Annotated in this window: 50 protein-coding genes and 1 pseudogene (1 of these 51 running past the window's edge); 14 read left to right on the top strand and 37 right to left on the bottom strand. The window is 38.1% G+C overall.

Annotated elements, in window-relative coordinates:
- The 14 genes from I6F42_RS15380 to I6F42_RS15315 form a co-directional block, all read right to left on the bottom strand.
- On the bottom strand, window positions 1-40 hold the 5' portion of the coding sequence (locus I6F42_RS15380) for an alpha/beta fold hydrolase (RefSeq protein ID WP_010552800.1). It extends 785 nt beyond the left edge of the window; the window shows 40 of its 825 coding nt (coding positions 1-40); it begins with the start codon at window positions 38-40; the stop codon falls past the left edge of the window.
- A gap of 446 nt (window positions 41-486) precedes the next feature.
- Window positions 487-912 carry a response regulator gene (locus I6F42_RS15375; RefSeq protein WP_010552799.1) on the bottom strand — a complete coding sequence of 142 codons (426 nt, stop codon included), beginning with the start codon at window positions 910-912 and terminating at the stop codon, window positions 487-489.
- A 37-nt stretch (window positions 913-949) separates the two neighbouring features.
- Window positions 950-3,829 (bottom strand): hybrid sensor histidine kinase/response regulator, encoded by a 2,880-nt coding sequence (locus I6F42_RS15370; RefSeq protein WP_197152708.1) that lies wholly within the window; start codon window positions 3,827-3,829, stop codon window positions 950-952.
- On the bottom strand, window positions 3,826-4,992 hold the full coding sequence (locus I6F42_RS15365) for a hypothetical protein (protein WP_165726040.1): 1,167 nt from the start codon (window positions 4,990-4,992) through the stop codon (window positions 3,826-3,828). The genes I6F42_RS15370 and I6F42_RS15365 overlap by 4 nt, the downstream gene beginning before the upstream one ends.
- 9 nt (window positions 4,993-5,001) lie before the next feature.
- Window positions 5,002-5,817, bottom strand: coding sequence for a type II secretion system F family protein (locus I6F42_RS15360; protein WP_197152707.1), 816 nt, complete (start codon window positions 5,815-5,817; stop codon window positions 5,002-5,004).
- Entirely contained in the window at window positions 5,814-6,689 is an 876-nt protein-coding gene (locus tag I6F42_RS15355; protein WP_121955001.1) for a type II secretion system F family protein, read from the bottom strand. Before I6F42_RS15355 ends, I6F42_RS15360 begins: the two co-directional genes overlap by 4 nt.
- Complete coding sequence (locus I6F42_RS15350; RefSeq protein WP_010552794.1) at window positions 6,682-7,980, bottom strand: CpaF family protein; 1,299 nt, start codon at window positions 7,978-7,980, stop codon at window positions 6,682-6,684. Before I6F42_RS15350 ends, I6F42_RS15355 begins: the two co-directional genes overlap by 8 nt.
- A gap of 6 nt (window positions 7,981-7,986) precedes the next feature.
- Window positions 7,987-8,754: a hypothetical protein gene (locus I6F42_RS15345; protein WP_007586678.1), complete on the bottom strand. Its 768-nt coding sequence runs from the start codon at window positions 8,752-8,754 to the stop codon at window positions 7,987-7,989.
- A gap of 97 nt (window positions 8,755-8,851) precedes the next feature.
- On the bottom strand, window positions 8,852-9,241 hold the full coding sequence (locus tag I6F42_RS15340; protein WP_010552792.1) for a hypothetical protein: 390 nt from the start codon (window positions 9,239-9,241) through the stop codon (window positions 8,852-8,854).
- Between the two features lie 376 nt (window positions 9,242-9,617).
- Window positions 9,618-10,295 carry a lipopolysaccharide assembly protein LapB gene (locus I6F42_RS15335; protein WP_165726045.1) on the bottom strand — a complete coding sequence of 226 codons (678 nt, stop codon included), beginning with the start codon at window positions 10,293-10,295 and terminating at the stop codon, window positions 9,618-9,620.
- Window positions 10,292-12,211 (bottom strand): pilus assembly protein N-terminal domain-containing protein, encoded by a 1,920-nt coding sequence (locus I6F42_RS15330; protein WP_024609061.1) that lies wholly within the window; start codon window positions 12,209-12,211, stop codon window positions 10,292-10,294. Before I6F42_RS15330 ends, I6F42_RS15335 begins: the two co-directional genes overlap by 4 nt.
- A 213-nt stretch (window positions 12,212-12,424) precedes the next feature.
- Window positions 12,425-12,997, bottom strand: a complete 573-nt coding sequence (locus tag I6F42_RS15325; RefSeq protein WP_007586685.1) for a tRNA-(ms[2]io[6]A)-hydroxylase — start codon at window positions 12,995-12,997, stop codon at window positions 12,425-12,427.
- A gap of 47 nt (window positions 12,998-13,044) precedes the next feature.
- Window positions 13,045-13,677, bottom strand: a complete 633-nt coding sequence (locus I6F42_RS15320; protein ID WP_101216675.1) for a sulfotransferase — start codon at window positions 13,675-13,677, stop codon at window positions 13,045-13,047.
- Between the two features lie 14 nt (window positions 13,678-13,691).
- A complete protein-coding gene (locus tag I6F42_RS15315) occupies window positions 13,692-14,063 on the bottom strand; it encodes an MAPEG family protein (protein WP_007586689.1) in 372 nt (123 codons plus the stop codon).
- A gap of 153 nt (window positions 14,064-14,216) precedes the next feature.
- Here I6F42_RS15315 and I6F42_RS15310 point away from each other — a divergent pair, with 153 nt between their 5' ends.
- Window positions 14,217-15,563 (top strand): DUF2254 domain-containing protein, encoded by a 1,347-nt coding sequence (locus I6F42_RS15310; RefSeq protein ID WP_165728638.1) that lies wholly within the window; start codon window positions 14,217-14,219, stop codon window positions 15,561-15,563.
- A gap of 180 nt (window positions 15,564-15,743) precedes the next feature.
- On the opposite strand, the gene I6F42_RS15305 is transcribed toward I6F42_RS15310, so the two are convergent.
- The 3 genes from I6F42_RS15305 to ggt all read right to left on the bottom strand — a co-directional run bounded on the left by I6F42_RS15305 (window position 15,744) and on the right by ggt (window position 20,238).
- Entirely contained in the window at window positions 15,744-16,469 is a 726-nt protein-coding gene (locus tag I6F42_RS15305) for an SIMPL domain-containing protein (RefSeq protein ID WP_007586691.1), read from the bottom strand.
- Between the two features lie 153 nt (window positions 16,470-16,622).
- Window positions 16,623-18,317 carry an NAD-dependent malic enzyme gene (locus tag I6F42_RS15300; RefSeq protein ID WP_197103534.1) on the bottom strand — a complete coding sequence of 565 codons (1,695 nt, stop codon included), beginning with the start codon at window positions 18,315-18,317 and terminating at the stop codon, window positions 16,623-16,625.
- A gap of 142 nt (window positions 18,318-18,459) precedes the next feature.
- Window positions 18,460-20,238, bottom strand: coding sequence for a gamma-glutamyltransferase (gene ggt, locus I6F42_RS15295; RefSeq protein WP_197152706.1), 1,779 nt, complete (start codon window positions 20,236-20,238; stop codon window positions 18,460-18,462).
- 97 nt (window positions 20,239-20,335) lie between these two features.
- Between ggt and rrtA the strand changes: the two genes are divergently transcribed.
- Window positions 20,336-20,932, top strand: a complete 597-nt coding sequence (gene rrtA, locus I6F42_RS15290; protein WP_197152705.1) for a rhombosortase — start codon at window positions 20,336-20,338, stop codon at window positions 20,930-20,932.
- A gap of 89 nt (window positions 20,933-21,021) precedes the next feature.
- Here the strand turns inward: rrtA and I6F42_RS15285 are convergent, their stop codons facing one another.
- The 5 genes from I6F42_RS15285 to I6F42_RS15265 all read right to left on the bottom strand — a co-directional run bounded on the left by I6F42_RS15285 (window position 21,022) and on the right by I6F42_RS15265 (window position 28,342).
- Window positions 21,022-23,526, bottom strand: a complete 2,505-nt coding sequence (locus I6F42_RS15285) for a prolyl oligopeptidase family serine peptidase (protein WP_197152704.1) — start codon at window positions 23,524-23,526, stop codon at window positions 21,022-21,024.
- A gap of 132 nt (window positions 23,527-23,658) precedes the next feature.
- Window positions 23,659-24,834, bottom strand: coding sequence for an endonuclease/exonuclease/phosphatase family protein (locus tag I6F42_RS15280; RefSeq protein WP_197152703.1), 1,176 nt, complete (start codon window positions 24,832-24,834; stop codon window positions 23,659-23,661).
- Between the two features lie 123 nt (window positions 24,835-24,957).
- The gene (locus I6F42_RS15275) at window positions 24,958-26,106 is read right to left on the bottom strand and encodes a 5-(carboxyamino)imidazole ribonucleotide synthase (RefSeq protein ID WP_197152701.1); all 1,149 of its coding nucleotides are present in this window, start codon (window positions 26,104-26,106) and stop codon (window positions 24,958-24,960) included.
- Window positions 26,107-26,108: 2 nt separating this feature from the next.
- Window positions 26,109-26,591 (bottom strand): 5-(carboxyamino)imidazole ribonucleotide mutase, encoded by a 483-nt coding sequence (purE, locus tag I6F42_RS15270; protein WP_002962540.1) that lies wholly within the window; start codon window positions 26,589-26,591, stop codon window positions 26,109-26,111.
- A gap of 161 nt (window positions 26,592-26,752) precedes the next feature.
- The gene (locus tag I6F42_RS15265; protein WP_076916407.1) at window positions 26,753-28,342 is read right to left on the bottom strand and encodes an ABC-F family ATPase; all 1,590 of its coding nucleotides are present in this window, start codon (window positions 28,340-28,342) and stop codon (window positions 26,753-26,755) included.
- 903 nt (window positions 28,343-29,245) lie between these two features.
- Between I6F42_RS15265 and I6F42_RS15260 the strand changes: the two genes are divergently transcribed.
- On the top strand, window positions 29,246-30,454 hold the full coding sequence (locus I6F42_RS15260; RefSeq protein WP_197152699.1) for a porin: 1,209 nt from the start codon (window positions 29,246-29,248) through the stop codon (window positions 30,452-30,454).
- A gap of 90 nt (window positions 30,455-30,544) precedes the next feature.
- On the opposite strand, the gene I6F42_RS15255 is transcribed toward I6F42_RS15260, so the two are convergent.
- Window positions 30,545-31,456, bottom strand: coding sequence for a LysR family transcriptional regulator (locus tag I6F42_RS15255; RefSeq protein WP_197152696.1), 912 nt, complete (start codon window positions 31,454-31,456; stop codon window positions 30,545-30,547).
- 108 nt (window positions 31,457-31,564) lie between these two features.
- Here I6F42_RS15255 and I6F42_RS15250 point away from each other — a divergent pair, with 108 nt between their 5' ends.
- Complete coding sequence (locus tag I6F42_RS15250) at window positions 31,565-32,737, top strand: MFS transporter (protein ID WP_197152694.1); 1,173 nt, start codon at window positions 31,565-31,567, stop codon at window positions 32,735-32,737.
- 24 nt (window positions 32,738-32,761) lie between these two features.
- Complete coding sequence (locus tag I6F42_RS15245) at window positions 32,762-33,901, top strand: MFS transporter (protein WP_197152692.1); 1,140 nt, start codon at window positions 32,762-32,764, stop codon at window positions 33,899-33,901.
- Between the two features lie 519 nt (window positions 33,902-34,420).
- On the opposite strand, the gene I6F42_RS15240 is transcribed toward I6F42_RS15245, so the two are convergent.
- The 3 genes from I6F42_RS15240 to I6F42_RS15230 all read right to left on the bottom strand — a co-directional run bounded on the left by I6F42_RS15240 (window position 34,421) and on the right by I6F42_RS15230 (window position 36,594).
- Window positions 34,421-35,302: an alpha/beta hydrolase gene (locus I6F42_RS15240; protein WP_197152690.1), complete on the bottom strand. Its 882-nt coding sequence runs from the start codon at window positions 35,300-35,302 to the stop codon at window positions 34,421-34,423.
- A 30-nt stretch (window positions 35,303-35,332) separates the two neighbouring features.
- On the bottom strand, window positions 35,333-35,944 hold the full coding sequence (locus I6F42_RS15235) for a MarC family protein (protein WP_010552776.1): 612 nt from the start codon (window positions 35,942-35,944) through the stop codon (window positions 35,333-35,335).
- A gap of 167 nt (window positions 35,945-36,111) precedes the next feature.
- Window positions 36,112-36,594 carry a GNAT family N-acetyltransferase gene (locus tag I6F42_RS15230; RefSeq protein WP_197152688.1) on the bottom strand — a complete coding sequence of 161 codons (483 nt, stop codon included), beginning with the start codon at window positions 36,592-36,594 and terminating at the stop codon, window positions 36,112-36,114.
- Window positions 36,595-36,701: 107 nt separating this feature from the next.
- Between I6F42_RS15230 and I6F42_RS15225 the strand changes: the two genes are divergently transcribed.
- Window positions 36,702-36,902 (top strand): hypothetical protein, encoded by a 201-nt coding sequence (locus tag I6F42_RS15225; RefSeq protein WP_007586727.1) that lies wholly within the window; start codon window positions 36,702-36,704, stop codon window positions 36,900-36,902.
- A 58-nt stretch (window positions 36,903-36,960) separates the two neighbouring features.
- Here I6F42_RS15225 and I6F42_RS15220 read toward each other — a convergent pair whose 3' ends face one another.
- Complete coding sequence (locus tag I6F42_RS15220; RefSeq protein ID WP_024593951.1) at window positions 36,961-37,155, bottom strand: CPXCG motif-containing cysteine-rich protein; 195 nt, start codon at window positions 37,153-37,155, stop codon at window positions 36,961-36,963.
- Window positions 37,156-37,436: 281 nt separating this feature from the next.
- Here I6F42_RS15220 and msrA point away from each other — a divergent pair, with 281 nt between their 5' ends.
- Both msrA and I6F42_RS15210 read left to right on the top strand, forming a co-directional pair.
- A complete protein-coding gene (msrA, locus tag I6F42_RS15215; protein WP_197152687.1) occupies window positions 37,437-38,036 on the top strand; it encodes a peptide-methionine (S)-S-oxide reductase MsrA in 600 nt (199 codons plus the stop codon).
- Window positions 38,037-38,262: 226 nt separating this feature from the next.
- Window positions 38,263-39,177 (top strand): 2OG-Fe(II) oxygenase family protein, encoded by a 915-nt coding sequence (locus I6F42_RS15210; RefSeq protein WP_197152686.1) that lies wholly within the window; start codon window positions 38,263-38,265, stop codon window positions 39,175-39,177.
- A 95-nt stretch (window positions 39,178-39,272) separates the two neighbouring features.
- On the opposite strand, the gene I6F42_RS15205 is transcribed toward I6F42_RS15210, so the two are convergent.
- The 4 genes from I6F42_RS15205 to I6F42_RS15190 are packed head-to-tail and all read right to left on the bottom strand — an operon-like array spanning window position 39,273 to window position 44,943.
- Window positions 39,273-41,384: a TonB-dependent siderophore receptor gene (locus I6F42_RS15205; protein WP_197152685.1), complete on the bottom strand. Its 2,112-nt coding sequence runs from the start codon at window positions 41,382-41,384 to the stop codon at window positions 39,273-39,275.
- A 24-nt stretch (window positions 41,385-41,408) separates the two neighbouring features.
- Window positions 41,409-42,722 (bottom strand): DUF3526 domain-containing protein, encoded by a 1,314-nt coding sequence (locus I6F42_RS15200; RefSeq protein ID WP_197152684.1) that lies wholly within the window; start codon window positions 42,720-42,722, stop codon window positions 41,409-41,411.
- Window positions 42,719-44,167, bottom strand: coding sequence for a DUF3526 domain-containing protein (locus I6F42_RS15195; protein WP_197152683.1), 1,449 nt, complete (start codon window positions 44,165-44,167; stop codon window positions 42,719-42,721). The genes I6F42_RS15200 and I6F42_RS15195 overlap by 4 nt, the downstream gene beginning before the upstream one ends.
- Window positions 44,167-44,943, bottom strand: a complete 777-nt coding sequence (locus tag I6F42_RS15190; RefSeq protein ID WP_197152729.1) for an ABC transporter ATP-binding protein — start codon at window positions 44,941-44,943, stop codon at window positions 44,167-44,169. Before I6F42_RS15190 ends, I6F42_RS15195 begins: the two co-directional genes overlap by 1 nt.
- Window positions 44,944-45,330: 387 nt before the next feature.
- Between I6F42_RS15190 and I6F42_RS15185 the strand changes: the two genes are divergently transcribed.
- Window positions 45,331-46,524, top strand: a complete 1,194-nt coding sequence (locus I6F42_RS15185) for an acetyl-CoA C-acyltransferase family protein (protein ID WP_010552768.1) — start codon at window positions 45,331-45,333, stop codon at window positions 46,522-46,524.
- Window positions 46,525-46,727: 203 nt separating this feature from the next.
- Here the strand turns inward: I6F42_RS15185 and I6F42_RS15180 are convergent, their stop codons facing one another.
- The 3 genes from I6F42_RS15180 to I6F42_RS15170 all read right to left on the bottom strand — a co-directional run bounded on the left by I6F42_RS15180 (window position 46,728) and on the right by I6F42_RS15170 (window position 48,976).
- The gene (locus tag I6F42_RS15180) at window positions 46,728-47,585 is read right to left on the bottom strand and encodes an EamA family transporter (protein ID WP_010552767.1); all 858 of its coding nucleotides are present in this window, start codon (window positions 47,583-47,585) and stop codon (window positions 46,728-46,730) included.
- A gap of 3 nt (window positions 47,586-47,588) precedes the next feature.
- Window positions 47,589-48,083 carry a hypothetical protein gene (locus I6F42_RS15175; RefSeq protein ID WP_010552766.1) on the bottom strand — a complete coding sequence of 165 codons (495 nt, stop codon included), beginning with the start codon at window positions 48,081-48,083 and terminating at the stop codon, window positions 47,589-47,591.
- Between the two features lie 290 nt (window positions 48,084-48,373).
- Window positions 48,374-48,976, bottom strand: coding sequence for a glutathione S-transferase family protein (locus I6F42_RS15170; protein WP_010552765.1), 603 nt, complete (start codon window positions 48,974-48,976; stop codon window positions 48,374-48,376).
- Window positions 48,977-49,126: 150 nt separating this feature from the next.
- Here I6F42_RS15170 and I6F42_RS15165 point away from each other — a divergent pair, with 150 nt between their 5' ends.
- Entirely contained in the window at window positions 49,127-49,672 is a 546-nt protein-coding gene (locus I6F42_RS15165; protein WP_148664652.1) for a TetR/AcrR family transcriptional regulator, read from the top strand.
- 371 nt (window positions 49,673-50,043) lie between these two features.
- On the opposite strand, the gene I6F42_RS15160 is transcribed toward I6F42_RS15165, so the two are convergent.
- Window positions 50,044-51,627: a glycosyl hydrolase family 28-related protein gene (locus I6F42_RS15160; protein ID WP_197152681.1), complete on the bottom strand. Its 1,584-nt coding sequence runs from the start codon at window positions 51,625-51,627 to the stop codon at window positions 50,044-50,046.
- 1,012 nt (window positions 51,628-52,639) lie between these two features.
- Between I6F42_RS15160 and I6F42_RS15155 the strand changes: the two genes are divergently transcribed.
- Together I6F42_RS15155 and I6F42_RS15150 are read left to right on the top strand one after the other, a co-directional pair.
- Entirely contained in the window at window positions 52,640-53,341 is a 702-nt protein-coding gene (locus I6F42_RS15155; protein ID WP_197152679.1) for a metal-dependent hydrolase, read from the top strand.
- A gap of 395 nt (window positions 53,342-53,736) precedes the next feature.
- Window positions 53,737-54,339, top strand: coding sequence for a thiamine biosynthesis protein ThiC (locus tag I6F42_RS15150; RefSeq protein ID WP_197152677.1), 603 nt, complete (start codon window positions 53,737-53,739; stop codon window positions 54,337-54,339).
- A 394-nt stretch (window positions 54,340-54,733) separates the two neighbouring features.
- On the opposite strand, the gene I6F42_RS15145 is transcribed toward I6F42_RS15150, so the two are convergent.
- Window positions 54,734-55,336 (bottom strand): cold shock domain-containing protein, encoded by a 603-nt coding sequence (locus I6F42_RS15145; protein WP_010552760.1) that lies wholly within the window; start codon window positions 55,334-55,336, stop codon window positions 54,734-54,736.
- A gap of 238 nt (window positions 55,337-55,574) precedes the next feature.
- On the opposite strand from I6F42_RS15145, the gene I6F42_RS15140 reads away from it, so the two are divergent.
- Both I6F42_RS15140 and I6F42_RS15135 read left to right on the top strand, forming a co-directional pair.
- Complete coding sequence (locus I6F42_RS15140) at window positions 55,575-56,507, top strand: permease (protein ID WP_238142572.1); 933 nt, start codon at window positions 55,575-55,577, stop codon at window positions 56,505-56,507.
- A 166-nt stretch (window positions 56,508-56,673) separates the two neighbouring features.
- Window positions 56,674-57,069 carry a metalloregulator ArsR/SmtB family transcription factor gene (locus I6F42_RS15135; protein ID WP_197152675.1) on the top strand — a complete coding sequence of 132 codons (396 nt, stop codon included), beginning with the start codon at window positions 56,674-56,676 and terminating at the stop codon, window positions 57,067-57,069.
- A gap of 240 nt (window positions 57,070-57,309) precedes the next feature.
- On the opposite strand, the pseudogene I6F42_RS20235 reads toward I6F42_RS15135, so the two are convergent.
- Window positions 57,310-57,435: pseudogene (locus I6F42_RS20235) on the bottom strand (transposase); the annotation flags it as partial.
- Window positions 57,436-57,671: the final 236 nt, after the last annotated feature.

Raw genomic sequence — 57,671 nt, 5'->3', positions numbered from 1 at the left:
TTTGATGACCTTCTACTGTAACGTACTGTGTCTTGTTCATAATTTTGCCTCTTTAACTTTAAAAATTATAATATTTAGTAAACTATAAAATTAGAATATAGCCTTATAAAGCAAATTCCGTCCCAATATGAGTATTTATTAGTTATTAAAAAATCTTAATGTTTTAAAAGTTAAACCCGTGTGATACGTGGGCTCTAGGCTAAATAAATTTACTGACTTTATAATATGCAGTGTTTAATAATTGTGATTATCAAACCGCTTTAAGAAGTGTGAAATGATGACTCGTATACATGCAACAATTACAAAAGCGTAGTTTGTAATACTTTGAAATAATTATTCTTATTAAAGGATTTTTATAAATTTAAATAAATTAAAGGTTCATATACACAAAAGCACTAATAAACATTAGTGCTTTCAAAAATTATAATTTAACTTTTTAGTAAGCTATAAATAAAAAATAGTTAACTGCCCTACTGTTTCAATTTATCATTCCAAAAAATATCTAATATTTTCTATTAATACACTTTGCTTAACTGGCTTCAATAACAGGCCGTTAAACCCAAGCTTCACATACTTGTTATCACTATTTTCGTTTTCACTAAATGTATGAGCGATAATTTTTGTTGCTGATGCGTCAGCATGCTTTCTTATTTTTAGCATTGCGTCGGTGCCTGTAAATTGCGGCATTACTATATCCATTAAAATAATATCGTAAATATTTTGAGAAACCATAAGTAGCGCCTCTATAGCACTTGATGCGAAATCTATTAAAATATTTTCTTCGTTAAGCATTTTTCTAATTACTATTTCTATTAGCAAGTCATCATCTACTAAAAGCAGTCGTTTAGTTTTATTTATTGGCGTTACTTTAAACTCGATAACTTCAGCCATATTTTCAATAGTGTTTTTCATGTTTTACCTCATTACTGTTCCAGTAATATTCGCTAATTTATAACGATTTATCTTTTAAAATGCGTGTTATTTGATTTATTAATACACCTTGTTTTACTGGTTTTAATAGCATGTCATCAAAGCCCTGGTTAACGTATTTTGAATCTGTATCGGGTGTCGATGTATGCGCAATTATTTTAGTTTTCAAATTGTCACTGTGTTTTTTAATTTTTAACATAGCGTCAGTTCCCGACAATTCTGGCATTACTATGTCCATTAAAATAATGTCGTAACTGTTTTGCGATACCATCAACATCGCTTCTATTGCACTGCGCGCGTAATCTATTTTAATATTCTCATTTTTTAGCATCGCTCTAATTACAATCTCAACAAGAGGATCGTCATCAACCAGTAATAGCGTGTTTTGGTGTTTGTTAGTTACTAAACTAGCTTTTACTAAATCATTATTTGTTAACGAGCTACTTGGTACTTCTTGCTCATTGTCTTTACCTTGTTTGGTTGCTATGTTGACCAACATAGAAAGTGATATCGTTGATTTATTCGCGTTACTACTTACAGTTATCGCTTTACCACCTAACATTTTAAATATTGAAATAAAAAACTTTAACTCTAATGACACGTCTTTATCATCTATAAAGCGCGTTATATCATCACCCGATATACTTTTAAGCTCAGTTATAAAGTTACTACTGTCGATCAAATTACTTAATGAAAAATCGAGGTATAAGTAATTACGTTTACTTTCATTTTTAATCTGAGCGTTAATTGAAAGCGTTGTATTATTTGATGAATCCAAAACCTCAGTCACTAATTGAATAACCAATTGAGAAATTAACTTTTCATCGCTTGCGACCGTTAATTCAGGCGTAATATTATTTTTAAGAGCGATTCTTTTATTTTCAGCCTCTTTAGCTAAAATCGACATGTTATTATTGATCATTTGATTTAGGTTTACGTTTTTGGCCTGAAGCTTTAACTTACCTATTTCCGATTTATTTATATTTACGAGTTGTTGAATTACACTTTCGAGCTGGTCGCATGCATCAGAAATGTTCCCCACATTGTTTTTAAATTCGTTAAAGCTTATTGGATCTTTAGATATTTCAACTAATGACTTTAAAGATGATAAAGGCGTTTTTAACTGACGGCTAAGCCTTGTAACAAATTTTTCTTTTAATTGATTTGTCTGTTTTGATTTTTCGAGAACATCAGCGAGTAAACATTCTTTTTGATGTGCCTCTGTATCATCTCTAAAGTAGCAAACGAAACCATTAAAATCTGTATGTCTTTGTAATACAGTTATCCACTTCCCGTCTGTAAAACCTATATCTATTAATTGGTTACGATCATCATCAAGCTTATGATGTTCATGGTAATGATTTATAATATTATGCTGCTGCGCAATACTTATCAGCTGGCTATACGATAGCTGACTGTTTTGTTTATTCACCTGTGCAAATAAAAGATTAAAAGCATTGTTGGTAATCACAGGAAATTCGTGGCTATTAAAAATAGCAAACCCATGCGGCAATGCATCCAGAGAACTTGAAAAAAGCTCTTCTCTATTGAGTATTAACTGATTTTTTTGTTTTATTTCACTGTGTAAACGCCTTGGCAAACGTAAAAAATAATACACAAACGCGAATACACAAAAAGAGATTAACCCTAATCTAATTAAACTGTATTTAGTTATTTGTGGTCGTACTATTTTATTCATTGGTTGCACATGCAAGCGCCAAGTAGGAGGAAAACGACTGCTTAAAGCGCTAATACTATTTTTAATTATACTCGGGTTTACTTCTCCTTGTTTTCCTAAAGTAAACTGTGGTGTTGCTATAAAAACGTTATAATTTTCAGTGTTTAATTTGCCAATAACGGCTTTTAAAAACTTACTTAAATCAAATGCTGTAAGTGTATAAATAGAGCCTTGTTTTATTTTTATTTCAGAAATTAAGAAGGCCGTATCAGCAACCGTAAATACTTCTACTGCTTGTTTATTCGCTCTTTTATTAAATTTTTCTAACCAGTTTGTAAACCCATACGCGGCTAAATCAAAATTATTTTTTGACCAAAGTGCAAGCTGGTTATACTCAGAATCAAACACAACATACCCTTTGTAAGTTAAATTTTGTGAAACCTGACTCTGCACTAAATTACTAAGCTGCTCTTTTGTATGATTATTTTGGCTTTGTAAAAAGCCTGCAATAACTAAATCTTTTTGAGATATATACAATCCTTGATTATCAAATCGCTCTAATGCATTAAATAACGTTTTACGTAATTGCTGGGTTTGTTGATTGTAATTACTTTGTAGCTCTTTTTTTTCAATAGTATAAAGAAGTAATGCAGTGAATGAGCATAATACTAATGCAATTAAAAATGCGACGGGCGCTAAACTAAATACATGAATATACTTTTCACCATAATTTTTTTTCGCAGGCTTAGTACTTTGATTACTTACTGAATCTGAATTTTTATTTAACTGTGTCTGTAATAATTGAGCAAATGAAATAAACTGATCTTTTTGTGAACCTATTAATGTTTTAGGTGCTAAATCGGCCATCAGCACTACGCCAATTAATTTATTAGTGACACTATAAATTGGATATTGTGCATAAAAACGAATTAATTTGTGCGTGTTGTTTGATACATCATCAAAAAAAGTATCTTCAAATAGATATAGTTTTTCTTGTGTACAGCGTTTTTGATAGCTTAATAACTCATTTTCGACGCTTTCTTTATCGTTGCAGGTTATTAACTGCTTTGAATAAACTTCTCTAAAATCGATAAATTTAACAATTGAAACATCATAAAACTGTTTTAGTAGTGTTAGCGTTTCTTTAATTTCTGTTGATATTTCATCAGTTTGTGTATCTGCTACATTAGCATGTGAGGTAAATATATTTGAGGCGTTCATTGACGTTCTCCTTCCCCTTTTGGGGGAGTATGTATCCACGTTGTACTGTTTTGGCCGCTATGTACTGGCAGTAAAACTTTAAATGGTGGTGTTAAGCTACTAAGTGCAGGTTCGCCTGTGGTGATATTAATTACTTGTTCTGCATTAACTAAATTAAGTGATGTTTTGCAATATGTAATGCCTGGCTCAATCCCTATTAAGCTCAGTGTTTCACTAATAATAAGGTTATTTACTAAATCAATACCGGCGAGGTCAAATGTAGTTTGTAAAATAGTGAAGACGAGTGTCTCTACAATGTTTTCATCTTCTTCTAAGCGTGTCCCTTCTGGGCAGCATATAGTGCCTAGCTCTATATCAACACTTGTTCCAATACCAACTAATGACAGCGCATTAAGGGCTGTATTTAAAAGCGGTTCTACCTGAGGTAAATATAAATCAAGTATGTCACCTTGCGATTCGTACCCCGTTTGGCATGTATCACACGATTGCGATAAACCTTGATCGCTTGTACCTAAAAGTGGATTACCTAAAGCTGTTACCCCAACTAAACAACTGCTGTCGGCCGGCTGCTTATCTATTTCAAAGCTTTCACAAGGTGAGCCTGTTACTACTTTTTGCGATACATAACGAGATAGAATTTGTTCACTATTAGCTGGGCATTGTTGTGGCGTGCTTCTTAATAACTGACCAATAACGGTATTACCTAACTGCCCTATTGCATAATTTGGACCTTGCTGCAGCGCATTTATATAACTTACATTACCGGTATTATTTAACTTGCTAACACCTTGGCTGTCTGTTGCTTCGTCACTTAAGCCCTTTAAACACGGGTTACCTTGGCAATTTGGAGCATCGTAATAAACAGCTTCTCGCGAGGTAAACCTATCGTCTCGTATGCCTATTAATGCCCTGTACGTGTTGTTTGCTCCACGGTCTGTATAAAAAATGAGTGGTGCTTGGTGCTCATCAAAACTTACAGCAATACCGAGTGGTCTATTATTAGCGTCGACTACAGTAATTTGATTATCTACCTTAGTTTGATGGCGCTTAATAAGGGCATCCCTGACTAAAATCACCCCGCCAATTGAGCCAATAATTAAAATAGTTATAATTAATATAAGCTCAATAGTAAGTATGTACCCTTGTTGATAATGCTTTTTCATATCAGGCTCCTATAACACTTCTACAAGCATTTTAAGTACGTTCATTACTTGTAATGCTGCGGGAAAAAACACCAATACCAAAAACATCGGAAAACAAATTAAGATAATGGGAAAGGTTGTGTGCATCGCTTTTTTGTTTACTTTTTTAGCGAGTAAAATGTTCTTTTTTAGAGCTAGGCCTTCAAGTTGAGCCTCTACTGCTTGGATAAGTGGCGTACCAAGTTTTGACCCTATTAACATTAAGTTGGCGAGCTTTTTAATTCCTAATACGCCGGTTCTTTCAAAAAGTGAATTAAATGCAAATTCACGATCTTTACCTGCGCTTAGTTCGAATAAAAATAACTTTAGCTCTTTGTATAATGGGTGTTTTTGACTTAATCCATGATCAACCGCCAGTGCAAATGAGCGCTCTAGTGAAAATCCAGCGCGCATGTAAACCAGTAAAACCCGTAAAAAAAACTCTAAACTATTATTAATAGTGGTTTGACGTTGATTTTTACGTAATAAAAACCAGCATTCGGGTGCAAAAAAACACATAAAACACAGTAATAATTTAATCGATTGGCTCAGCTCATAACCTGTTAGTTCTATAACCGTAAATACACTAAAAGTAGCAGCCACTTTGAAGCAGTACAGGCTTATTAATATTTTATTAATTTGAATTCCTGCTTGTCTTAATTGACGTTTAGAGATGATGATTAGCGGATACCAATTAATGTTTTTAGTATCGGGTTTATCTAATTCAACTTTAAGAGATTGCCTATGAATATGGATAAATGACCCCATACTTACTAAAAGTCCGATAAGTAAAAGTATATCAATCATAATGTTACCCTTAAGCTAAGGCGTAGCCATAAAAAACCAAATAGCTGACAAAGAAGCGCAACCGTTATAAATGCAATCCCATTAGGGTCGTTTAATAATGGTTCAAACCAGGTTGGATCGGTATAGCTGAATAAAGGAATTAGTGCGTAAGGTAAAAAACCACTAAATACAGCAGCGTATTTAGTGCCCGAAAGCTTAGCTTTTAGCTGTTGGCGGTCGAGGGTCCGAAGCGACATCATGTTGCATACGCTTTTTAGCATATCGGTTAAATCACACTGGCTTTGTGTATGTGTAATGATGCTATGAGCAAACAATCTTACGGTTTCGCAGTTGTATCTTTCAATTAAAGGGGCAAACGACGTTTCGGCATCACTACCCATGCTCATGCGTTGTATTAGTAAGGTGCTTTGTTTTTTTATATATGGGTCTGCATGTTCATCAGCAAACTGCATTGATTGCTGTAGCGATAGCCCAGTGCTTAAACACGATTGTACGGTTTCAATAAATTCTAAAAAATGATGCTCAAATTTTGCTAATTTATAATGAGCCAAGTCAATCACAGTTATAAAACAGGTTACAAAAACCACGATTGAAATAATAAACGCGCTGGTTGATGCCTCTGGATAATATAATTTAGCTAAAAACCATGAGCTACTAGAGAGCGAACACGCCATGCTTATAAACCAAGCGTTACTTATGTTTAAGCCTAGCACTCGTAGTGACAAAGTAAGTACGTCTTTTTCTTCTAAAATATCTACTTTTTTAGCGCTCTGGTTGCTTTTATTTTTAGCATACAAAGAAACCAACACACTAGCTGCAAGTACAAAGGTTATAACCGCCGCTATAGCTAATAAATAATCAAGTTTAGTCATTGTTAGCCTCCGGGTTATTGTGCAGTAATGCTTTTAATTCTTGTGCATTTGCGCCTTGGCCTTTCATAAACTCAATAACACTTGAGTTATCTATTAACTCACTTTGTACTGGCTCTGCTTCGTTAATACTATAAAGCGGGCTAAAATGTGCGCCGCCATTAACACGCTTAATTTCACCAATACTTTTTAGAGTTCGGGTGCCATTAGTTGAGCGAGAAACATGCACAATAAGTTGAATACTCGACGCGATTAGCGAACTTGTATGGGTATCGCTCAGTTGTGCATTGTGTAACTGCACTAAGGTAGATAAACGAATAACGGCATCATTTGCGCTGTTAGCATGTATGGTCGTCATCGAACCTTGGTGACCACAGTTCATTGCTTGGAGCATATCGATTACCTCGCCTGAGCGTACCTCTCCAACAATTATTCTATCTGCGCGCATTCTAAGGGCTGCTTTTACTAAATCTCTTAGGCTAACTGCACCTTTACCATCGCTGTTTGTGTCGTGGGCTTCTAATTGCACAACGTGGTTGTGATGCAAATTAAGTTCAGCGCTTTCTTCAATGGTTACAACACGTTCATTTGGATTAATTGAGTTGGCAAGTACGTTCAATAATGACGTTTTACCAGCCCCGGCATTGCCACACACTAAAATATTAACGCCTGTTTTAACTGCACTTTTTAAAAATGATAAGATGTTTTTATCTAAAAAATGGTTATTAACTAAAAAGTCATCGTTTATTTTTTTATGGTTAAACTTACGAATAGACACAATAGCTGCGCTGGTACACGCAGGCGGTACAATAATATGAACACGGCTACCATCTTTTAGTTTGCCATCAACAATTGGCATAAGCGCATTGACTTGTCGGCCACAACCATCAAGTAAGCGATCAACAAATCGGCGTAAATGGCGTTCGTCATCAAACTTACTGGCTGTGCAAAGTAGTTTGCCTTGTTTATCAATCCAAATATCTTGCGTGTCGTTTATTAAAATATCACTTACCTGATCGTCCAGCATAAACTGTGCAATAGGTCCCAGGCCTTGAATTTCATCAAATACAGCCTGAACAACCTGCTCTTGTTGATGTTGGTTAAATGAAGATTGATTAAATTGTGGAATTTCACTGCACAAAGCAGAGATTTTTTCGAGAACATTACTTGATAAAAGCGCGGTTGGCTCTTGTTCGTACTCTTCGATAACGGCATCGTGCAATAGCTTTTTAAGCTCTTCAAAGGTACTTAAACTGGTTTGAACTTCTTCATGTTTGCTTGATAAATTAAACATAAAAACTCACTTAGCTACATATACAGCTTCATTTTTAACGCCTTTAACCACTTCGATTGTGCGACTGGTTTGTAAGCGTGAAAAGTTTTGCAAACGACCCTGTTCAATGTCATAAGCGCTATGCACAATAATTGAAACTTTGTCGGCGTTATCTATACCCGCCAACGAATAAACATCTTTTGGAAGTACCGCAAGGACTAATGAAACACCGCCCGCAGCAGAATTAGACTCTTTAGCTAAATTATCCATTACGCCACTTTTAGCGGCTTGCGATTTAGGACCTTTTGAAACACCAATAAGCTGTACATCACGGGCAACTGTTCTTACTAAGCGATTAGTTTTAGCGACTATGTCGAGTCGGTCACCTTTGTGTATGCGCGAAAGCGGAATATCTAAGGTGTTTAGTTTTAAAGTATATAAAACACGCCCTGCCGGTATGGCTTCTGATAAATTTTGGCTTTTCGCTCTAATAAAATCGGTGTCGAACAAGGGTTGTTCAACCATTTTGTTAGTTGCTAATTTTTGACCAATTAATGCACGTGGGTTTTGAACGCTCAGTGCAATATTTGAATAGTTACTTGGATCTATACTTTTTTGCTCTACATCGTGAACGGTTACTGTTTGACCGGCTGACATATTTTTGTTTACTACCCAGGCTGTTACGCTATTTTCATCGTTTACCTGTCTAATGCCCAAAGCCGAAGCTAACATGCCAGAGGTGATGAGTAATGTGAGAGCCGCAGTGGTTGCGCCTTTGTTACTTTTACTTTTCATAATATTCCTCCAGAGTAACTTTCACTGCCACACTTTTGTGGCAGTGAGCCTTAAGCTTGGTATTCAAACCTGGTTGCCTTATATTGGGTACCTTGCGTTAGTTACCTTGTGAACCGCCTGCTGCTGTACGTGTTGCAGCATCGCCGCTTGGTGTTGCATTAACAAGTGCGGCACTTTCACTAAAGTCTGATGCAACAAAAGTGAATGAACTGCCATCGCCTGCGTACACATCAACTGAATCCACAAACCCAGAGCCAGACACTTCAGCTGTGCCTTCGGCGTTAATCATGCCGTCAAATACATAGCTTTGGTCAAGTGAGCCAATTGCTTCAGCTACATCTTCAAGTTCACTGGTTACCGAGTCACGTAATGTAGATAAACCAATTACAAGTGCTGCTACCATTGAAGTAGAAAGAATGATTAGCTCTGACGTTAGTACAAAACCTTTTTGCTTTTTGCTATTTAAGTTATGTTTAATAGTTTTCATAATCGTAGCCTTTAAATTAGAAGAGCTTATGCTCACTTTACATATTGCGAGGACCATGCCAGCTATAAATAACCATTAAATACAGTTGGTTATGTTTTTAATGGTTATTGTTTATTAGATGTTTTCATTTTTGATTTGCAAAATGCAAATCAATATTAAAAAATAATTTTTAGATACTTAATGCTAGGTTTACGTTATTGAAAGTATTATTAAAACTGATGGATAGTGTAAGGAGTAAATATTAAAAGCAATCTTGTGAGGTTACGTATAAAACGTAGGATGAGCGTAAGCTTTACTCCTATTTTTGATAAATAATAAAGTGGTTTTGGCTCCTAAATAATGCCAAATTTTAGGTATAAAAAAAGGCCCGAAGGCCTTAAGAATAACAATTACCTAAAACGGAGAGTTTACCGCGCCTAGCAAGTGCTTTTTTATGCGTGGGTTCTGCACGTAAAACTTGCTCATAGTAGCCACAGGCCAATAAATTATTGGTATTCGCTTCTTCAATTAACCCTTTATGGTAAAAATAGGCGGTGCTATTTAAACCAAACTTAACCGAAAGCTCTAAGTAGTTTGAAGCTATAACGTAACTGCCCTGAGCATAATGTATAGAGGCCATTTGCAGGTATGGTGAAGCATGTGTACCAAAAACATCGACGCCGTATTGAGCAATACTTTTTGCTTTAGCTAAATTACCTTGCTCTATTGCTAACGTAACCCCTAAAGTAATTGCATTTAATGGTGGATTAGCTTTATTCAGTAATGTGTTTATAACCTGTTGAGATTGATTAGCACGGCCACTTTTATAAAGTACATATGCCGATATCGACAGTATTGCCGTGTTATCGGGGTGTTCAAGCATTAACTGATTCACCTCATGCACTAGGTTTAAACAGTTACTTGCATTTATACCTTCACACTTTAATGGTTGGGCATTTAATTGGTATTTTTTAACGATGTCACCCAGCGCGTTGTAAGGATTTACTGTTGGCTTGTAATCAATATGAGCGCAACCCGATAAAGTAAGCAGTAAAATAATATAAAATATTCTCATAGCCCTTGCTCCTGTATATAGCTAAGTACTTGGGTGTCGATATTTGCCTGTTCCCACGAACGTAAGGTATTAATTGGCTCACGCACCAGGTTTGGAGTAACAACAATAATTAGCTCGCGGTTGTTTTCACTTTTACTGGTTGTTTCGCTTAACTTTCCTAGCATGCTATTGCCGTTGCCATCAGGTACAAAGTCGTGGCTTGCGTTGTTATCGGTGCTAATTAAGCCACCAATAATAAGAGGTTGTCCGTCTTTTAAACGTGTTGATGTTTGCATGCTGCGTGTATTAAATGCACTGCTATTTAAACTGCTGCCTGTACTCTGTGCAATTTCGGCGGTTAACGTGGTATCGGGTAATGAAATTACTGGGTTTAGATCAAGTGTTATTCTATCTTTGTCGTCAACCATGGCGCGTACATTTAATTCAACTCCGAATGATTTAAATTCTGTACCGCTAAACACCGACCCACTACTACCTTGCTGACCGCTTGTAATTCCAGATGGGCTATAACTTGTAGGTACAGGTACTTCACCACCGACTTTAAACACGGCACTTTCACCGGCTAAAACCGTGATTGTAGGGCGAGAAAGCGTTCGAGAAATACCTTCTTGTTCAAGTAATGAAAATAACATATCAATAGCAAACTGTGAGGTAGAAAGCTGTAAGTTATTAGTTAATTGACCGCCAATTAATTGCAGCGCATTTTCTATTGTTGCAGAGCCAGATTCACGATTAGTCATACCGTCACGGCCAAATAAACCCGCTTCTTTTTCATATCCATTAGAGAGCACGCTAATATCTGGGCGCCATTGCTTTAACCTACGTTGATTTACTTCGTATAGCTGCACCGATACACGCACTTGCGGTAAATCTTCAACTTCAATACTTGATAAAACTTTACCGCCAGCCACTGACAGCAACGTTGCTCTTGCAATATTAGAACTCACATTGCTTAAATTTAATCCTGAGGTAGCATCATTTATTAAACCGCCTGACTCGTTGGCAAGTACTTCAATACCTGAGCTTTTATCCTGCGTTGCGCCGCCCATTAAATTATTAGGATCAAGAGGAGAACCCTGAGTTTGTAATGCTTGCTCTGGTTCGAATAACTTATTAATTGTATTTAATAAGCGCACTAGCTCTATCTGATTTTTTACAGAGCCGGAAAGTAAAAACACATCGTTGTCGTCATTTGATAACTCATCAACCGAGATGCGCTTAATGGTCACTTTATCTGCGCCCATTGATTTAATCACCTCGCTAATACGCTCTTCTTTTGGCTTGGGTGCTTGAGTTACTTTTATTAAATTAATAATAGCGACTTTACTCGAGTTTTGAGAGCTGCCGCCGTTTGCGTTACCCAAGCCTTGCAAGCGTTGAGCAAGTGAATTAAACATACCTTGGTTAGGATTTGAGGTGATAACGGGTTGTGATGCTTGTGAGCTACTGGCATAAAGGTAGTTTTTTGCAGCTTCATAAGCGGCATGACGATAATTTATAGTAGGTACTTCACCACGTAATACAACAGCATGGCGATCAGGCGCTATGGTTAGCTGTACGTCAGGATGGATGTCGTTTAAGGCATTTTCTAGTACGCTGTAGTCTTCGGTTACGCCAAGTAAAAATGTTTCAGAGCTTTTATCGTCGTACCACACCATCATAGATGTACGGCCCAACTTTTTAGCTAAAATTAGTAGCTCACGGCCATTTACCACGTTCACATCAAGTGTTGTTTCGTGGCCAAGTGCAATACGAGAAATATCACGGGTAAACACAAAGCGAGTATGCGTCCATTTAACTAAGTGCGATACTTTTTGTACCCGCTCACCATTTGCATTTTCTATATAATCTAAATGACTTTCACTGCCCATAGCGGTAAAAGATATTAGTAATAGTATAAAAATAAATTTTAACATAAGCCTTTCCCTCAATTTGCTTACTGTATAGGTAGCAAGTATGAGACCAAGGGTTTTTGTATTTATAATCAGTGGATTAAGATGTATAAACGTGTTTTTTATTATTTTGATTCGCAAATTGCAAATCAACAATTCATGAAGAGGTTAACAAAGAAATAAGAGCAGAGGTGTGTGGCGCAAAGCGAGTGAAAGTACGCTTTACGCTAGTTTTAATTAATGCAAAGCGGCTGTAAACGGGATGCTTTCACAGATTTTAGCTTCAGCTATAAGCAGCTCTTCTAGACGAACATCAACTTCTTCTTTTTCAAAGTATTCGTAAGCGAGTTCTACAAATAGGTTTTTATGTTTTTCTTCTGACTTAGCAATAGCAACATAAAAATCTTTTTCTTTACCCTCAGGAAGTGCTTGTGCAACTAAAGAAAAACGCTCGTGGCCACGTGCTTCAATTACACCGCCAACCAGTAATCGGTCCATTAAAAAACCATCACGACCATGTCTAAACAGTGCACGTATTTGTTTTATGTACGGGTCTTTTTTGTCGTCACCTAAGTTTACATCTCGCTCTAAAAGCAATTTAAGTACTTGTTTAAAGTGTATTAATTCTTCTAGCGCTAAGTCGGTCATAGCTTTTACTAATTTACGTTTGTCTGGATAATGCGAAAGCATAGACATAGCCATACCCGATGCTTTTTTTTCTGCAGCGGCGTGATCTTGTAAAAAAGTATTAAAGTCAGCAAGGACAACTTCGGTCCATTCAAATGGGGTGTGGTATTTTAATTCAAACATTTTCTGTACAACTTAAATAATAATGCGGGGATTTTAACGTATTTGATTTAAAAAATCTTGTAAGGCAGTAATTTATCTATCCGTCCTTTAGCCGTAGATTCAACTTTTAACGGGTGTTTAATATCGTTCCACGCGGTAACTTTGCCGCCCATATTCATTTTTTCAAAATCAGTTTTATCACTTTTTAACGCTAAAAAATTGCATAGCTTTTTATAGCTATCAGGCTTTGCTATATCAATGGATAAAAAATCGTTGTCGCGGTTATTAAAGTACGTTTGAGCATCATTAAAATGTTTTTTATAACAGTCTGCTAAGTAACTATCGTCGCTAATATTATTAAGCGAAAGCTCACTAAACGTATTTAAATAACAACGTTTTATATGAATATTAAAGCCCCCGTCTGCACGGGTTAAATTAGTGTGCATACGCGTTAAAAGCTGTTTTATTGATACAAGCCATGCACCAAGTTCGCGCTCTAAATAAATAAACTTAGAGTCTGGGTAATGAATATCAAGCGCTTTAAAGTCATTAAATATGGGAGTGTCGGCAATCGCGTTAGCATTTTCAAAACAAGCATTAGTATACGCGGTATGCGCCGTTGTAATACCAAGCTCTAAAAATGCGTGGCACACACTAGTAGTGCCGGTACGTGGTAAACCTATTATAAATATTTTGCTCATTAACTTTTCTTTAATTATCCGCGTGTCACTAGCAATACAAAGGCGCTAACAATAATCACTAAAAATGTAGTAATGGTACCAATTTGGCGATATTTCAGGCTTTTTTCTACTATGCCTAAATTTTGAAACACACGGCCTATTAATAACGCACCACCTAATATATGACAGTAATGGCTAGCAAGCCCTTGGTACTCTGCCAAAAAAAGTAAAATTAAAGCAATTGGAACGTACTCCATAAAGTTAGCGTGGGCACGCACAGCACGTTGTAGCGTTGCGTTACCATTATCACCAAGTGATATCTGCTCCGCGCGGCGCACTTTTATTACGTTAAAGCTCAAATAAATGTAAAAGAATGCAAGTAATGCAGCATAAGTTGAAATGATCACGGCGTTTTCCTGTTATTTTTATCGCATAAGCATGCGCTTTATTATTGTGGGCGTGATAATAACATATAAATTTGAGCAGCATTATCAGAAGTTTAATAAATGCCTATGCTAAGCTAAGGGTATTAAGTAAGTAGAAAAATACATAAGGATTTTATGTTTGTACCTCGCAAAGTAGCCGACAGTTACCGTGAAATGATTAACAGTATTGGCTTTTACCCTTCTATGCTTTCAGTGGGCTTTTTAGTATTTGCCATTATAACTATGTCGGTTGAATATTTAGCCCCTATTGAGCAGCTGAAATCGTTTATATCAGTTGTACTTGTTGATAGCGCAGAAAACGCGCGTACTATTTTAAGCACTTTAGCGGGGAGTATTATTTCGCTTACCGTGTTTAGTTTTTCGATGGTAATGGTGGTTTTAAATTCGGCCAGTGCGAGTTTATCGCCCCGCGTAGTGCCTGGGCTTATTACGCGTAAATCACACCAAATGGTTTTGGGCTTTTATTTAGGCAGCATAATTTACTCAATTATTATGCTTATAAACATTAATAAACTTGAAGGTGGCAGTACGGCTATTCCTTCAATTGGTGTGCTGTTTGCACTTGTTTTTGGCTTGATTTCATTAGGTTTATTTGTATTTTTTATACATTCAATCTCTCGCGCCATTCAGGTTGATAACGTATTAAATGGCTTGTTTAGCCAAACTAAAAACGAAATTAAAACAATAATACTAAGACAACAAGAGAACCCAGTTGAAGACTTTCCAGACTTTAGCAAGTGGCATTCGGTTAGCAGTAAAACGGAAGGGTATTATAAAGGCGTACATACCGATAAGCTGTGTGCCATTTTGGCAGAGCAAGATATAAAGGTGTATATCTCTGTTAATCAAGGCTATTTTACAGTTAAAGGTTACCCGTTTTTAAAATGTAATAAAGATATAGCAAACGATGAAGAGTTGATAAATAAAATTCTCGACTGCTTTATTTTTTATATAGAAGAGTACATTAGCGATCATTACCGTTATGGGTTAACGCAAATATCCGAAATTGCGGTTAAGGCAATGAGCCCGGGTATCAACGATCCCGGTACTGCGGTTAAATCAATTGATATGCTGAGTATTTTACTTATCCAAAGGCTGTCAATTAACGATATTAACTACTCGTTTAAGCACAGTGATAATGCCCCATTGTTGTACCTTCATGAAACAAGCTTTGATGAGTTATTACACGACAACTTTACACCGCTACGTAATTACGCCAAAGGCGATGCATACGTAATGACAAACGTGCTTGAGGCATTTAAAAACATTTTGTTTGTTGCCCATAAAGATACCGATGCACGCAACAGTTTATTTAATTATTTAAATGCAATTGTTGATGACATAAATGAGCATGTAACTAATGAATACGACAGACGCGAAGTGACTAATATGCTCAACTCAATAGCGCGTATCAGCCAAGAGCAAGGTGAGAAGTTGGTGGCACGTTTTGAGCACCACTAGGGCGTGTTGAATTATTTGGATTGAAATTTGTTCAATCTAGGGGCGATTAAATCGCGGCGCGAGGTTTGTAACCTAGTGGGCTAAGTAAAAACCGAGCAAAGCTTCCGCGTCCTGCTCACGCCCCTTACCTACATCCTGTAGGCAACAAAGAGTTAATCGTCCCTAGGAAGAACCTATATTTTAATCTATGTAGTACACAGCATAGCTTGAGGCAGTAACTTTAATCTCTCCAGCATGGTAGGCATCAGGTACATAGTTACTTGGTGCGCTATCAGCCATCATTACTTTTTCTGCACGCATGTACGGCTGCGACTGCACATTGAGTGGACTTAGTGACGCGCTATATAATCCTTTTAAATCAACGCCATAATCTTCACTAAACTCTTTTGCTGCATCCCGTGCATCTTTAATTGCTAACTTTTGCGCTTTTTTATGCAGCTCGTTGTAGTTACTTGCTAAAAATTGAGTTTGATTAATTTCGTTAATACCGTTGTTAACTAAGCTTTGTAGTAACTCAGGGTATTTATTTATATCGCTAAGCTTTACAGTTAATGTACGAGAAACCTTAAAGCCTTTAAATTCTTGATTACCGGTAGTGCGGTTGTATTGGCTATCACGGTTTATTGAGATTTGCCCGGCGTTTATATCTCCCTCTTTAACACCAATTTCTTTTACGAGCTTAATTGCTTTAGCGATGGTTAAGTCGGTTTTATTTTTAGCAGCAATTAAGTCTTTATCAACTTCGGTAATACCTACGCTAAGCTGTACGTAATCTGGCATTGTGGTAAGAGTCGCTTCGCCCTTAACATAAATATGAGGAGCATCGGGAGTCGCTGCCGCAAGTGCATCAAAACTAAGTACGTTTAAAGCCAGTGCACTACCTAAAACAAGAGTCAGTGTTTTCATTAAGTCGATCCTTTAATTATGTAAAAGCAAGTAAACACCGTACGCGGTTAATTAAATATGAACAAGCACAAAAAAACAGGCAATTGCCTGTTTTTTATTAAGTGTTGTTACTGCGCTACAACACTGTTTACTTTTAATTACGTATAAACGTTATTAAACACTACAACGTTTATAGTTACGGTATTTTGGTAACCAGTAATTTTTGTCGATTGCTGCCCATAACGCATCATCAGTAATCTCAAGAGCAACGCCCTCCTCGATTGCTTTTTTAGCAATGGCAAATGCAATACGCTTACTTAGCGTTTCAATTTCAGTCAAGGCTGGTAATAAACTACCTTTACCCGTATTGGCTCGCGGCGACGACTCTGCAAGCATTTCGCTAGACACACTTAACATAGCATCTGTAATGCGTGTCGCTTTAGCGGCAATAACCCCTAAACCAATACCCGGGAAAATATAACTGTTGTTACATTGTGGGATTGGGAACGTTTCGCCATTGTGTTCAACCGGATCAAACGGGCTACCTGTTGCAACAAGCGCTTTACCGTCAGTCCACTTAATCACATCAGCAGGATGCGCTTCTACCTGCTTAGATGGATTACTCAATGGGAAAATAATTGGCTGTTCACAACCGGCGTGCATTGCACGAATAGCTTGCTCAGTAAACAAACCAGGTTGGCCTGAAACACCAATTAAAATGTCTGGTTGTGCACAGTGCATAACATCAAGAAGTGATGCGTATTCACCGCTGTAAGTCCAATCACTTAACGAGCCTTGCGGTTGTGCAAGTGCTTGTTGGAAATCGCGTAAGCCTTCCATACCCTCTGAAAGTAGGCCAAAACGGTCAACCATAAATACTTGGCTACGCGCTTGAGCTTCTGTAATACCTTCAAAAACCATTTGGCTAATAATTTGCTCAGCAATACCACAACCAGCAGAACCTGCACCCACAAAAACTACTTTTTGTTGGCTTAGGGTTGAATTTTTAACACGACACGCAGCAAGTAAAGAACCGACCGTTACAGCCGCAGTACCTTGAATGTCATCGTTAAAGCTACAAATTTCATTGCGGTAGCGCTTAAGTAACGGCATTGCATTTGGCTGTGCAAAATCTTCAAACTGAAGTAATACATTTGGCCAGCGACGTTTAACCGCTTTAATGAATAAATCTAAAAACTCATCGTATTCGTCTTGAGCAATACGCTTATGGCGTGCACCCATGTACATAGGATCGTTTAAAAGCTTTTCGTTATTAGTACCCACATCAAGCATTACAGGCAATGTGTATGCTGGGCTTATACCACCACACGCAGTGTAAAGTGACAATTTACCAATTGGGATACCCATGCCACCAATACCCTGATCGCCTAGGCCTAAAATACGCTCGCCATCGGTTACAACAATAACTTTTACTTTACCTTTGGTAGCGTTGCGTAAAATGTCGTCAATTTGGTAACGATCTTCATACGAAATAAATAAGCCACGTGCGCTGCGATAAATGTCTGAGAATTTTTCACAAGCATCCCCAACTGTAGGCGTGTAAATGATTGGCATCATTTCTTCAAGGTGGTCACGCACTAAACGGTAGTAAAGTGTTTCGTTGTTATCTTGAATCGCACGTAAGTAAATATGTTTATTAAGGTTGTCGGTAAAGCTAGAATACTGCTGATAACAACGCTCAACTTGCTCTTCTATTGTTTCAAAGCGAGGAGGAAGTAAACCAGCAAGATTGAAATTTTCGCGTTCTTTTTTACTAAAGGCGCTGCCTTTATTTAATAGCGGTGTTTCAATTAGGCCAGGGCCAGAATGATGAATATATAAGTAGTTAGGATCAGTATTAGTTGTCATATTTCCAGGCTTTAACGGAGTCTTAAGTTATGATCTGTCATTATCAGTGTTAAAGGTTTAATTGCAACGACAATTAAGCTAGTCAGACCATTGAGAGAAAATACATGCGGGCTTCACTGCCCACATGCATATTATACATAATTTAAAATTGTATAGTGGCGTTATTATCAGTTAAATCAGATAACGCAACACCTTCACGGCGAGGGTCCGCACCACCATATAAGGTATTATTTTTAACTTCAACTGCGTGTAAGCCTGAGTTTAAATCAATAATACGTACATTGTGGCCACGTTTAGTAAGCGCAGGCGCAATGGCTTCAATGGTTGTGCCTTTTTCAAGGCTGGTGTAATCGTTACGATTTGTTGTACGCGGTAAGTTAATAGCGTCTTGTGCTGATAAATTCCAGTCAATAACACCCACAACAACTTGTGCAACGTAATCTATGATACGACTACCGCCAGGTGAGCCTACAATTAAACGTAAGCTGCCATCTTTATTAAATACCATTACCGGTGACATAGAGCTACGCGGGCGTTTACCAGCCTCTACACGGTTTGCTACAAGCTTGCCGTTTTTACGTGGCGATAACGAAAAGTCAGTTAGTTGGTTATTTAAAATAAAGCCATTAACCATAACCGTAGAGCCAAACGCCATTTCAATTGAACTGGTCATTGATACGGCATTACCTTTACTATCTACAATAGAGACATGCGAAGTAGAAGGTAACTCGTATGAATCATCCATTGCATAACTTAAGTACCCTACTGGATTACCGGCTACGGCTTTTTGGTCTGTTTCGGTAATTAATTTAGCGCGTGAGGCAATGTAATCTTTGTTTAAAAGCTCTTTTGTAGGTACTTGAGTGAAATCGGGATCGCCCATGTACATATCGCGATCGGCAAATGCAATACGCGAAGCTTGGCTAAAGTAATGAATCGCTTTTTCGCCATTTGGTTTAAGTGCACTCATATCTTTATGCTCAAGTAGGCCAAGCATTTGTAGTACTGCTACACCGCCACTACTTGGTGGCGCCATAGAACACACGTTATAAGCACGGTATTGTATACATACCGCATCGCGTTCTTTACTTTTGTAATCTGCTAAATCTTCCACACTTAATTTACCAGGGGCAATTTTAGAGTGCTGTACAGCATTAACCATTTGTTTAGCGTTTTCGCCTTTGTAAAATGCATCAATGCCCTGCTTTGCAATGTCTTTGTATAAATCAGCAAGTGGTTGATTCTTTTTAACGCTACCCGCTTCGATTAATTTACCATTTGGGTAAAAGTATTCGTTAATAATCGGCATACTCAATACGCCTGGGTTTAACTGGCGTGCTAATAAGCCATGTAAACGCGGCGAAATTACAAAGCCTTGCTCTGCAAGTTCAATAGCCGGTTTAAAAAGCGCTTCCCACGGCAATGTACCGTATTGTTTATGCGCGCTTGCAAAGGCATGTAAAATACCAGGCACACCAACAGAGCGTCCGCCTACTACAGCTTCAATCCATTTAACGGCTTTACCGTGCTTATCTAAAAACAGCGTTTCGTCTGCATTTGCAGGTGCTGTTTCGCGGCCATCAAAACTAGTCAGCTTATTGTTTGCTTTGTTGTAGTACATCATAAATGTACCACCGCCAATACCTGACGATTGCGGCTCAACTAAAGTAAGCACTAGTTGAGTAGCAATGGCAGCATCTACGGCACTGCCGCCTTGGGCTAAAATTTGTTGACCGGCTCTTGAGGCATATGGATTTGCCGCAGCAACCATGTATTTATCACCTTGCACCACTTTTTTATGGATTAATCCAGTAGCGGCTTCAGGTTCGCGAGTTTCAATTTGAGTTGCTTGCTGTGCAAATGAAGGCAGTGATACTGCGCACAGTCCAATGGCAAATAATGAGTTAAGTTTAAAATGCATAAAAATACTAAAAACACTTAATTACGTAGTTGTATTTGGCATCTTAAAGTTAAACGGGCACAATATGCAAAAATTTTGACTAAAAAAATATAATAAAATGCTTAATTTACCTATTCAACCACGTTATATATTACCGCCTATTATTCTGCTGCTATTTAGTACCATTTTTGCTGCATTTGATTTAAATAATTTACTTGAATTTAACCGAAGCCTAATTGATGAAGGCGAACTGTGGCGAATCTTTTCTAGCCAATTTGTTCATGCTAATTGGGCTCATTTGGGATTAAATGCCAGTGGTGTTTTATTAATATGGCTTTTACATGGCGAATACACATCACCTACTCGCTACGCTTTTAACACAAGTGCGCTAGCACTGTGGTGTGGGCTCGGCGTGTACTGGTTTTGCCCAAACATACATATTTACACCGGATTAAGTGCTCTGCTGCATGGTGTAATTATTTGGGGGGCAGTTAAAGACATAACTGTAGGGCTTAAGTCGGGTTATTTATTATTTGTAGGCGTATGGATTAAAATAGCGTTTGAGCAATTTAGCGGCCCTAATGCTGATATTGGAAAGCTTATTAACTCCACTGTGGCTATTGACGCACATTTAATTGGTGTAATTGGCGGGACTCTGCTTGCCATACCACTGGCTATAGAGCTCCTTAAAAAGAACTTTAAAAAGAAAAAATAAAGTTAGATTTTGTTCAACCCAATAAAAACGCCGCATTGGTTAACTAAACCAATGCGGCGTTTTTGTTTTTATACTTTAAGAATTAAAGATTAAAGCGTTTCTTTAAATAACTTATGAATACGTCGGTATTCGTCTAACCAACTTGAAGGCTGTACAAAACCATGTGGTTCAACAGGGAATATAGCTGTTTCAAAGTTTTGCTTTTCTAGCTCTATTAAGCGCTGTACTAAACGCACTGAGTCTTGAAAAAACACGTTATCGTCAACCATGGGTGCGTTAATTAATAAACGTTTGTTTAAACCCTCAGCGTAATAAATTGGCGAGCTGCGCTCATATGCAATCGGGTCAACATCAGGATGGTTTAATATATTAGCCGTATAACCTGTGTTGTAATGTGCCCAGTCGGTAACAGGTCGTAGTGCTGCACCCGATTGAAATAACTCAGGCGCGGTAAACAATGCCATAAAGGTCATAAAGCCGCCATATGAGCCGCCATAAGTGCCGACTGCTTTGGTATCAACATTGGCATTTTGCGCCATCCATTTAACGCCATCGGCTAAATCTTGTGTTTCAGGTGTGCCCATTTGACGATAAATCGCGGTGCGCCAATCACGGCCGTAACCTTTAGATGCGCGGTAATCCATATCCATTACTATGTAACCTTCATCAGCTAGCAATGAATGAAACATAAATTCACGAAAATAAACCGAAAACCCCATATGTGAATTCTGTAAGTAACCCGCGCCGTGGTTAAAAATAATCGCTTTACGATTTTTACCTACTTCACCCTCAACGTAATCTGCTGGGTAATATACTTTTGCATATATTGGTTGATCTGTATGGCTCGATGGCACAGCAACAATTTTAGGGGCAGTTAGCTTTTTAGCTAAAAACTCATCCGACACAGTATGGGTTAGTCGCGTTGCTTTTGTATTGGCTTGAGCATCAGCTACATAAAGCTCATTAGGCATGGTAATTGTAGAGTGCTTAAGGAGTAACTTGCTTTCATCTGGGCTTAACGTGTAATCAGTCATGCCATTTAAGTCAGTAACTTGCTCGCTGTTACCTGTTTGCGGGTTAACACGGTAAATTTCGTACAGACCTGGGTGCTCAACATTCGCTTTATAATAAATTGCGCTGTCGTCGCTGGTAAGCGTTAAGTTAGAAACCTCAAATTGGCCTTGTGTAAGCGCGGTTGCTTTACCGTTAATTGGTTTTTTATAAAGCTGGCTGTAACCTGACTCTTCCGATAGGTAATAAAGCGTGTTTGAGTTATGTAACCAACCAAAGTCGTTAAACGCGTAAGCAATCCATGCATCGTCATGCAGGCGATGTTGCGAGACAAGTTTGTTGTTTTTAAAATCAACGTTCGCAAGCCAGCGGTCTTTGTTGTCCCATGCTTCAAGCATGACAGCTACTTGCGAGCCGTCATCGTTCCATACTATTGGGCTTTGATCAAAGCCCCAGTCCATAATAAGGTTAATGCCACGAGGCGCTTTTTTAGACTTATATGTTTTACCTTTGCGTGCATAGTTTTCTTTTTTAACTGCGGCTAAAACATCTTCATCAAAGCCCGGTAAGGTATTAAAGCTAAGTGGTGTTTGCTCTTTGTTAGTTAAATTGATGTACACAAGCTTTGAGGTTTCTTCTTTAGCATCGGCTACACGGCGGCGTGCTTTTTTAGGTTCTATAGTGGCGTCATTTGTAATGTAGTTAGGCATAATATCGCCATCACCGCGCCAATCTGTTTGCTTTTGTACAACGACTAACAGCGCATCACCATTTGGCGAAAGCTGTGCTTCTGCAACTTTATTACCATCACCTAAGTAGTAAGCCGTGTTAGCAATTGAATTGTTTTGTTCATTAATTTGCTCATTACGTGCTTGCTTATCTTTTTTATTTTTTTGTTGAAGCGCCACAAACTTAATCAATTTATGCTGCTCTTTAGCAATATACGTACTTGGCTCTTCAATACCTTTTGGCTTATCAGTAAGTTTTAAGTTAGCAAGCTCGCTCGTTAAGCCTGTTTTTAAATCAACTTTAAAAAACACATTGCCTTGGCGGTAAACTAAATCGCCATTATTTAAAAATTGTGGTTTAGATTCGCTTGCTGATGTCGCTGTAATTTGTTTAAGTTCACCGGTTTTTAGGTTTTTAACAAACACATTGCCTTTAAACGTGTAGGCCGCCATTGTTTTATTTTTTGAATAAACAGCTTTATTTGAACCCACAGTATGAAGTTTATTAAGTGCAATTTGCTCTGCTGTTTGGCTAGTAACAGATTGGCTAAATAAATCGCGTAGTGTATTACCTTGCTCTTTTTGAGCATAAATAATAGTAGCCGAATCGCTAGCCCAATAAGCGCTCTCTGGCTGATTGCCCATCCAATCCGGATCAGCCATTGCTTGTTCTAACGTTATTTTTTGTGAGCCGATATCTGCTGGCGTGTTTACAACCGCAGCAACCGATGTTGCTGGTAAAGCACTTTGCTGTGTTGATGAGGTGTTAGCGGTCGCGCTACAACCTGCAAGCATGACACTTGAGGCAACAGCTAAGGCCACTAACGTTTTAGATGAAGAAAAATTAAAAATCATAGTGCTTCTATACGGTTATTATAATTAAGCCGTATTTAAGCAGAAGCACTCAAGTTATTGCAATTTTTTAAGATAAATAGCCATTAAACAGGGTAAAGCTCAGTTTACTAGCGGATCCCCTGTTAATAGGCGTTATTCAACTATTAAATCAAGCCACACCAGTCGATGATCGCTTGAAGCATTTCTGTCTTTAATTAACCGATATTCACTACTCGTTTTAGTTGGCCAAAACACACCACCGTCTTTAACTTTTAAGCCGTAGTTTGACGGTAAAACGTAATCAACACGCGCTTGCCAATTAGCACTGTAATTTTGTGCATAAGGCACAGCATACTGCTCTTTAGCGCCCTTACTTTTTGGAACAAAGTGAGCGTTTATCAATGGATTTTTAAGTAGTTGGTCGGTGGTATTTGTGCGGGCTTTATCGCCCTCTGGTGCGGCATTTAAATCGCCTAAAATAACAAACCGAGAGTAAGTTTTTAAACCGCCCTTTTCGCCTTTATCATCGTAAATATACTTAGCGTTTGAAACGTAATCGGCAATTAACCTTACTTCATCGTGGTTACGTTTGCCGTTCCTGTCCTCTTCACCGTCAAATACAGGGGGTGTTGGGTGAGATGCAATAACATGAATGGTTTTATCATTTACGTTAATAGGTAAATCCCAAAACGATTTAGAGCTAAGTCTTAACGCTTGCCATTCTTGTGCGTTATACCAGTTTTCGCCTGTTTTAGGCATTACGGGCATTTGTGCATTTGGCATGTCTTTATATTTAAAGGTTTGAAGGGTTCTTACTTTATCAAAATCGATTGGGTATTTTGACAAAATAGCCATACCGTAATGGCCTTCAAAAAAGCCAAAACCCTGTGCATCGCCCATCACGCCATTTTTCTTGCCATCGTTATCTAAATCAAACTCAGTGGCTAGGCCTGTATTTACAGGGGCAATATAAGAGTAAGGGTAATTAATAGCGGCTTGTTTTTGCTGACCTACATTTAAATAATGTTGATTAAAGTATTCAATTCCCTGCTCTTTTGGGATGTAATCAAATTCGTTAAGTAAAATAATATCAGGGCGAACACGTTGAATAATTTCCGCTATGTTCTTAATTTGCTGGTGGTTTGCTTTAAGTGCATTAACTAAAGCATCACTTTTAACTTGCTTACCTTTAGGGGTGTGATTAGTTGCATCCATACTTACATTAAAAGTAGCAACACGAAGAGAGTCTGATGCAAATGCACTGTTACTAAAAAAAGGACTAAAAGAAGCGGCAACAAGTAGTGCGCTATAAATTGCTTTAAGTTTCATTAAATAATTTCACTGTAAAATTTTAGACTCAATCATTATTTCACAATCTAGGTAACCTTGCGCTTTTTTTAAGTACAAAAAAAATGCCGAGCAAGCTCGGCATTTAATAAAACGGTTAGCCATTTAATGAAGGATTAAATTTGCCGCCGCTTTTAAAATACCTGGGTAGTCTTGCTCAGGTAAATATTCAGTAAGCTCACCTAATTTATCTGCTAGGTCGTTCATGCTAGTGGCCGATACGTTTATATGGCCCATTTTACGGCCTGGTTTTGCAGTTTTACCGTACCAATGGCTAGTCACATCTGCGTATTTTAGTACGTCAGCTGGAATATTAGGTTGCCCTAGTACGTTTATCATCGCGGTAATGTGTTTAAGCTCTGTATTACCAAGCGGTAAACCTGCAACAGCACGCATGTGGTTTTCAAACTGTGAGCAATGGCAGCCTTGTTGCGTCCAGTGGCCTGAGTTATGTACACGCGGTGCAATTTCGTTAACGAGTAACGTGCCTTGTACATCAAAAAACTCAATTGCTAACACGCCAACGTAGTTAAGCTCGTTTGCTATTTTTGTAAATGCATCGTTTGCTTGCGCTTCAACGCTGTGATTATTTTTACCGGCAATAGAAAGCGTTAATACACCATTTGTATGCTCGTTTTCTGTTAGCGGATAAATAGCAACGTTACCGTGTTTATCGCGCGCACCAATAATAGATACTTCACGATCAAACGGGATCATTTTTTCTGCAATAATTGTATGTGGCGCAAGTTCGGTGCCCGATGCAATAAAATCAGACATTTGTGACCAAATTTCGTCTATTTGACTATCCGATTTTAAACGCCATTGGCCTTTTCCATCGTAACCCGCTTGGCATGTTTTAATAACAAGTGGCTTGCCTAGGATTTTAACTGCGTGTTCAAGATGCGCTTTTTCAGTAATTAATTGATACGGCGCACAAGTTACGTTTGTTTTATCAAGCAATGCTTTTTCAAGCGAGCGATCACCACCGGTTTTAATAGCGGCTTTCCCTGGGTAGAACTTATTGCTGTTACAGCAAAGTGTTAGTACGTCATCAGGAATGTGCTCAAACTCTGCAGTAATTGCATCAGCGTTTAATATTGCTTGCTCAAGTGACGTGCTATAAACCTCACCAGTTAGCGGATGCTTAATTTGCTTGCTGCCTACATCGTATGCAACCACGTTTAAATTAAGCGGCGCGCCTGCAAGACTCATCATACGTGCAAGTTGCCCAGCACCTAATATTAAAATATTCATTATTACTCTGCAGGGTTTGGATTAGCTAATATAGTGTCGGTTTGAGCTTTACGAAACGCTTCAATTTTTGCAAAAATTTCTGGATTTTGACACCCTAAAATTTGTGCGGCTAGTAAACCTGCGTTTGCTGCGCCCGGCTCACCAATTGCAAGTGTGCCCACTGCAACGCCTTTAGGCATTTGGCAAATAGATAAAAGTGAATCAACACCATTTAATGCTTTTGATTTTACAGGCACGCCCAGTACAGGAAGCGACGTAAAAGCAGCAGCCATACCTGGTAAATGAGCCGCGCCGCCAGCGCCAGCAATAATAACTTTAATACCGCGTTCTGCGGCTGAACTTGCGTAATCAGCAAGTAATTGAGGAGTGCGGTGTGCAGACACGACTTTAGTTTCGTACTTAATGCCAAAATGCTCAAGCATAAGTGCTGCATGTTCCATGGTTGGCCAATCTGATTTAGAACCCATAATAATGCCAACAGTCATAAATACTCCTCAGTAATGTATTTTTAAAATAGCGGACTTATGTCCTGTTTAAGCCGGGTATTATACCCAAAGCCATATTAATTGCGACTAATACAAAGCCACAAAAACAAAAAAAGCCATGTTTAAACATGGCTTTTTAGGGTTAACGGGTAAATAGCTAATTAAGCTTCTTTACTCGCTAGGTATTCTGCGTAGTTGCCTCTAAAGTCAATGATTTTACCATCTTTAACTTCCCAAATTCGGGTAGCTACCGATGATACAAATTGACGATCGTGCGATACAAACATTAATGTACCTTCGTAGGCTTCAAGTGCTAAGTTAAGCGCTTCAATAGATTCCATATCCATGTGGTTGGTTGGCTCATCCATTAGCAGTATGTTTGGTTTATGCATCATAATTTTACCAAACAGCATGCGGCCTTGCTCACCACCTGAAATTACTTTAACTGACTTTTTAATATCGTTTTGAGAGAACAACATACGACCTAAGAAGCTACGAACCACTTGCTCGTCGTCGCCTTCTTGTTGCCATTGCTCCATCCACTGAAACAAGTTCATGTCGGTTGCAAACTCATCTGCGTGATCTTGCGCGTAGTAACCAATATTTGCATTTTCTGAGAACTTAAACTCACCGGCTTTAGGAGCTAAGCGCCCTGCTAATGTATTAAGTAATGTTGTTTTACCAACACCATTTTCACCAATAATAGCAATACGTTCGCCAACTTCTACTAAACCTTCAAGTCCAGAAAACAACGTATTGTCCTCAAAACCTTGCGTTAAGTTATTCATTTCAAGCGCGTTTCTGAATAACTGCTTTTCTTGGTCAAAACGAATAAACGGCGTTTGGCGTGAAGACGCTTTAACTTCGTCTAACTGAATTTTGTCGATACGTTTAGCGCGCGATGTTGCTTGCTTAGCTTTAGATGCGTTAGCAGAGAAACGTGATACAAACTGTTGAAGTTCAGCAATTTGGTTTTTCTTTTTCGCGTTTTCGCTAAGTAGTTGCTCACGTGCTTGCGTTGCTGCAAACATGTATTCGTCGTAGTTACCTGAGTAAATACGTAGCTCACCGTAGTCAATGTCGGCCATGTGAGTACACACAGAGTTTAAAAAGTGACGGTCATGCGAGATGATTATCATGGTACAGTCGCGTTGGTTTAACACGTCTTCTAACCACTTGATGGTGTAAATATCCAAGTTATTGGTAGGCTCATCAAGTAGCATTATATCTGGGTCTGAAAACAACACCTGTGCAAGTAGCACACGTAGTTTAAAACCAGGTGCAATTTCTGACATTGGGCCAAAGTGTTGGTCTGTGCCAATACCTACGCCTAATAGAAGCTCGCCTGCTTTAGATTCAGCAGAGTAACCATCCATTTCAGCAAACTCAGTTTCAAGATCGGCTACTTTCATACCATCGTCTTCACTCATTTCTGGTAAAGAGTAAATACGGTCGCGTTCTTGTTTTATTTTCCACAGCTCTTTGTGACCCATGATCACAGTATCAATTACTGAGTATTCTTCGTAGGCAAACTGGTCTTGGTTTAGTTTAGCAACACGTTCATTTGGATCAGTACTTACATTACCTGAAGACGCTTCGAGCTCACCACTTAGAATCTTCATAAATGTTGATTTACCACAACCATTTGCACCGATTAAACCGTAACGGTTTCCGTCGCCAAATTTTGCTGAGATATTTTCAAATAATGGTTTAGCACCAAATTGCATGGTGACATTAGCTGTACTAATAATAGCGCTACCCTCCAAAGGAGTAATGATGTATTTAAATTGCGCGCAGTTTAAACCAAAATGGCCTGTTTTTCTATGAAAGTTTAAAGGCAAACCTCGTCGTTTAAGGCAATTATTATCACTGAGCTACTCGTAATTAAAATAACAAATTAGATTTAGTGTTTTTGCAAATTATTATTCAATTTAGATAAATTAAAATTCATAAATACATTCATAATAAACCGATATGAGCGTTTAGAATTTGGTATATATATTAGGGTCTGTTGATCTTTTAAGGTTAAATTTTCAGCAGTCTGTTTGGTATTAAGGCAAGGCAGAGTCTATGTAGTGTGGTTATTCCCCATAAATGGGCGATAACGTAGCATTAATGCCAAACAGGCGCTGCCCAAAGGGGTCTTCCTAGGGGCTATTTACTCTTTGTTGCTCGGTTTTTACTTAGCCCACTAGGTTACAAACCTCGCGCCGCGATTAAATAGCCCCTAGTTTGAACAAATTTTAATCCGCAAAGATCAACAGACCCTAGCGTAAAAACACTTTTAACGTGTTTGTGTGTTTACTTAACTCATTTTTGTACAACCTATAACAATAAAAAGTTATATTTATGAAAATAAAGCACTTTTAGAGCTTTTGCACTAGTCGCTATTTTTTAATCAAGATGAAATTAATTCAAATTAGAATTTTAACACACCACTTATCACTAATCCTTTTTACCTACAAAACAACTAAAAAAACAAACCTCAGCAACACCTGAAAAGCAAAATTAACCTCGAGTGAATGTCAATTAAGTTTGCCGTCCAATTTTGTTGATTTTTTTTCACTTTTGAGCCGTTTATTGCTTTGTTAATCTTCGAACCTGAATTTTTACCTACGTAAAAACACTGAAATTTACACAGGGCAACACACAAGATGAGCAAAAAATTAGCGACACTGATTAGCGCAAGTATTGTATTAGCACCCGCTGTTTCGGCGGTAGAGTTATACAAAGATGATAAAAACACTCTAAAAGTAGGTGGATATCTTGATGTGCGTGTAATTAACACACAAAACGAAACCGAAGTTGTTAACGGTACTTCGCGCATTAACTTTGGCTTTACCCGAAAGCTCAAGAAAGACTGGACTGCCCTTGCACTCGTAGAATGGGGTGTAAACCCTGTTGGCAGCAGCGATATAATTTATAATAATCGTTTTGAATCAATTCAGGACGAGTTTTTGTATAACCGTTTAGGTTACGCAGGCCTTTCACACGAAAAGTACGGTCAACTTACCATTGGTAAACAATGGGGTGCATGGTACGACGTAGTTTATGGCACAAATAATAGCTTTGTATGGGATGGTAATGCAGCTGGCGTTTACACCTATAACAAAGACGATGGCGCTGTAAATGGCACTGGCCGTGGTGATAAGTTAGTGCAGTACCGCAATAGCTATAACGATTTTAGTTTTGCAGTACAAGCGCAGCTTAAAAACAGCGAATTTTATACCTGTGACGTAAGCGATATTTCAGAAGAAGAATGCGAAACGCTATGGAACTCTGGCGATAGTGCAGCCCAAGAAGTTGAATTTAACTACACATTTGGTGCATCTGTAACATATACCCCTACCGATATGCTCACGCTTACAGCGGGTATTAACCGTGGCGAGTTTGATTTAACGTTTGGCGATGGTTCTACTCGCAATGTTGAAGATTTAATTTACGGTGCAGGCATTATGTGGGGCAACATTGATAAGCCCGGCCTATACGTTGCTGCCAACGTAAATAAAAACAAAAACCACGACACCGATAATATTGGTCGCTTAATTGATGACGCAATAGGTGTAGAAACATTTGCATCTTACCGCTTTGATAACGATTTTCGCCCTTTTATTGCCTACAACGTGTTTGATGCCGGTGATGACTACGTAATTCAGCCAAACTTTAACGCCGATCCAGACGATGTATTTAAGCGTCAGTTTGCTGTTATTGGCCTTCACTACTTAATTGACGAAGACACTATTGCCTACGTAGAAGCGCGTAAAGACTTTAGCGACTTTGAAAGTGATAACGACGATCAACAAGCACAAATGGAGCAGTCGGAAGATGACGGTATAGCATTTGGTTTTAGATATAAGTTCTAAATATAAGCTCTAAATATAAGTTAAAAAACGACTACAACTTCCCTAAGCACAACCCTTTTAGCCCTTTTAACTTTTTTAACTGGGCTTTTTTTATTCCGCCATACTTTTTTCAATACTCAATTTTGCATTTAAGGCTATTTCAACAAATGCATTAACAGCCGCATTGGTATCTGCTTTTTTAATTTGTAATAGCACCGGGATTTGCGTGAGTACGTCGCTCAGTTTTATAAAATGGCACCCTTCACTATATAATTTACGTACGCAATAAGGCGCAATTGCCACACCAAGGCCAGCAGCCACTTCAGTAACTAATGTTTGCATATGCCTAGGTTGGCTAATAATGTTCGGTGAAAAATGAGCTTGTTTGCATTGCAAAATGGTTTCATCAAAAAGACCAATTGCTTCCTCTCTATTAAAAATAATAAAGGGTTCATTTTTTAGCTTAGCCAAATCAATATTTTTATAATTTGCCAGCGCATGGTTTTGATTAACGATGGCCACCAATGAATCTACATAAATAGTATGACTTACAAATTCATCATTAATTGAATCAGGTAAAGGCCGTGAAAAACCCACATCAATTAAATCGTTTTTAAACGCATGTATTTGCTCAGTTGCAGTCATTTCAAACAATGTAACGTGTACGCTTGGGTATTGCTGTTTATATTCTCGAACCAGTGCTGCCATAAAGGTTAAACATGCCGAGCTTAAGTGCGCAATATTAAGTGTACCTACCTGCCCGTTGTGGGCACGTTTAACCTGAGTTTTAGCTTTGTCAGCTAGAGCCAAAATAGCGCGTGCATCTTTTAATAGCTGCTCACCCGCTTGAGTTATTGCAACATCGCGTGAATTTCTTATAAACAGCACAACATCAAGCTCGCTTTCGAGCTGTGCAATATGCCTACTTATTGCAGGTTGCACGGTGTGTAGCTCTTTGGCCGCTTCTGAAAAACTCTGATGCTTAGCCACGCTGACAAAACTTTTTAATGTTTTAATATCCATTACGCACCTTAAATGCACTATTTGTATAGATTCTATAAAATAATATCATTTTTGTTATAGGTAGAGAACTCATACCATAGCGGCATGAGTTAACAACACAAGACAGCTATGACCAAACCCAAACAAAATCAGTCATTAAGTCGATTTATTTTATTACTAATGACCACTGCAATTGCCGCAACAGCAGCAAACTTATACTACAACCAGCCTATTTTACCGCTTATAGCTAACGAATTTAATTTAACTGATTCGCAGCTTGGGAGTATTCCCGCGCTTACACAAATTGGTTACGCGTTTGCGTTATTATTTATTTCTCCTTTGGGTGACTCGATTGCTCGCAGGCATTTAATTACTATTTTATCGTGCTTATTAGTAGTGGCTTGTAGTGCAGCAATGCTTACACCTAACTTACCTTTATTACTTATATCGGTATTTTTAATTGGTGTAAGCGCCAATATAACCCAGCAATTAATACCCTTTGCAGCATCGCTTGTATCGAGCGAGCAAAAAGGTGCCACGTTAGGCACATTAATGATGGGCTTAACCATCGGTATTTTACTTTCAAGAACGTTAAGTGGGTTTGTAGGTGAGCAATTTGGTTGGCGAAATGTATTTTTAATGTCGGCAGTACTCGCGGCATTATTTGGTATATTACTGCGCGTATTTTTACCTAGCAATAAGCCACACACTAATTTGCGTTACTGGCCTCTCATTAAAAGTACGTTGGCGTTGTTTATTAAACATAAATCACTGCAGCACTTTACACTTTCGGGCGCATTTTGGTTTGCATCATTTAACGTGCTTTGGGCAACACTTGCAATTTATGTAAGTAACGAGCCATTTAACTACAACGCTCAACAAGCCGGTTTATTTGGTGTAATAGCATTGGCTGGCGTAATTGGGGCTAAGTCATCGGGTAAATGGGTCAGCAAACTAGGATCTAAAGCTCTAATTATGATTGCACTTACGCTTGCGGCAATCGGCTTTGCTATTACAGGTTTGTTTAATGGCAGTTTAGCGTCGTTAGTTATTGGCATTATTTTAATCGACTTTGCCATATTTAGTGCGCAAGTGGCTAACCAAGTGCGTGTTTTTAGTATTGACCCCACTGCGCAAAGTCGCATAAATGGAATTTACATGCTGGGTTATTACATTGGAGGCGCTGTTGGCTCAATGGTTGGTGTTAAAGCATTTGCACTTTATCAATGGCCTGGCGTTGTTGCTGTAAGCATTATATTTATTTTGCTAAGTGGCATTTTTAATTCATTTGCTAAAAAGTAATCGCTTAAAACTTAAGGAGTAAAAATGGGTATGTTAAAAACAGCGGGTAGCTTTACATTACTGTGTATCGCCAGCTTAACTATTATGGTGGGAACCCTACTTGCGCCAGGTTTAGTAAGTATTTCACAAGGATTAGGTATAACCGATAACACCGTACTTTTAATTACGTTGCCATCGTTAGGCGCTGTGGTTTTTGCGCCGCTAGCAGGAAAATTAATAGATAAATACGGAGCTTATAAACTTTTAGTAATTGGGTTATTTTTATATGGGGTTGCAGGTGCCAGCGCTTACTTTTTAAAAGGCCCAACGCTTGTATTTGCTAATCGATTTTTACTCGGCGGTATAACTGCTGTGGTAATGGCAAGTTGTACGGTTTTAATTTCTGCTTGGTACACAGGCGAAGCACGCCTTGGCATGATTGCAAAACAAGGCATGGCGATAGAGTTAGGCGGTGTTATATTTTTATTTTTAGGCGGATTATTAGCGTCGCAATTTTGGGCGCTGCCATTTTCACTTTATTTAATAGCGTGGGTATTTTTGGCCATGCTTTTATTGTTTGTGCCAAGTAAAAACTCACTGGCTAGTAATAGCGATGAAGTGTCAGAACATCTACACCACAAAGCTAACAATGGCCTCTCGTTAAAAAGCGTTTATGTAATTTCAACACTCGCGATGACCATATTTTTTACGTCTACTGTGTTACTGCCCATTACAATGAACGAGGAAAACTTTAATGAGTCACAAATAGGCCAACTACTCGCATTTATATCTTTAGTGGCTGTAGTTACCGCAGGCTTTATGCCTAAAATAACAAAGAAGCTTGGTGAGCCCAAGGTTTTGGCATTTGCCTTTTTAGCGTTTAGTTTATCGTATATTTGTTTTACACAAGTAAGCACCCTACTTTTAATTTTAGGCGCAATATTAATAGGCATAGGATTTGGTTTTAGTATCCCGCTTTTAAACCATATGACGGTAGAGCTCAGTGATGTGAAAGTACGCGGCCGTAACTTATCGTACTTTACGATGGCTGTATTTTCGGGTCAGTTTTTTACCTCATTTATGCAGTACATACCTGGTGGTGAAAAAAACGTATTTATAATTTGTAGCGTTTCAGCATTTATAATTGCACTGGTATTGTTTTTTAAACCGATCAAAGCAAAGTAGTAGTAACTTACAAAAGAGCATTTTTATAAATGCTCTTTTTTATCTAAACCTCCCGCTTTATTATTTGCACTACCTTACTGATTACTTTTTTCTAATTTAACTCTATTGCTAAGTTTAGCATTATAACAACATTTAGTATGATGTGTTCTTTTACTATAAAGCCACCAGCTAATTTATATTAACTGCATTAAGAGTGTAAAACGATGGTGAAACTGTATTGAAATTGCAAAGTACTTACACTGCTTAGCTGATCACAAAGGCGTAAGGCTGATTAAAAGCAGTAACAAATAGATGTGTATATGCTCATAGGTACGTACTGCATTCTAACTCAATAGCTACGCCCTGTATATAAACACAGTATTCGTGTTTCCTGTGCAAATATAAATTAAACCAACTTTCCTTTGTAAGTCGTTAATAATATTAAACTAAGTAAAGTGCTATAAAACTGATTGAGCATTCTAAATACACAAAATAGTGTTAACTGTATATGCATACAGTTAACACTTAAACCTATCTAACCTACTTTTTAATAAACGCACTATAACCAGCTAATGCCTTTGATACACTAAGTGGTGGATTATCTGAATGCTCAGCACCTTCGTTTATAGCGCTTTGCCACGCAAGGTTATTATTAGGGTTTGCTTTGAAAGCAGACTCTAAATTATTAAACGCTTTTAACATTAACGGATGCTCTGCTCCACCCACCGAAAGATATAAATAAGTAGGCGCCTTAACTTTGTTAGCTTGAGTAGTTAAAAACGCTTCTACATTATTAACCACTGTCATGTCGTCATACCAAGCCGCTGGGCTAAATGCAAAGTAGCCATTAAACAGTTCAGGCCTTGTATGCAGTGTATAAAGTACAAAGCTGCCACCGGCCGAAAAACCACTTAATACACGGTTATTACTAAGCTTATATTTTGCCGATAAATACGGGAATAACTCAGTTTCAATAAACGCTAAAAACTTGTCGGCTTCACCATTAGGCTCTATAAGTGTTTCGCCCTTTGGGCGCGCTTGTGTATTTACATCTTGGCGAGCATAAGGTGGCACTAAATCGCGATTACGTGTATCTGTAAAAAACAAATTAGGAATAGACACCAATATAGCCTTATCCCCTTTTTCGCTCTTAGCTTGTTTTGTAAGTGCTTTGTCCCATGTATCTAAATTAAAGTTTCCATCGGTTTTAATAATTAACGGATACGCTTTTTTAGGATTGTAATTAGCGGGCAATCTTATAAATACCTTGCGCGACTCATTAAGCACGCTTGAGTTAATTGTTACGTCTGTATAGGCCGATACATAATGGTTGTAATAGCGTATGGCTAAAATACCGATAGCAAAAATGATTACGGCTAAACTTAAATTAATAAAATAGTGTTTTGTTATTTTTATTGCCATGCGGCATTCCTTTAAATGTTTAGGAGTTATTTAATCGAGCTTAACCCATTGTTTTATTTCAAGCGCGGTCATAATAAGCTCAACCGAAAACGCGGCTAAAATCATCCCCATCACACGCGTTAAAATAGACGCGCCGCCAGTACCAATAAGCTTAATTATTTTACCCGAAAGCAGCAACAGTATTAAAGTAATACCCAACACACCAATTGTAACAAGCGCTGTGCCTATTTGAGTAGTAATTGGGTGTATGTGGTTGTCGGTAAGTAGTATCACCGCCAAAATAGCGCCTGGGGTCGCCGTTGCGGGTATAGCTAGCGGAAACACTGCTATATCGTGATCGGGGTCTTGTTTAGCTTTGTTAGAATCGTTTCCAAATATCATTTGCAGGCCAAACAAAAACAATATAATTCCGCCCCCTAACTGAAACGACACCAACCTAATTCCCATCGCATTAAGTATTAGCTGCCCTATTAAAATAGAACCCAACAGTACGCAACCAGCATAAAGAACCGTTTTAAAGGCTGTTTTACGACGTTGTTGATCTGTTAAATGAGAAGTAAGCGCAGCAAACAGCGCCATAGTGCCTATTGGGTCAATGGTAGCCCAAATAACAAGCGCATCTTGAGATAGTTTTTCTAGCATATAAAATCCTTGTTAAGCGTAAATATTTAATAAAACACGGGTAACAAATTCATTTGCTTACGCTTAACTATAATAGAAAGCCGTTATTTTTTGTATTTAATTTACACTTGGAGGCGTTGACCTTTCAGGATTGAAAAAAGGTAAGCACTTATAATTGTAGTATTGAGTTAAAGTGATTTATGCCAAATAGAATTTTCTCTTAGGCTAAAACCTAACTTAATAAGTAAATTATGTGAACGTGCATTGTGTGCACTCACCTCAGCCGATAAATGTTTAAGCGCAATTTCCTTAAGTAGCGCTTCAATAAAACCGGTAACTACTTCAAACATTACGCCTTTATCCCAAAAGTCGGGGTGCAGCTCAAATCCTATAAACGCACTACTTTTACACGGCGTTAAATTATAAAGCCCACAAGTACCCATTAACTTTCCAGATGTATTATGTTCAATTGCGACTCTAATCACTTCGCCTTCGTAGTAAGCACTAATATCATCTTGTATTAATTGTTTGATTTGTGTTTTGCTGAGCGGTGTTTCGTAGTCGTTAAATTCTGACACATGCGGGTGGTTTAAAATATTAAATAAACACGTAGCGTGTTTGTGGGTAATTAAACGCAGCGTAACGCGTTCAAGCTTTGTGGTATTAAACATTTTATTTAAGTGGTTAGTTAAATTAGCTCTTTATGGGCAGGCATTATTAACTTACCATACCCCATTAACAAGCATTATCTTTAAAGCAAAAAGAGTAAGAGAACGTAATGAGTGACGATTTTCAAGTAATACAACCCACTACCACAGTATATTGCCCAAAGCGCGGCGAAGGCTGGACCTTAACAGGCATTACTAATATTAACGAGTTTACCTCAGTAATGTTTGACGGCACACGCTATACACTTCCAGCACGCGAAATAGTAGAAGAACTTCTTCCTAACCAGCTAGCGCGTGAGCAAAATAGCTAACCAAACACATACACAATAAAAAGGCTGCAATTTTGCAGCCTAATATCTAATTAACGAGTTAAAATGCTTCGTCTTCACTGTAAACATTAACGTTTAACTCGTCCTCATCTTCAAATACTACAAACGAAATAGGCTTACAGCATACTTGGCAGTCTTCTATGTATTGCTCATCAATATCTGCTGCATCAAGTAATACTTCAATACTTTCTCCACAATAAGGGCAGCTTATTGATTTTTCAGTTAACTGGTTCATTTATCACCTGCTAATTTATATTTCGAATGTTGTCACTTTAATGAACACGTAAGCATAATTCAACACCCCATTAAATAACGCATACTTGGCTAACCCAATTAAACCGTGCTACTAACTTAAATAGTGATCTTGTTACTCGCCTTATCCCTATAAAACTTGTCAAAGCACAATATTTTTCACCATAGATAAGTTGGCCAGCCCTCTACAATGAAATTGTATTAGCACTTAGCGGGTCTAACTTTATAAGTATTTATAAACTCACAGTACAGATGGATAATTTTATGAAAAAATCACTTACGCTTACATTAACATCTGCCGTTATTTTGTTTAGTACATTCTCCCATGCAGCTAAAACCGAAAAAGCCGTTCTAGCTGGAGGTTGTTTTTGGTGTATGGAAAGTGACTTTGAAAAGCTAGAAGGCGTAACCGATGTAATATCGGGCTTTACTGGCGGTAAACTTAAAAACCCGACATACAATGGTAATCATAAAGGCCATTACGAGGCCGTAGAAATCACATACGATCCAGCCATAGTAAGCTATCAGGGCATACTTGATCATTACTGGGTAAATATTGATCCCTTTGATGCCAAAGGCCAATTTTGTGATAAAGGCCCTAGTTACTTAAGCGCTATATTTGTACAAAACGACGAACAACGTAAATTAGCTGAAAAAACAAAAGCAGCTGTTGTAGCCGAGTTCCCTAATCAAACTGTGGTTACACCTATACTAAACGCAAGTACCTTTTATCCTATTAAAGGGAGGGAAAGCTTTCACCAAGATTATTACAAAAACAATCCAATCCGATACAACACTTATCGTTGGCGCTGCGGTCGCGACAGCCGCCTAGAAGATATTTGGGGCGACAGAGCAACCCACTAGTATTTATTAAGCAACTTAAATTACACCAACAAAAGGCTGCATATTGTGCAGCCTTTTGCTTATCTACAAAGCTAGCTTTCTCTGCTTCAAAAAGTATACAAACCTTCATTATCAATAAATGGTATATTCTGTTTCCTAAAGCTGGCTGTTTATCTACTAAATCAAATGCAATAAATTGCACTCCTAGATTGATATAAACCAAATTCAACAACTGGAGTTACACAAAATGTTTGCCAATCAATTACAGCTAGCGCGTGCTCTAGAGTTACCAACACGCCAAGCCATGCTTTACCGAGAACCATCAGTACAACACTTTTGGAATAGCAACACCGACCTAATTACAAACGCGTGTAGCGAATGGGAAACAACATCAATAGATGGCTCAACGTTTACGCTTGACGACACACTACTTGATAAAAACCTACGCGAAGCAGTAAAGCAAGCATGGGAAGATCCATCAAAAGAGCTGGCCGTAAAAGCGTTATTACACGAAGTTGCGCCTGATGTATTTCAATTTCAATTTTTTGATCCAGAGCGCCTTGCCGTTTTACGCGGGTATTTAGAACAAGTATGGAATTCGCAAATTCCTATGCGCCCACCATATGGCATAGTGTTAAATCGCCGTGGTGCCATGCTTGATAGTCGATCAGAAGGTTATTTAGCAGCGCCAAGCTTTCAAGCATTTTATAACGAAATACTAAACACTTACATGCGCCCTATTTCGCGTATGTTGTTCCCTGAGGTTACGGGGTTTGATACACAAACATTTGGTTTTTCTATTTATTATGAGCCAAACACAGATTCGTCAATTCGCCCACATACCGATGCATCGGCCGTAACGCTTAATATTAACTTAAACTTACCAGGCGAAGAGTTTACAGGGTCAGAAGTTGACTTTTATCACCCGTACACAGGCGACATTAAATCACTTACGTTTAAGCCCGGCACTGCCATGTTACATCGTGGCAATATTGCACACGCAGCAAAGCCTATTACCAGTGGTGAGCGAACTAATTTTGTTTTGTGGTTGTATGGAGAACGCGGGCGATTACCAGCACAAGGTGCACCACGCATTCCTATTGATGCTAAACAGCGCTGGATTAACCCTAAAAAGACGAACGACGGCTATGCACCGTTTTAATCGAGTTTTTAACTAAGTTTTTAGCTAAGTTTTTAACTAACAAAAAGGCTGCTTAATTTAAGCAGCCTTTTTGTTAGTATCTTTTTAGTTTACGTTTAAAACTTATACGTTGCAGATAGCCTTACACTTCTGGGTGTGCCCGGTTGAACCCATGCATCAGCAAATGAGTTAGTGTAATAGGTTTCATCAAACAGGTTATCTACCTCTGCACGCAAGCCAATTGACTTAGTCACATCAACATCTATAAAAGTACGCGCTGTTGTATAGCTTGGTAGCTCAAAATCGGTACCAAAAAAGCCGTTTCGAGAATCTACATAAACTAAACCTGCGCCAAACTTAATTGCTTTGCCATATAACTCGGCTGATTTAACAAGCTGTAAACTAAGTTGATGTTTAGGAATATTTAATAAAGAACTACCCGCTTCAACGGTATAGCCAAAGTTAGCATCAAAAAATGAGTTTTCAATAGTTGCATCAACATACGCATACGATAACCATAGGCTTACATCATCCGTTAGCTCACCGTTTATATCAATTTCTATGCCTTTGCTTTGTGCTTCTCCAATTGCAGCAAAAGTAAATGCAGTGGGATCGTCAACCACCAGCATGTTGTCTTGCTCTACTTTAAACATCGCGATAGTGCCAAATAAAGCGCCATCGTTTAAAGTAAATTTAACTCCCAACTCTGTTGAAGTAGATTGATTTGGTTCAAACCCATCGCCATTTGTATCAGTGCCTGATAAAGGCCTAAAGTTTTCGCCATAAGCGGCATAAACAGATACAAACTCGCTCGCCTCATACACAACACCTAACTGGGGGCTAACACGTGACTCATTTTGTTTTGATTGTGTATCAGCTAAGCGGTTATTAAGTGTTTGCTGGTAGTCATCAAAACGTATACCAATACGTACATCAAGCTTATCGGTTAGGCTTATTTGGTCTTGTATAAATACACCTAACGACTCCTGCACTTCTAACTTATCGGTATTGGCCGTTGGCGTAGGTAACTCATACGCTCCATATACAGGATTAAAAACATTTATATACTGATCGCCACGTACACGAAGAACAAATTGATCATTTTCGAACTTATCAGAATCAACACCAATTATTAAACGGTGATCCAACCCTGCAACCTCTAAATTACCTGTCACTTCGGCTCTAAATACCTGATATTTTGCATTGTAATCACGGTAGCGCCTAAAGCGATTTACTTCACCATCAATCACGCCATCAAAACCAGTTTCGGTAGCAAACCCTTCAAGCGAGGTATCACGGTAGTTAGCGCCCAGCAATACGCTCCAATTATCATTAAAGTCATGAATAAACTCTAATTGATGGCCAAGTACATCAGCCTCTATTGGGCCATCACCTGGCTCCCCTAAAAAGCGGTTCTCTGGTATTAAACCAAGTTCGCCATCTATGGCTAATACGCCTCTATCAAAAGGGACCTCTTGGTCGCTGTATTCAAGCTCATATATTAGCTGGCTGTTGTCATTAATGTTCCATGTTATTGATGGGCTAAAGCCTTGTTTAGTTGTTTCTATTGTATCGCGAAAGCTTTTTGCGTCTTCATAAAAACCAACCAGTCTAATTGCTACGTCGTCGCTAAGGGGCGTGGTGTAATCTACATCAGCGCGGTAGGTGTCAAAGCTGCCTACGCTTAGCTTTAGCTCGCCGCTTGTATCAAACGTTGGGCGCTTAGTAACTAGATTTACTGTACCGCCAGGTTCACCACGGCCAAATAAAGCAGCACGTGGACCTTTTAACACCTCAACCGATTCAATACCCGACAAATCACGTGAGCCACCAAAGCCACGCCCAGCATTAAACCCATTAACAAGGTAATTGCTTGGCAAGTTTTCATCGCCTACAAAGCCACGTAGCGCAAAGCTATTCCAAAGCCCACCAAAGTTATTTTGACGCGCTACCGATGCCGATAAATCAAGCGCTTGATTTAAATTTATAGCACCTGCGTTTTCAAGCGCTTCTAAATCTATTTTTAATTCTGATTGCGGTGTTTCTAAAGGGCTAAAATTACCTTGATAAGCTTGGCGCGAGCCAATCACTGCCAATCTTTCTATAGGGCTATTACTTACGCTGTCATCCTTTGGAGTTTGTTCAGCAGCCATAGCGTGGCTGCTAAATAAACTGACTAAGTATGCGCTTAAATAGCTGAGCTTTAGCCCATTTTTATTGGTATTCATTATAAACCTTGTTAATTAGTTGACTCATAAATTTTCTTTTAGCTTAACGCCTGTAACGTCAGGCTCATCCGTTTCATTAAGCATTGTTTTTTTAAAGCTAGGCATACTCTTAAGCGCAGCTTTAGGTGGGTTGCCTTTTATAAACAGCCAAGGGTAGTAAAACTCCCTCAAACTTTTATGAAATCCTCGCATACGGTATTCATATCTAAATGCAGCTAAAGCATCAGTGCTCGCCAATCGGGTAAAACTGCGTTGTAGCAATAGTGGTGGTGAAAACCACGATACAATCCCTGCTAGTTGATACTTTGTGTGCGCTGCATCACGATAAGCATGTGAAAGTTCACCTGCTTTTTCGTCTCCAACTTGCTGAAATGCGTAATACCATTTCCACTCAAACTCGCTTTGCATATCAACATGATCTTTCCACTGTGGATTTGATGCTACAAAAGCATCCATTGTGGTTTTCTTTGGTAAGTCCCATGCATCGTTAACCGCCTCACGCTGAGTAAGCACAATGTCGCCGCCCTTTGGTGAGTGAACCGTTTTGTTTATAACTAAATCGCCTAAAATAGGAATAATAAAGGCAACTAACACCCAAAAACCGATTAATGTTGAAGCAACACGCGGCGCACTATTGGCATTTTTGCCCCACCACACACTAAGCAAAGTCCAAATCGCAATGTAAATTACACATATAAAAGTAACAAACCCCACATCAGCAAGGGCCGAATGACTAAGCAATGTACCTACATAAAATGGCAACATTAAACACACTATTACTGCTATTAACCTTACAGCTATACGTGCCCCCCATAATGCAAAGTACGACTTAGCCGTAGTCACTAATAAGTCATGCCTACCGCTTGTTCGCTCATTAGCAAATAAATCATGAAATAATAAAATAACTATCAGCGGTGCTAATGCACTAATTACAAATACAAAATCAATTTTACCTGCCTGCGCTAGCTCTGCGTTTTGTGAATCGCTTTCGTAAATTTGTCCCTCTAGGGCAAGTAAATTTAAGCGGTGTTTCCACGGATAAATATCACGCTCACCTAAAGCAGCAAACGCTAAATTTGAAGGTGGTGAATACGTTAAATGAAAGCTGTAATAGGCAAGCGAACCAGCATCACTGTATTTATTTTGTACGTTAGCTAATTCAATTAAATCAGCCGTTTTTAAACGCTCAATAGTATGTTGCTGCTGGCTTACTTCACTAAGGCCGCTGAAAACTGCAAACCCCGATATAGCAAATGTACATGCTAGTAATATCACTAAATATTTTTGACGAAGTAAAAAACGCCATTCACGAATTAGCTGTGAAAATACATAACTCATAACAAACGCTTCCCTACAAATTTAATACCGCCTAACAGCACTGCAATCCAAATAAATAACTGTAAAAATGCAGGGATACTTCGCTGCGCTCTTACTTGTGCGGTATCTACATTAAAAGTAAAGTTTTGCAGTACTTGCCAATTTTGTGCACTTACACGAGCTTGCTTAGTCGCTTCGGTACTGGCATTGCGGTTCATATCGTCTTGGTAGCTAAGCTTTTCTACATGAACTTTGTTAAGCCCTTGCACAAAGTCAAAACGCAACTGTTCGGTTTCACGCAAAAAGCGGTGATGAGTTTCAATACTCGTCCCCACCACTATCATCGATAACGACCGAATAGCCACCATAGGTGAAACCCAGCCAAAATAACGAGATACCTTCGTTTGTTTAAGCTCAGCTTGCATACGTTGCTGGGCAAATTTGTTTAGTACGTTAGTCAATTTTGCTTCAGATTCGCTGGCTACTAATCCTCTAAAATTAACGGGTAGCTCATCTATACTTTTAACGTTGTACTTTTTAAGAAGTGATTGTTTAAATTGCATAAAGGCAGGGTCGTTTGCGTTATGGCCGTCGCCTAATTTTCTAAGTTGTGCTTTTACAGCAAAGTCTGTTTCTATTTTACCGGCAGATGGCACAGCCGTTGAGGCACTGGTACTTGCTACGCGTGGCATAACAATACACAGTAAAATCCACACAAAGGCAAGTGCGGTAAAGCTACCACTGTTTTTACTAAACACGCTCGATGCCAGTAAAATCAGTAATACCCACACAGTTAAATATAAAGCGTAGCCAACAACAAAACTTACAACTGCCAGTAAGCTTTCGCCCGCAGCAACCGTAAATAAAGCCGATACCGTAAGCGGAGTTAAAATTAAGCCCACAACAGAAAGTAGCGCCAATCCTTTACCTGCAATTAGCGTTACACCCGATGTACCTTGCGATAACAAATAAGAAAGCGTTTGCGATTCGCGCTCTCGGCTAATACCGCTGTAGCCAATTAATATTAATAATAAAGGTGCGAGTGTTTGCACAATAAATGCAGGCGTTAAACTGCCTAATTTAGTTAATGCAGTCCCTTGGCGACTATCTGCAAACATTGCGCTGTTTTGTCTGTGCCCTTCTAAAAATATAGAGTTGCCTGTGTAAGCGTCAATACCAGGGTCTAGCGTACTAAGTGGCGAAGGCGTTCTAAACGCATAATGCCCGTAATGCACCATTCTGTGTGGATGGCGGTCGGGTTGATCAACAAAGCTCTTATCGCTTGTTGTTTGTAACTCATGGCGAGCATGGCTTAGCTCCATCATGGTAATAGCCGTTACAATGACCGAAGCAAGCGTGAGCACTAAACCTATAGCAAGCACGGTCATTGCTAATTTTGAGCGAAGCCAATAACGCCACTCATCTTTGGCAACAATCACCACCTTTGAAAAGTTATTTATACTCATTAAGCACCTCTTTTAGCGTGATGCCCAAACGCAGCGTGTACTTGCTCGGTATCAATACGCCCACTTTGGGGCGCATCAAACTCTCCCACCAGCTCACCGTTTTTTAGTAAACCAATTCGATTAGCGACTTGGCAGGCACCGTATACATCGTGGGTAACCATTAAAATAGTCGCACCAGTTAATGCTAGCTCTCGTACAAGTTGATTAAATTCATCAATAGCAACAGGATCAAGACCAGAGGTTGGCTCATCAAGTAAAAAAATGGGTGCTTCACGCAGTATCGCAAGTGCAATTGCTGTTTTTTGCCTCATGCCTTTTGAATAAGTTTGCATGTGGCGATCCCACGCATCGTATTGCAGTGCAACACGATTAAAAGCCGCGTTAATTTGCTCATCTGATTTTTTAATATCAGCGAGTGATAAAAAATATTCAATATTTTCACGAGCAGTTAAATGCGGATATAACGTAGCCGACTCTGGCAAATACGCTGTTTTACCTCGCACAAAATCAAGCGCTTTACTCACCTCTTTACCCGCTACTTTTAAAGAGCCTTCGGTTGGTTTATTAAACCCAAGTAACGTTTTTAACGTGGTTGATTTACCCGCACCATTACCACCAAGTAGCGCATAAACCTCACCTGCAGCCACACTAAAGCTTAAGTTTTTTAAAATAGCGTTATTTTTAATACTAAAACTTAACGAGCTTACTTCAATAACGGTTTCGCTTGCATTACCGAGGGTATTACCAAACTTATCGTTACTTGTTTGCTGTTTAATAGGCAATTTTTTTGATGGGGTTTTATTAACTGCGATAGGTGTTGTCACACTCAAGCTCTACTATGAATAATCCGAATGCACCGTATGTTATACTATAACACATACAAAATGCAACAATATAACATACCAACATTAACATATAAGTAAATTCAACCTCGAAAATAAACAGACCTGCTGGCACGCTTTGGTAACTATGGTATGAGCGTATATTTATCTGCATCCACAATGATGAATGGCACTTTGTTTTTATTTAGCCTGCTAAAAAAACGCTATGTAATTATTTTATAATTACATAGCGGCTTAAATTATGTTTTGATGAATAAAGTTAGTCCTTTAAAGACTAAATTAAAAAACGTTTATTGGCATAAAAATAATAAGAGAATAAAAATGACAAAATTTAATAACAATAATGTAGTTATCTTAAGCGCAGTGCGTACCGCTATCGGAAGTTTTGGGGGCAGTCTTAAAAATTTCACTCCAGCTGAACTTGGCACACTTTGCGCAAAAGAAGCATTAGTCAGAGCCAATATATCACCAAATCAGGTGGGCTCATGTGTGGTAGGTAAAGTTATACACAACGGGCCTAAAGATGCCTACCTGTCCAGAGTCATTGGCCTTGACGCAGGATTACCCATTAATAGTCATGCGGTAACACTTAACCGCTTATGTGGCTCTGGCTTAGAAGCTATTTTACAAGCAGCCCAGCAAATTCAACTAGGTGAAGTAGATGCAGCCTTAGCAGGCGGAGCAGAAAGCATGAGTAGCTCAGCCTACACATTAGAAAGTAATCGTTGGGGCCAAAAAATGGGTAATAGTACGATGGTTGATGAGCTAACCACTACATTACAAGACCCATGGGATAACGCTCCTATGGGGATCACAGCTGAAAACATAGCAGAAAAATATAATATTACCCGTGCGCAACAAGACGCTTACGCAGCCCAAAGTCATCATAAAGCCGCAAAAGCGATAGCCAAAGGACGCTTTAAAGAACAAATACTCCCTATAGAAATAAAATCGCGAAATAACATTCATGTATTTGACACTGACGAACATGTGCGTGCAGACACAACAGTGCAAAAGCTGGCGACGTTAGCACCTTATTTTAAACAAAATGGGACAGTGACAGCAGCAACCTCGTCGGGTATTAACGACGCAGCAGCAATGCTAGTACTTATGTCAGAGCAAAAAGCGAATGAGCAAGGCTTAAAGCCAATGGGCCGATTAGTTGGCTATGCAAGAGCTGGCGTAGAACCGACATTAATGGGAACCGGGCCAATCCCTGCTGTAAAACTGGTGTTTAAAAAAACGGGATTAACAATTGATGACATGGACGTAATAGAATCAAATGAAGCCTTTGCTGTGCAAGCATTATGCGTAGCAAATGAATTACGCTTTCCTCAAAATAAAGTAAACCCAAATGGAGGCGCGATAGCGCTTGGCCACCCTGTTGGAGCAACCGGTGCTATTTTATCTACCAAATGTCTGTACGAACTAAAACGTATTAATGGTAAATATGGCTTAGTCACTATGTGTATTGGCGGTGGCCAAGGTATAGCCGCTATTTTTGAAGCACTTTAATTATAAAGTTGTAAATCATTTATTATCCGAATTCAGGAGGTATTAAAGATACCGTGTTATTAAAAATACAGGTGATTAATATGCCACTTTTTTAAATACTATAGATATCAAATGGGCATAAAATAAACGGGACAGGCAAATACTCTACACTTGTCTCGTTTATTTTAACGTATGATTTTATATATTAACCCTGAGCTCAAGTGTCAATTGTTAGCATAATTTTTCTTGCTTTTTAGCGATGAAAATATGATAGAAAATACGATAATGATAAACGCATACTTCTGACCATTTGACACAGATTCATGATAAATCCATACCGCCAACGCTAAATGCAATGTCGGCTCTATGTACTGAAGAATACTGATTTTGGTTAATGGCATTTTCAAAAGCGCGATACTCAGTAAAAATATCGGTAATAATTGCAGTGGAGCAGCCGACATTAATGTAAGCCATTCAACATAAGTTTCATCAGATATATTTAAACAAATATAAATTAATGCTATTGGAGCAAATATAATGTGTTCTAAAAAAATTGCAGCGAATGTACCAATATTCATGCGCTTTTTTGCCACAAAATAAAAGGTAAATAAAGAGGCAATAACCAAACTTAACATAGGCAGCTGCTTATCAAAATAGACATAAACAGCAAGAGCTAGAATCATTAGCGACAAAGAAATTTTTTGGTATTGTGTTATCTTTTCTTTAAAAAATATAAAACCAGTAAAAAATACCATTACAGGTGTAATGTAAAACGCCAGTGATGCCGCCATAATATTATTTGTAATGGTAGCATATACAAAACCCAACCAAGACAGGTTCATCAATAGACCTGCTACAAAGGTCAACCCTACCTCTCTGGCATTTATTTCATTAAAGCTAATCAACTTTGGCTTTATAACGGCAATCAAAATTAAGATAATGGCAGACCAAAAAACACGTTGAGACAAAACCAAAATTGGGTCAACTTCGTCTAATTGGTGAAAGTATATAGGGACCAATCCCCATATACCAAAAGCCAACGAACCTAATAGTACATACAGATTCGTCCCCATTTTTGACATCAACTATTCGTCCCCTCTTCCCAAAATATTAAGAGAATGGCTTACAGCGGCAATACGCATTGAACAATCTATATTTTCATCCGTCTCATTAGACGCTTGAAGTGACCCCACGTGTGAGCTTAAACACATGTGACCGCCATTAATAAGCGATATAGCCACGCATGCGTGATGATACGCTTGTTCGTTTTCTATGTTCAGCATGGAGAAAGACCTAAAATTTAAGTCATCAAGGCTACCACCAGCCTTCACTGAAACAAACTGGCGGGCAATAAAATAAGGATTAGTCACTCCCATTCGTGCAACCGCAAATTCAATATCACGCTTGTGTGTAGGTGATGGTTCGCTGATCACTTGCAGTACTATTTTTTTAAGGTATTCACTACCTGTAGTGTAAACAGATGCCCAAGCCGCATACATAATACTTAATTGATTTGCGTGGTTTGTATTGGTGAGTAGGGTTTTAAGCAAAGTTATCTGGTCAACTCTAGTTTCTGACATAAGACTTCCTCTTTATTAAAATTTATTGAGAATAAAAATTCTCAACTGGGGTGCTCGTAAGTAATGTTATTTAACGTAGATGGGTTGGTTTAACAACCTAGGTAGCAATCTAAACAACTCTTAATCATTTTAGAGTTTAAATGCAGTTTTTCATCAAGCGAAAAATAAATAAGCTGAGCAGACTTTTTAAATGTCAGGGTAAACACCTTCATTTTAAGCCTGCCATTATCTCTTGATCTGCGGCTTCATGATTTAAAGAAGTTTAATTAGTCACATCCTCCGCAATAAATTTACAGCTTTACCGGCTCAATAAATCCGCTAAGCTTTTTCATATCTTCAATCCAGCGAAATACATTAGTGTACTTTTGTGTTGATAAGCCTGCCTCGTCCATATAAAGAAGCGTTGAAAGTACAGCTATATCTGCAATAGTAGGAACATCGCCCACAAGGTATTTTGAGTTACTAAGATTGTCGTTAAAGAGTGTTAGCAAACCATGTGCAAGTAAATCACAGTCAGCAAGCCCATCCTCAGAAAACATCTTAAATGTTTTAATAAGGCGTCCTTTCTCTACAGAATCAAATAACTCATTTGCCACCATAGACAAAAGAATATCTATTTTTGCAGCTAGCTCAATATTAGTGTCGGGATACCAGTGAGTGTTATCACTCTTACGCGCCAAGTAACGAATAATAGCCAACGAATCACCGACTGTTACAGACTCATCAACAAGAGATGGAATTTTCCCCAAAGGGTTAACCTTTAAATAAGTATCAGAATTTTGCTGACCTTTAGAAATATCTACGGTAGCAACATCGTAGTCATAACCCATTAAAGACGCAGCAAGACGTGCTCGATAACTTGGTAGAGAATATGGAAAGCTATAAATTTTCATTGTATGTACCTTTTAAATAAATTACACCGGTCAGTGTAATTAAATGATAAAGCCAAAGATTTAAGCATGCAAGAACTTTTTACACCAACCTGTGTATTTTAAAAAAGTTGTGGTAAAATTATTGTGTTCTTGTAAGGCGGAGATAATTCATTGAGAAAAAAAGATTATTTAATAGAGAGCTTTATCTCTATGGTCGCAGAGCGTGGTATGGCTTCTTCTGGAGTTGATGCTATTGCTAAGTACGCAAACGTATCTAAAAAGACTATTTACAACCAATTTGGCAGCAAAGAAGCGCTAGCCATTGAAGCAATAACTAAATTTAGTGAAACGATACAGTCGAAATGGCTTACAGAAAGAAAAGAGATAAAAGATCCCACAGAGTTACTTTTGAAGTTTTTTACTGAGCTTGAGGAGTCAATCGAAAATGATATGTTTTACGGTTGTATTTTTATTAACATGTGCAGAGAGTACCCTGATTTAGATCATGATTTACACAAAATATCCCAAGTACATAAAAATGCAGCTCGGGCCGAGCTCAAAACCAGGCTAAAAATATATGGGTGCGACAGCTTAGACAACTTGCTTAAAATTGAAATCCTGTATGAGGGATTAATATCTCAACTGCTAGTCTCTCAAGACCCAAACCTAGTCAGTAAAGTTAAAGAGTTTGTATTAGAAGCAGCCAATAAAGGCTGAATTACCATAAATTGCGATATTAGAGTTGAGCTTTTTTCGGTAGCGCCATGGATGGTAAGGAGAAAATAAGGAGTCAGCTTTTGCTTTTTGCCTTAATAACAAAAAGAAAAACCTGACCCTGTTTACTTTGGCTATTGCTCTTGCTTGCTTTGCATCCATGTAGCCGTATATCAGTAGTTTTATACTGTTAGCGTCGGTTGAATCCCTATAATTGATTAAGTATTATTGCAGATTGATATAAGCATTATCTGTAAATACAGCAGTAAAAAGCTTGGCCTAAATAAAACGACATTGTTTATAACCGATTTATCTCGGTAATTTTTTATTTTTAGTGCCTTTGTTACTTCATCGGCTCTATAGCTAGCTTTTTTTTAAAAGCCAAGCGCTCTTTGAGCTGTGTAGATTGAAATAGGCTTTACACTTTTGCCTATTGAATCAACATATAACCACTCATCGTCTCGATGCTTTTTACTCCCTGCTACAGTGATCGAACTCCGACCATTAGTGATCCCAACCAAAGTAGTTTTAGGATGTAATCTATGAAGGTCTAAGCCTGAATATGGGCCACTATAATTAGAATAAATAAAGTACCCGTACGAAAACATATCATCTATTTTAGTTGGCTTGCCGGCGACAATATTCCATAGCGTATTATGTTGCCCTGCGTGAGGCATCCCTTTTTCTGCTCCTGCTGAAGCTATTCTTAAATTTGTACTATTCTCAATCAGATTATAATTGCTAGGCCCGCCGCCATGAAAATCAATTGCGCCACTGTCTTGAGAGTTATTACTTATAGAAGTAAAAACATTACCCGCTGAACGCCCTGAAAAACTAATGACATGTTGTCGATATCCCGAAAAACGAGAGTTTTTAAATAAATTAAAATCTGAATTAGAAGCTAAAAGCGCAGAATGTCCCCTGCCATCATTAGCAATATTTTCTACTGTTGAAAATCCCGTATTTACTAAATTAACATCCGTTCCCATTTTAGTTGTTTTTATATTTCTGATCCACGAGTTTTTAGCTCCCTTAAGCTGAATAGCATTCCAACCGTAATCATCTTCAAAGCTACCATGGTGATTAAAATTAGTTAACTTGCCAACTAAGGTTAAATCTTCAATACCTACGTTTTGAATTAACTCCTCTTCTATAAGCGAAACTCTTGCGCCGTCAGCGAGTAAAAAACTTTGTGTTAAAGGCTGCTCTAAAAAGATTGTATTTGAGCTTATCTTTTTAACTGTAACCATAAGTTCGAAGGGAATAAATCGTTCCCCCCCCGTCCATTCGGGTTCTATAGCTAAAGGCGATATTAATTTTTTTGCGATCCGGTCTGATCCAGGTTGCTCACTTACCATTTGCAGCGTAATTACGTCACCCACTCTAATATTAGAGGTATCAGACACTTTTATTTTCTTTTCATGGACCTTTGCGTCAGCAAGTAATGAAACTGTACGCCCTTTTATATTATTTTTACTCTGTGCATTAATAAGAAAAAAACGCTCAAAATGTACTTTCCCTTCTTTGAAGTCATGTTGCTTTAATTGCGTCTGGCTTGTTCCACTCCCGCGTATAACAACGTTAGAAGCCGAGAGTTCTAGTGAATGTCCGTTAGGCCCAACCCAAAAATCGTATGTACCCCTCGGGAAAAACACCACACCACCATTAATACTTGCCGCATCAATTGCCTTTTGAACTGCTAACCTGTCATTTTTACCATCATTAACAATTGCACCATAGTCAATTACATTATGGGTTATCGATCTATTTGGTATTTGCGCATGACCACTTTTATAACCCACATTAGACCAGTCTAATAAGCGATGCGAAATACCTTGTTCAAACTCAGTCCATAATGGGTGCGGATTAGTGACAGCTAAAGCTAACTGGCTGGTGCAAATAATTAACGCTGAGCACGTTGATATAATACTTTTTTTTAAATAGAACTCGTTTTTCATTCTTTGAAATCCTGTTGTTTTTATTAAATTTAAATGACTCTAAACGTACAAACGTTAGCCGACTAAATAATGGCTTTTTGCAAATTGGCATTGCCAGAACTAGGTTTTTAGCATTTATTAGGGGATATTGATCTTCCAAAGTAAAGACTGGTTCTGTCTAGAGACGATTTAATCGCGGCACGAAATTTATAACCAAGCAGACTCGGTAACAGCTTCTGCCTTACATCCCTTTTGGTAATAAAGAGTAAATCCCCCTAGGACTAATCAAAAGACACCGCATGGTATGCATTTATGCTGCTACTTCACCTATTTATGAATGGTAAACACGCGTCAATCTTCACAAAAGCACTTCGTATAGCCGCATTAAAAAAGTGCAAATGCTTAATAGTCGATTAAAAATGCCTTATACAGATTCATAAAAAGCATACTCTGGCCTAACTCAGCACCAGTAACGCCTTGAATGTAATATGATAACTTACCGTCCGTTAAGTGGCAATAATAGGAACAAGTAATATGGATTACAGGTTGATTTAACAACGGCTCCAAATCGTTAGAGTGTGTTTATCTTTTGAGGTTAGATTTGCAGTAGTTGATTTTGGTATATGGGGTCTCACATTTATATTCGTATTGTTGATTCTTCTCCAAAAAATTACCACTTAGCGGCTCCACGAAGCACAATAAAGAATAACAATTGTAAAAAAATTGATTTATCAAAGTAATAAGAAACCTATTTAACCCGAACTCTGATTAAGAGATTTAATAACACTTTTAATAATAATGGTATTTAAGGGTTCTCCTCTCTAGCCAGAGATTTTCAATGACAACAAGGGGAATTTACGCGTCGAAGTTAGCCTCTCGCAAGTAAAATCAACGTAGTTAGCGCTAGAAATGGCTGCTATAGGGTGATTTATTATCCAGAACTCAAGTTATTTAAGCCCAATCTTTAAAGAACATTGAACAATAAACTTTTCAATTGTTAGAATGCCCCCCTATTTTCCTATCAAGAGATACAATGGCAAACTTCACTACTCATCTTAATACTGCCGTAATCATCACAGGCTTAGCCTCAGCCACCTTATTATCTGCAGGACATATTGAATTAAAGGGCGCACTCTGGTTATGGTTTTTAGGCTCAATCGGCGGCTTATTACCAGATATAGATTCAGATAACTCAACATCACTCGATACTATTTTTAACTTATTTGCACTCAGCGCTGTATTACTGGTACTGCATTACATAACCACCGAGCTCATTATTGAAATTAGCTTTATCGAGTTAATCGTAGTGCCGTTATTGGTGTACGGGTTTATGAAATATATTATTAGACCAATTTTTGAATGGATCACAGTACATAGAGGTAGTTGCCACTCTTTACTATTTATACTGCTATGCGCGTTATTAACGACTCAAGTAACATGGAAACTGAATGACCAATCAACCACACAAGCAGCCGTCTTTGCGTGGTTAACGGGTGGGTTTATTTTATTAGGCGGATTAATTCATTTATTGCTTGATGAAATTTACAGTGTAGATTTAAGTAATGTCAGAATTAAACGCTCTTTTGGCACCGCTTTAAAAATAGCTGACTTCGATAATAAGTTAATTACGCTAGCTTCAATTATTGCCATTGCAGGTTTAATCTATGTTGCGCCCCCTACAGAACAAACTATTACAGCATTAAGTGATTGGTCTCACTTTATATTTCTATCTTAACAAAGTAGGTTTTAAGCCTTTTTACAGCATTACCTGACTACAATAAGTGACTTTTTAAAAGTCGCTTATGTCCATTACTAGAATACGTGTAAAATGCCGACTTAGTAATCTAAAAGTTAATTCACAAAGAGGGTGTGAGACCCTGCGCTTTTAGAGACATAAATGGCTTGAATCAAAGCGACTTTGCCGATTTAAGTTTTAATTAAAATCCGTAGCTTGAGCCTATTTGTTATTAATTATTACTTTTGTAGGTTTGAGTGAAATAATTAAATAGCTTTACCTGTCTTCTACTCAAGTATGAGAGCTATTACAGCTATTACAGCTATTACAGCTATTACAGCTATTACAGCTATTACAGCTAAAAGCATTAAATATAAAATTATAAGAGGTACATAATGGAATTTACGAATAAACGCACCATGCTAATTACGGCATCTTTATTGTTGGTATTGGCGATAACACAGGCTGTTTTTACTGCCCTTTACAGTGCAGAAATTAGTTTTTCAAGGCAGTATGCATGGGGACTAGAAGCCGTAGTTTTCACTTTACTTGTTACCTTTGCGGGTTCTGCTATGGTGCAAGCAAAAAACTCTCAGCTAGGATGGTCGGCTATAACATTTAGCGCGATTCTTAACATAGTGCAGGTAAGCATTGGCCTTACTTTGTTTTCTACATTTGGAAAAGTATCGGGTGCTGTAGAAGGCGCACAACCTTTAATTAGTGGCGTGGTTTCTTTGTCATTCATGATTTACTACGCAGCTAAATTATTATTGGGATTAGCAGCACTTGTTTTTGGCCTGTCTTTTATAGCTAAAGGTGGCAAAGCCATCGGCGTCCTTACAGCCTTAGCTGGCGGAGTTGCAATGCTTGCCAATGGTATTTTAATTATCTTTGGCCGTGATGGATTTATGCCATCAGCTGTTGCTGGCGCTTCGGGTATGATTGCAACGTTGCTTTTAGCAATATGTTTAATAAGCCTTAACCGTAAACAAGACTAAGGCTTGATACCTTACAAGTAAGGTACTCATTTTAAAAAAATATAAACATCGGCTCATACGCATATTAGATATGTCAATTCGCCGATGTTTTTACGTTTAAGTGATGATATATAAAGTGCCAGCCACCTTAATTATTTATAGCTAATTCACAAAGAGGCTATGAGGCGCTGCGCATTTAGAGGGGATAATAGCTTGAATCAAAACTTAAATGGGTCGACGATCCCTTTGGGTGTAAATTCTCAATCATTTTTTATAAATAACTTGGTGATATAATTATTGCCTTTTAATAATGTTATGGGGTAAATTGTAAATAACTGTATTTATATACAGCTATTAATTCTATTTTTATTCAACCAAACCTTTAACTAAAAGATTTATAAAATTACCACTCACTTTAAAACCGTGAGTCCCTCTCACAAAGTTTTCCATCTCCATCGCCATCCATTATTGTATTCGGGCAGTTATTAATAAAAAATACAGCTTCGGCTCGTGAACTCATTTGGCTACAGTGCTGCCTGCCATCACAGGTAAAATTATGGGTGCTTTTTGGTATCATTATGTTCGGGTATTGTGCGTCAAAGGTGGCTAAATCGGCGTTGGTAATAACAGGGGGTTGGCTATTAAATTGCTCGCTACTTTTATAATGGTTGTATTTATTTACTGCGACAAAGCCAAGCACGGCAATAATGCTAATTGAGGCAACTTTACCTAAAAAGCTACTGACAAAGTTAGATTTAGCCATACGATATGGCTGTTGATTGTGTTTTTGATAAGGGGCTTTAAGCTCTGCAACGCCTTCTATGCGGCAGTTAACTGCTTTGGTTTTACCGTCGGGCTGTGTTGCAACTTCAAAGTAAATAGTATCGCCAACTTTTGGCTTACGGCTCATATGTTTAAGCGCTGATATGTGTATAAACGTGTCGTGTTCTAGAGTGTCTGATTTAATAAAACCAAAACCTTTGTCGGTTTTCCACGACTTTAACAATCCTTTGTTCATTTTTACTCTTACCTTTAAAAAAACTTCTTTTAGCCGATTTTAATGCTCTTTATTTAGCATTAGCACACGTTCCTAATTTATTACCATCACTTTTTATTAAGTTATAAGCTATTGCTATTAATGTAGATTTTAAAAACAGGCTTTTATTTTTAGAGAAAACACAAAAGCACACTTGCACAATTGTGCTTATATGATTATATTGCGACCTCAAACTTGGTTTTACACATTAGAGGTTATTGTGAATACAGATAAAATGATGGTTGCACTTGATGAATTTATTCATGTTAGTGGAGGCTTAATATTAATTATTGCTGCAGTTTCTATTTTGACAGGGTTGATTAGGGAGTTTGTGCCGCAGGACAAACTTCAAGCAAAATTAACAAAGCATGATAAATGGGGCTCGCTGTTGGGAGCTAGTTTTGGCATGTTAACCCCTTTTTGTAGCGCTGCTGTTGTACCTGTAACTTTGGGCATGGCTACTATGGGTACATCGCTAGGTACTATTTTAAGCTTTTTAATTTCAGCTCCTTTATGTAACTTTATTGTACTAGCAATGATATATGCTGCATTTGGTTTTAAAGTGACAGCTATATATTTAGTACTAACCTTTAGTGCCGCCGTTATAGGTGGGTGGTTAATATCAAAATCACCATGGAAAAATGAAGTAAGACGAGGTGATGAGTTAGAGCTGGCTACTAATGGCAAAAGCTGTAGTTCAGGCTGTAGTTCAGATAATGCCGCACTATCACACAGTACTAATTCTGATAAGTTTAAAAATGTTTTAAAATTTGCTTTATCTTTATTTAAAAGGATTATTCCGTATGTGTTATTGGGTGCATTAATTAGTGGTTTATCGGCTGCTTATTTACCAGCTGAATTAGTTGAAAAATACGTAGGTGGCGGAGATTTAAAATCCATTATTATTGCTGCGCTAATTGGTATTCCGCTTTATTTGAGAATAGAAATGGCTATACCGCTTTTAAATGTGTTGATTTTAAAAGGTATGGGTATGGGCCCTGCTTTAGCACTGATAATAGGTGGTACGGGTGCGAGTTTACCTGAAATTGCTTTGGTTTCTTCGGTATTAAAAAGAAAGGCTGTATTAGCATTTATATTAATAATATTAACTACTGCAATTACAGGCGGTGTTATTTTTCAATACGTTATATAAGTTAGTAAGCACCACTTTTTAGTGGTGCTTTTGTTTTTTGTTAATGACTTAATTTTGTTAAAGCATGCGCTTAGCACCTGTTAGTTTTAAGGAAATTTAATTTAGGCTCTGGTATAATCCGTTCGTAAATTTTTATGGTATTTTATTATTATCAAGAAGGTACATAATGGATGAAATGTATATTGATGCGCTTAAAGCGTTATCAGATCCTACCCGATTAAGATTATTTTGGTTAGTTGTTGATGCTGGCCAACGTATTAATGTTGCTGAAGCAATGGATGTTATTGGTGATACGCAATATAACGTTTCTCGAAATCTTAAAATGCTACATAAAGCAGGTTTACTCACTTTAGAAAAAAAAGGTAAGTGGGTTTACTATACCCTTAAAGAGCAAAGCGCCCCTCACTGCCAAGCATTAGTAAATTCTGTTAAGTTTTTACCAAAAGAAACGTTTTCTGATGTATCAACTCGTTGCATGATGCGTTTATCAATGCGCATAAACGGAGAGTGTGTTGTCGGCGCTAATAGTGAACAATGGTTGGCGGCGCTAGAAGCTGAATAAACAGCCGAGCTATATGCCAAACTAGACTGCCAAACTAGACTGCCACTTTAATTGAACAAACAAAACTGTGCCAATAAACTTGCTCTAAAAGTTCAGAATTTATCTTTTATTACTGGGTTACTTTCATTTCATCCATCAAATAAGTCATTAGCCCTATTAAACCTAAATTACACGCATGAAAATAACTGCATAATGCAGTTGTGATTTATTACTGAATAGCTTTACTGAGTAGTTTAAGTTTTATGCCAGTAGCTTTTCGCAGTTACTGATATTTGATCGCCGTTTACGCTTTAAGTTTTCACAGTAACTTGCATGTGAAGTGGGTTTGCCTACTGCACCATGAAATACGCGCGTAAATTGCGTAGTCGAATAAACTAAACTAGACAGCCACTTTAATTGAACAAACAAAACTGTGCCAACAAACTTGCTCTAAAAGTTCAGAATTTATCTTTTATTACTGGGTTACTTTCATTTCATCCATCAAATAAGTCATTAGCCCTATTAAACCTAAATTACACGCATGAAAATAACTACATAATTGCAGTTATAATGTTTACTGAATGGTTTTACTGAGTAGCTTAAGTATTATGCGAGTAGCTTTT

The organism is Pseudoalteromonas sp. SWYJZ12 (assembly GCF_015864395.1).
GTDB classification, from domain to species: Bacteria; Pseudomonadota; Gammaproteobacteria; order Enterobacterales; family Alteromonadaceae; genus Pseudoalteromonas; species Pseudoalteromonas arctica.
The sequence above is the reverse complement of the archived record's forward strand: the minus strand, read 5'-3'. Positions and strand labels throughout refer to the sequence as shown.

Coding starts and splice junctions, on each gene's coding strand:
- ggt (WP_197152706.1), bottom strand. CDS start 20,238: ATGCATTTTAAACTTAACTCATTATTTGCCATTGGACTGTGCGCAGTA.
- I6F42_RS15230 (WP_197152688.1), bottom strand. CDS start 36,594: ATGTTTAATACCACAAAGCTTGAACGCGTTACGCTGCGTTTAATTACC.
- I6F42_RS15320 (WP_101216675.1), bottom strand. CDS start 13,677: ATGAGCAAAATATTTATAATAGGTTTACCACGTACCGGCACTACTAGT.
- I6F42_RS15370 (WP_197152708.1), bottom strand. CDS start 3,829: ATGAACGCCTCAAATATATTTACCTCACATGCTAATGTAGCAGATACA.
- I6F42_RS15340 (WP_010552792.1), bottom strand. CDS start 9,241: ATGAAAACTATTAAACATAACTTAAATAGCAAAAAGCAAAAAGGTTTT.
- rrtA (WP_197152705.1), top strand. CDS start 20,336: ATGCTTAATTTACCTATTCAACCACGTTATATATTACCGCCTATTATT.
- I6F42_RS15275 (WP_197152701.1), bottom strand. CDS start 26,106: ATGAATATTTTAATATTAGGTGCTGGGCAACTTGCACGTATGATGAGT.
- I6F42_RS15355 (WP_121955001.1), bottom strand. CDS start 6,689: ATGACTAAACTTGATTATTTATTAGCTATAGCGGCGGTTATAACCTTT.
- I6F42_RS15375 (WP_010552799.1), bottom strand. CDS start 912: ATGAAAAACACTATTGAAAATATGGCTGAAGTTATCGAGTTTAAAGTA.
- I6F42_RS15200 (WP_197152684.1), bottom strand. CDS start 42,722: ATGAGTTATGTATTTTCACAGCTAATTCGTGAATGGCGTTTTTTACTT.
- I6F42_RS15160 (WP_197152681.1), bottom strand. CDS start 51,627: ATGAAAAACGAGTTCTATTTAAAAAAAAGTATTATATCAACGTGCTCA.
- I6F42_RS15135 (WP_197152675.1), top strand. CDS start 56,674: ATGGATGAAATGTATATTGATGCGCTTAAAGCGTTATCAGATCCTACC.
- I6F42_RS15280 (WP_197152703.1), bottom strand. CDS start 24,834: ATGAAACTTAAAGCAATTTATAGCGCACTACTTGTTGCCGCTTCTTTT.
- I6F42_RS15330 (WP_024609061.1), bottom strand. CDS start 12,211: ATGTTAAAATTTATTTTTATACTATTACTAATATCTTTTACCGCTATG.
- purE (WP_002962540.1), bottom strand. CDS start 26,591: ATGACTGTTGGCATTATTATGGGTTCTAAATCAGATTGGCCAACCATG.
- I6F42_RS15235 (WP_010552776.1), bottom strand. CDS start 35,944: ATGCTAGAAAAACTATCTCAAGATGCGCTTGTTATTTGGGCTACCATT.
- I6F42_RS15255 (WP_197152696.1), bottom strand. CDS start 31,456: ATGGATATTAAAACATTAAAAAGTTTTGTCAGCGTGGCTAAGCATCAG.
- I6F42_RS15260 (WP_197152699.1), top strand. CDS start 29,246: ATGAGCAAAAAATTAGCGACACTGATTAGCGCAAGTATTGTATTAGCA.
- I6F42_RS15325 (WP_007586685.1), bottom strand. CDS start 12,997: ATGTTTGAATTAAAATACCACACCCCATTTGAATGGACCGAAGTTGTC.
- I6F42_RS15310 (WP_165728638.1), top strand. CDS start 14,217: ATGTTTGTACCTCGCAAAGTAGCCGACAGTTACCGTGAAATGATTAAC.
- I6F42_RS15305 (WP_007586691.1), bottom strand. CDS start 16,469: ATGAAAACACTGACTCTTGTTTTAGGTAGTGCACTGGCTTTAAACGTA.
- I6F42_RS15350 (WP_010552794.1), bottom strand. CDS start 7,980: ATGTTTAATTTATCAAGCAAACATGAAGAAGTTCAAACCAGTTTAAGT.
- msrA (WP_197152687.1), top strand. CDS start 37,437: ATGAAAAAATCACTTACGCTTACATTAACATCTGCCGTTATTTTGTTT.
- I6F42_RS15250 (WP_197152694.1), top strand. CDS start 31,565: ATGACCAAACCCAAACAAAATCAGTCATTAAGTCGATTTATTTTATTA.
- I6F42_RS15145 (WP_010552760.1), bottom strand. CDS start 55,336: ATGAACAAAGGATTGTTAAAGTCGTGGAAAACCGACAAAGGTTTTGGT.
- I6F42_RS15195 (WP_197152683.1), bottom strand. CDS start 44,167: ATGAGTATAAATAACTTTTCAAAGGTGGTGATTGTTGCCAAAGATGAG.
- I6F42_RS15245 (WP_197152692.1), top strand. CDS start 32,762: ATGGGTATGTTAAAAACAGCGGGTAGCTTTACATTACTGTGTATCGCC.
- I6F42_RS15180 (WP_010552767.1), bottom strand. CDS start 47,585: ATGTCAAAAATGGGGACGAATCTGTATGTACTATTAGGTTCGTTGGCT.
- I6F42_RS15285 (WP_197152704.1), bottom strand. CDS start 23,526: ATGATTTTTAATTTTTCTTCATCTAAAACGTTAGTGGCCTTAGCTGTT.
- I6F42_RS15240 (WP_197152690.1), bottom strand. CDS start 35,302: ATGGCAATAAAAATAACAAAACACTATTTTATTAATTTAAGTTTAGCC.
- I6F42_RS15150 (WP_197152677.1), top strand. CDS start 53,737: ATGGAATTTACGAATAAACGCACCATGCTAATTACGGCATCTTTATTG.
- I6F42_RS15345 (WP_007586678.1), bottom strand. CDS start 8,754: ATGAAAAGTAAAAGTAACAAAGGCGCAACCACTGCGGCTCTCACATTA.
- I6F42_RS15205 (WP_197152685.1), bottom strand. CDS start 41,384: ATGAATACCAATAAAAATGGGCTAAAGCTCAGCTATTTAAGCGCATAC.
- I6F42_RS15175 (WP_010552766.1), bottom strand. CDS start 48,083: ATGTCAGAAACTAGAGTTGACCAGATAACTTTGCTTAAAACCCTACTC.
- I6F42_RS15210 (WP_197152686.1), top strand. CDS start 38,263: ATGTTTGCCAATCAATTACAGCTAGCGCGTGCTCTAGAGTTACCAACA.
- I6F42_RS15360 (WP_197152707.1), bottom strand. CDS start 5,817: ATGATTGATATACTTTTACTTATCGGACTTTTAGTAAGTATGGGGTCA.
- I6F42_RS15155 (WP_197152679.1), top strand. CDS start 52,640: ATGGCAAACTTCACTACTCATCTTAATACTGCCGTAATCATCACAGGC.
- I6F42_RS15185 (WP_010552768.1), top strand. CDS start 45,331: ATGACAAAATTTAATAACAATAATGTAGTTATCTTAAGCGCAGTGCGT.
- I6F42_RS15365 (WP_165726040.1), bottom strand. CDS start 4,992: ATGAAAAAGCATTATCAACAAGGGTACATACTTACTATTGAGCTTATA.
- I6F42_RS15300 (WP_197103534.1), bottom strand. CDS start 18,317: ATGACAACTAATACTGATCCTAACTACTTATATATTCATCATTCTGGC.
- I6F42_RS15220 (WP_024593951.1), bottom strand. CDS start 37,155: ATGAACCAGTTAACTGAAAAATCAATAAGCTGCCCTTATTGTGGAGAA.
- I6F42_RS15335 (WP_165726045.1), bottom strand. CDS start 10,295: ATGAGAATATTTTATATTATTTTACTGCTTACTTTATCGGGTTGCGCT.
- I6F42_RS15225 (WP_007586727.1), top strand. CDS start 36,702: ATGAGTGACGATTTTCAAGTAATACAACCCACTACCACAGTATATTGC.
- I6F42_RS15170 (WP_010552765.1), bottom strand. CDS start 48,976: ATGAAAATTTATAGCTTTCCATATTCTCTACCAAGTTATCGAGCACGT.